Annotated in this window: 35 protein-coding genes (2 of these 35 running past the window's edge); 10 read left to right on the top strand and 25 right to left on the bottom strand. The window is 31.5% G+C overall.

Features of this window, described 5'->3' with window-relative positions:
• From FG167_RS14370 to FG167_RS14360, 3 genes are all read right to left on the bottom strand, one after another.
• Window positions 1-394, bottom strand: partial view of a DUF1835 domain-containing protein gene (locus FG167_RS14370; protein WP_203458918.1) — the beginning only. It extends 548 nt beyond the left edge of the window; the window shows 394 of its 942 coding nt (coding positions 1-394); the start codon lies at window positions 392-394; the stop codon falls past the left edge of the window.
• The gene (locus tag FG167_RS14365) at window positions 395-724 is read right to left on the bottom strand and encodes a translation initiation factor (protein ID WP_055444925.1); all 330 of its coding nucleotides are present in this window, start codon (window positions 722-724) and stop codon (window positions 395-397) included.
• Window positions 725-796: 72 nt separating this feature from the next.
• Window positions 797-1,747 (bottom strand): isopenicillin N synthase family oxygenase, encoded by a 951-nt coding sequence (locus tag FG167_RS14360; RefSeq protein ID WP_203458917.1) that lies wholly within the window; start codon window positions 1,745-1,747, stop codon window positions 797-799.
• A gap of 114 nt (window positions 1,748-1,861) precedes the next feature.
• Between FG167_RS14360 and FG167_RS14355 the strand changes: the two genes are divergently transcribed.
• Genes FG167_RS14355 through FG167_RS14345 form a run of 3 tightly spaced genes read left to right on the top strand, consistent with a single transcriptional unit; the run spans window position 1,862 to window position 4,750 of the window.
• Window positions 1,862-3,862, top strand: coding sequence for a thiamine pyrophosphate-dependent enzyme (locus FG167_RS14355; protein WP_203458916.1), 2,001 nt, complete (start codon window positions 1,862-1,864; stop codon window positions 3,860-3,862).
• A gap of 23 nt (window positions 3,863-3,885) precedes the next feature.
• Complete coding sequence (locus FG167_RS14350; protein WP_203458915.1) at window positions 3,886-4,500, top strand: hypothetical protein; 615 nt, start codon at window positions 3,886-3,888, stop codon at window positions 4,498-4,500.
• Window positions 4,501-4,537: 37 nt separating this feature from the next.
• Window positions 4,538-4,750 carry a prolyl oligopeptidase family serine peptidase gene (locus tag FG167_RS14345; protein ID WP_203461126.1) on the top strand — a complete coding sequence of 71 codons (213 nt, stop codon included), beginning with the start codon at window positions 4,538-4,540 and terminating at the stop codon, window positions 4,748-4,750.
• A 114-nt stretch (window positions 4,751-4,864) separates the two neighbouring features.
• Here the strand turns inward: FG167_RS14345 and FG167_RS14340 are convergent, their stop codons facing one another.
• Window positions 4,865-5,422 (bottom strand): biopolymer transporter ExbD, encoded by a 558-nt coding sequence (locus FG167_RS14340; RefSeq protein WP_203458914.1) that lies wholly within the window; start codon window positions 5,420-5,422, stop codon window positions 4,865-4,867.
• Window positions 5,423-6,310: 888 nt separating this feature from the next.
• A complete protein-coding gene (locus tag FG167_RS17475) occupies window positions 6,311-6,445 on the bottom strand; it encodes a hypothetical protein (RefSeq protein WP_255564088.1) in 135 nt (44 codons plus the stop codon).
• Window positions 6,446-7,184: 739 nt separating this feature from the next.
• On the opposite strand from FG167_RS17475, the gene FG167_RS14335 reads away from it, so the two are divergent.
• Both FG167_RS14335 and FG167_RS14330 read left to right on the top strand, forming a co-directional pair.
• A complete protein-coding gene (locus FG167_RS14335) occupies window positions 7,185-7,838 on the top strand; it encodes a hypothetical protein (protein ID WP_203458913.1) in 654 nt (217 codons plus the stop codon).
• 80 nt (window positions 7,839-7,918) lie between these two features.
• On the top strand, window positions 7,919-9,475 hold the full coding sequence (locus tag FG167_RS14330; RefSeq protein WP_203458912.1) for a DEAD/DEAH box helicase: 1,557 nt from the start codon (window positions 7,919-7,921) through the stop codon (window positions 9,473-9,475).
• A gap of 616 nt (window positions 9,476-10,091) precedes the next feature.
• Here FG167_RS14330 and FG167_RS14325 read toward each other — a convergent pair.
• Window positions 10,092-12,386, bottom strand: a complete 2,295-nt coding sequence (locus FG167_RS14325; protein ID WP_203458911.1) for a type IA DNA topoisomerase — start codon at window positions 12,384-12,386, stop codon at window positions 10,092-10,094.
• A 385-nt stretch (window positions 12,387-12,771) separates the two neighbouring features.
• Here FG167_RS14325 and FG167_RS14320 point away from each other — a divergent pair, with 385 nt between their 5' ends.
• A complete protein-coding gene (locus FG167_RS14320; protein ID WP_203458910.1) occupies window positions 12,772-13,710 on the top strand; it encodes a pyridoxal-phosphate dependent enzyme in 939 nt (312 codons plus the stop codon).
• Between the two features lie 111 nt (window positions 13,711-13,821).
• Window positions 13,822-14,283 (top strand): cold-shock protein, encoded by a 462-nt coding sequence (locus FG167_RS14315; RefSeq protein WP_055444914.1) that lies wholly within the window; start codon window positions 13,822-13,824, stop codon window positions 14,281-14,283.
• Between the two features lie 118 nt (window positions 14,284-14,401).
• Here FG167_RS14315 and FG167_RS14310 read toward each other — a convergent pair whose 3' ends face one another.
• From FG167_RS14310 to FG167_RS14280, 7 genes are all read right to left on the bottom strand, one after another.
• Window positions 14,402-15,655 carry a mechanosensitive ion channel family protein gene (locus tag FG167_RS14310; protein ID WP_203458909.1) on the bottom strand — a complete coding sequence of 418 codons (1,254 nt, stop codon included), beginning with the start codon at window positions 15,653-15,655 and terminating at the stop codon, window positions 14,402-14,404.
• Window positions 15,656-15,797: 142 nt separating this feature from the next.
• A complete protein-coding gene (locus FG167_RS14305; protein ID WP_203458908.1) occupies window positions 15,798-16,418 on the bottom strand; it encodes a YqaA family protein in 621 nt (206 codons plus the stop codon).
• 2,089 nt (window positions 16,419-18,507) lie between these two features.
• Window positions 18,508-18,942, bottom strand: coding sequence for a hypothetical protein (locus tag FG167_RS14300; protein ID WP_203458907.1), 435 nt, complete (start codon window positions 18,940-18,942; stop codon window positions 18,508-18,510).
• A 16-nt stretch (window positions 18,943-18,958) separates the two neighbouring features.
• On the bottom strand, window positions 18,959-27,439 hold the full coding sequence (locus FG167_RS14295; RefSeq protein WP_203458906.1) for a neuraminidase-like domain-containing protein: 8,481 nt from the start codon (window positions 27,437-27,439) through the stop codon (window positions 18,959-18,961).
• A gap of 194 nt (window positions 27,440-27,633) precedes the next feature.
• Complete coding sequence (locus tag FG167_RS14290) at window positions 27,634-35,016, bottom strand: SpvB/TcaC N-terminal domain-containing protein (protein WP_203458905.1); 7,383 nt, start codon at window positions 35,014-35,016, stop codon at window positions 27,634-27,636.
• 108 nt (window positions 35,017-35,124) lie between these two features.
• On the bottom strand, window positions 35,125-35,721 hold the full coding sequence (locus FG167_RS14285) for a hypothetical protein (RefSeq protein ID WP_203458904.1): 597 nt from the start codon (window positions 35,719-35,721) through the stop codon (window positions 35,125-35,127).
• Window positions 35,722-36,808: 1,087 nt separating this feature from the next.
• Window positions 36,809-37,234, bottom strand: a complete 426-nt coding sequence (locus FG167_RS14280; protein WP_203458903.1) for a hypothetical protein — start codon at window positions 37,232-37,234, stop codon at window positions 36,809-36,811.
• 344 nt (window positions 37,235-37,578) lie between these two features.
• Here FG167_RS14280 and FG167_RS14275 point away from each other — a divergent pair, with 344 nt between their 5' ends.
• Window positions 37,579-40,833, top strand: a complete 3,255-nt coding sequence (locus tag FG167_RS14275) for a P-loop NTPase fold protein (RefSeq protein WP_203458902.1) — start codon at window positions 37,579-37,581, stop codon at window positions 40,831-40,833.
• Window positions 40,834-41,088: 255 nt separating this feature from the next.
• Here the strand turns inward: FG167_RS14275 and FG167_RS14270 are convergent, their stop codons facing one another.
• Window positions 41,089-43,092: an IPT/TIG domain-containing protein gene (locus FG167_RS14270; RefSeq protein ID WP_203458901.1), complete on the bottom strand. Its 2,004-nt coding sequence runs from the start codon at window positions 43,090-43,092 to the stop codon at window positions 41,089-41,091.
• Between the two features lie 597 nt (window positions 43,093-43,689).
• Between FG167_RS14270 and FG167_RS14265 the strand changes: the two genes are divergently transcribed.
• A complete protein-coding gene (locus tag FG167_RS14265) occupies window positions 43,690-46,044 on the top strand; it encodes a T9SS type A sorting domain-containing protein (RefSeq protein WP_203458900.1) in 2,355 nt (784 codons plus the stop codon).
• Window positions 46,045-46,210: 166 nt separating this feature from the next.
• Here the strand turns inward: FG167_RS14265 and FG167_RS14260 are convergent, their stop codons facing one another.
• Window positions 46,211-47,314, bottom strand: a complete 1,104-nt coding sequence (locus tag FG167_RS14260; RefSeq protein WP_203458899.1) for an alkene reductase — start codon at window positions 47,312-47,314, stop codon at window positions 46,211-46,213.
• Between the two features lie 121 nt (window positions 47,315-47,435).
• Window positions 47,436-48,035 (bottom strand): DUF6642 family protein, encoded by a 600-nt coding sequence (locus FG167_RS14255; protein WP_203458898.1) that lies wholly within the window; start codon window positions 48,033-48,035, stop codon window positions 47,436-47,438.
• A gap of 62 nt (window positions 48,036-48,097) precedes the next feature.
• On the opposite strand from FG167_RS14255, the gene FG167_RS14250 reads away from it, so the two are divergent.
• Window positions 48,098-48,238 (top strand): BspA family leucine-rich repeat surface protein, encoded by a 141-nt coding sequence (locus FG167_RS14250; protein ID WP_203458897.1) that lies wholly within the window; start codon window positions 48,098-48,100, stop codon window positions 48,236-48,238.
• A 211-nt stretch (window positions 48,239-48,449) separates the two neighbouring features.
• On the opposite strand, the gene FG167_RS14245 is transcribed toward FG167_RS14250, so the two are convergent.
• The 9 genes from FG167_RS14245 to FG167_RS14205 form a co-directional block, all read right to left on the bottom strand.
• Window positions 48,450-49,187, bottom strand: coding sequence for a LytTR family DNA-binding domain-containing protein (locus FG167_RS14245; protein ID WP_203458896.1), 738 nt, complete (start codon window positions 49,185-49,187; stop codon window positions 48,450-48,452).
• On the bottom strand, window positions 49,187-51,373 hold the full coding sequence (locus FG167_RS14240) for a tetratricopeptide repeat protein (RefSeq protein ID WP_239004401.1): 2,187 nt from the start codon (window positions 51,371-51,373) through the stop codon (window positions 49,187-49,189). The genes FG167_RS14245 and FG167_RS14240 overlap by 1 nt, the downstream gene beginning before the upstream one ends.
• Window positions 51,374-51,573: 200 nt before the next feature.
• Entirely contained in the window at window positions 51,574-53,424 is a 1,851-nt protein-coding gene (locus FG167_RS14235) for a leucine-rich repeat domain-containing protein (RefSeq protein ID WP_203458895.1), read from the bottom strand.
• A 327-nt stretch (window positions 53,425-53,751) separates the two neighbouring features.
• Window positions 53,752-54,411: a hypothetical protein gene (locus FG167_RS14230; protein ID WP_203458894.1), complete on the bottom strand. Its 660-nt coding sequence runs from the start codon at window positions 54,409-54,411 to the stop codon at window positions 53,752-53,754.
• 13 nt (window positions 54,412-54,424) lie between these two features.
• Complete coding sequence (locus FG167_RS14225; protein WP_203458893.1) at window positions 54,425-55,042, bottom strand: 7-cyano-7-deazaguanine synthase; 618 nt, start codon at window positions 55,040-55,042, stop codon at window positions 54,425-54,427.
• Complete coding sequence (locus FG167_RS14220; protein ID WP_203458892.1) at window positions 55,035-56,348, bottom strand: nucleoside 2-deoxyribosyltransferase; 1,314 nt, start codon at window positions 56,346-56,348, stop codon at window positions 55,035-55,037. Before FG167_RS14220 ends, FG167_RS14225 begins: the two co-directional genes overlap by 8 nt.
• Window positions 56,348-56,722 carry a hypothetical protein gene (locus tag FG167_RS14215; protein WP_203458891.1) on the bottom strand — a complete coding sequence of 125 codons (375 nt, stop codon included), beginning with the start codon at window positions 56,720-56,722 and terminating at the stop codon, window positions 56,348-56,350. Before FG167_RS14215 ends, FG167_RS14220 begins: the two co-directional genes overlap by 1 nt.
• Before the next feature lie 288 nt (window positions 56,723-57,010).
• Window positions 57,011-57,148 (bottom strand): hypothetical protein, encoded by a 138-nt coding sequence (locus FG167_RS14210; RefSeq protein WP_203458890.1) that lies wholly within the window; start codon window positions 57,146-57,148, stop codon window positions 57,011-57,013.
• Between the two features lie 160 nt (window positions 57,149-57,308).
• A protein-coding gene (locus tag FG167_RS14205) for an ABC transporter permease (protein ID WP_203461124.1) crosses the window boundary here: on the bottom strand, window positions 57,309-57,671 show its 3' end. Its footprint extends 2,133 nt past the window's final position; 363 of the gene's 2,496 nt are visible here — the last part of the coding sequence; the start codon falls outside the window, past its right edge; the stop codon is at window positions 57,309-57,311.

Below are 57,671 nucleotides of genomic sequence, written 5' to 3'. Positions count from 1 at the left end.
ATCCTTTTAGGCTATCCTCATTAGCAATTCTACCGCTACAAACTAAAGTGATAGGTTTGTTTATTTTCTTTTCGTTTAATAGACTAAGAACAGCTAACATATTGATGTGGCAAAATAAGTCGTATTCAAACCACAATACAATTTCTGTGTATTTATCGGTATCGTCTAGCTTATGTAGTTCTTTTTTGTATTGATATTCGTCTACTTCAATAGCATAACATTCTTTTAAAAAGTCTTTTCTAACTTTTATAAATGCATCCGAATTAATAAGACGATTTGCAGGACCTTCACATAGCATTTCATGCCAAGTTAAATAATCGCCTGCGTAACTAAGGTCTTTTAAATAGCCAGTTAAATTACCACCATTGGTAATATGTAAGATATTTTCGTTCATTTAACCTCCAACTCGTTTTACATTAAACCCTTTTTCTTTAAGCATTGCCATGATTTTATCTCTGTAATCCCCTTGAATAATAATTTTATCCTCTTTAAAACTTCCGCCAACACTAAGTTTGGTTTTAAGTTCTTTTGCTAAGGCTTTAAAATCTTCGGTTGCTCCAGTATAGCCTTCTAAAATAGTAATGGGTTTTCCTTTACGTTTTTCGTATTTACAGATAATAGGATCGTCTTGTAACCATAGATCTTTTTTCTTAGAATCTACTGCTACAGGAGTTTCATCCACATGATCTGGAAACAAGTTTTTAAGTTGGTCTTGTAAATCCATTTTTTTTAGTATACCGTATCCGAATTCAGTATACAGTTCTTCAACTGTTGACTAAAAATGGAGACTTTTTATTTATTTTTTAATTAATCCTAAGTCCACAAGACGTTCATGTAAAAATTCACCTGCAGTAATATCTTCATATTGTTTTGGGTTATTTTCATCAATACAACTTTCTAATACATCTAATTTCATATCACTTATTGGGTGCATGAAAAAAGGCATCGAATAACGAGAAGTTCCCCAAAGTTCTCTTGGCGGATTTATAACTCTGTGTATTGTAGATTTTAGTTTGTTGTTGGTATGACGAGAAAGCATGTCACCAACATTTATCATTAGTTCATCTGGTTCTGCAATGGCATCAATCCATTCTCCATCATGCTTTTGCACTTGTAAACCTCTTCCTTGCGCTCCCATTAAAAGCGTAATTAAATTAATGTCTCCATGTGCTGCAGCACGAACTGCATTTTTTGGTTCATTAATAATAGGAGGATAGTGTATTGGTCTTAAAATAGAATTACCATTATGTATGTATTGATCAAAATATGTTTCTTCAAGATCTAGATATAAAGCTAAAGCACGTAAAACATATTTAGCCGTTTTTTCAAGCATTCTATACGTTTCCTTACCGGTTGTATTAAATGCTGGAAACTCTTTAACTTCTACATTCTTTGGGTATTCTGCTTCTAATTCTGGATTGTTTTCTACCCATTGTCCGAAATGCCAAAACTCTTTTAAATCCCCTTCTTTTTTACCTTTAGCACTTTCTTTACCAAAAGAAATATACCCACGTTGTCCACCAATTCCTGGTACTTCATAACTACGTTTGGTTTCTACCGGAAGGTCAAAGAAATTCTTTACTTCTCCATATAAATTATCTACTAAAGTATCGTCTAAAAAATGCCCTTTAAGCGCAACAAAACCTATATCTTCATAAGCCTTACCAATTTCTTCTACAAATTTTTGCTTTTTTGCTGCATCGCCCGAAACAAAGTCCTTCAGGTTCACACTAGGTATTCTATCCATAATCGTTTTTTTATAAGTCGAATTACAAATGTAACGAAAATCTTCAGTAAAATTAAACTTAAAATATGCTTAGCTTAAAAATTTAGTTACATTTGATATATAAATATAAAGGTAATGGAAACGTTTTCTAAAGCTATGATTAACTACAATAAAGAAGGTTTAAAAAAAGAAACCTTAATCGATTTATACAAGAGTATGCTTAAACCTCGATTAATAGAGGAAAAGATGCTTATTTTATTACGACAAGGGAAAATCTCCAAATGGTTTTCTGGTATTGGTCAAGAAGCTATTTCTGTAGGGGTTACAAAAGCCATGTTAGCAGAAGAGTATATTTTACCAATGCACAGGAATCTAGGTGTTTTTACCTCTCGTGAAATCCCATTATACCGACTTTTTAGTCAGTGGCAAGGGAAAGCTAGTGGATTTACTAAAGGGAGAGATAGAAGTTTTCACTTTGGAACGCAAGAATACAAGATTGTTGGTATGATCTCGCATCTTGGACCGCAATTAGGGGTTGCAGATGGTATTGCATTAGCAAGCAAGTTGAAAAATAAAAATCAAGTAACTGCTGTTTTTACTGGTGAAGGCGGAACTAGTGAAGGGGATTTTCATGAAGCTTTAAACGTAGCTTCGGTATGGCAATTACCCGTTTTATTCTGTATAGAAAATAATGGTTACGGATTATCGACGCCAACCAGTGAGCAATATAATTGTAAGGATTTAGCCGATCGCGCTTTGGGTTATGGCATGGAAAGTCATATTATTGACGGAAACAATATTCTAGAAGTGTATACTAAAGTGAGCGCTTTAGCGGAAGACATTCGTGAAAATCCACGTCCTGTTTTACTAGAATTTAAAACCTTTAGAATGCGAGGGCATGAGGAAGCTAGCGGAACAAAATACGTGCCTCAAGACTTATTAGATACTTGGGCGAAGAAGGATCCTTTAGAAAATTATCAAGAATTTTTAAAGAACGAAGGTATTCTTGACGAAGCTTTAGAGGTGAAGTTCAAAGAGGAAATAGTTCATGAAATTAATGAACATTTAGATTTAGCTTATGCGGAAGAAGCAATAATTGCATCTGAAAGTGAAGAGTTAAATGATGTGTATCAAAAAATAGTATATCAAGAAGTTACACCAAATAATGAAACGGAAGAACTGCGTTTAGTTGATGCTATTTCTGAAGGATTAAAACAAAGCATGGAGCGTCATGATGATTTAGTAATCATGGGACAAGACGTTGCAGAATATGGAGGTGTTTTTAAGATCACAGATGGTTTTGTAGCAGCCTTTGGAAAAGATAGAGTCCGTAATACGCCAATTTGTGAATCTGCAATTGTAGAAGCAGCAATGGGACTTTCTATTGCGGGAATTAAAAGTGTGGTAGAAATGCAGTTTGCAGATTTTGTTACTTCCGGATTTAATCCGGTAGTAAACTATTTAGCAAAATCACATTATAGATGGAACCAAAATGCAGATGTTGTGTTACGAATGCCTTGCGGAGCAGGAGTTGCTGCAGGACCTTTTCATAGCCAAACTAACGAAGCTTGGTTTACTAAAACACCAGGTTTAAAAGTAGTTTACCCAGCGTTTCCTTATGATGCCAAAGGACTTTTAGCGTCAGCAATTAACGATCCAAATCCGGTATTGTTCTTTGAGCACAAGGCTTTGTATAGAAGTATTCGTCAAGAAGTACCAACAGATTATTTCACATTACCACTTGGTAAAGCTTCCCTTTTACGAGAAGGAAACGAGGTTACTATAATCTCTTACGGAGCAGCTGTACATTGGGTTTTAAATACTTTAGATAAACATAGCAACATACAAGCAGATGTCATTGATTTACGTTCGTTACAACCTTTAGATACCGAAGCTATTTATGCTTCCGTAAAGAAAACAGGAAGAGCCATTATATTACAAGAAGATTCTCTTTTTGGAGGAATAGCCAGTGATATTTCGGCACTAATTATGGAAAACTGCTTCGAACAATTAGACGCTCCGGTAAAACGAGTTGCTAGTATGGAAACACCAATTCCGTTTATTAATCAATTGGAAGATCAGTATTTATCTCGAGATAAGTTTGAAGGGGAATTACTGAAGTTGTTGGCGTATTAGAAATGTAGCAAATTGGATTTCTAATGTTTAAAAAGATTATTTTAATTTTATTAATTTCTAATTGTTCTTTAATCTATGGGCAATACGAATGGACTTCTGGTGTCATAATTTTAAAAAACGGAGAAACAAAAGAAGGGCTGATTCAAATACCGATGACTGTTGCAAGTTTAATTTCATTTGGAAAGTCTAGAGTTGAATTCAAGAAAGATGAAGATCATAAAATCCAACTTTTTGATAAATCACAAGTAGATAAAATATATTTTGACGCATATGATGCTAATCATGGTCATTATGAATATGTCCCAATTAAAAAGAACAAGTTTAGATTATTCAAATTAATAGTTAATGGTAAAGCAAAGTTATACACCAGAACTATAGTTGTTGCAACAGATATAACCAATCATAGTGGTTTTGTTATAAGAACGGAGTATGAAGAAGAAAAGGAGTATTATATTTTAAGAGATGGAGAGTCTTCTCTCACTCCTTTAATCTCTCATTACTCCTTTTTGGAGTTTAAAGAAAAAACTATTAAATATTTTTCGGATTGCAAGGATATAGTTGAATATCTACGTAACGATATGTATGAAGAAAAGGATGTATTTGAATTAGTAAACGATTATAATCTTATTTGTGAGTAGTATATTCAATTCTTGTCATTTAGAAGCTTTATAAGGAATAACTACTGGTTATTGGGATAGTCATGTACAATATTGGGAACCTATAAAAGGAATTGCCAAACTAAGAGAGCTTAAAACAGATGATAATCTATTAATTATGGATTGTAATATGGATAATGGTCCTTTTGGAGCATCAGGAAGATTCGAGCGATACAAAAAACGAGCATTAACCTACAGTTTCTTATTAGATTTAGAAGGAATCGCAGAATAATATCCTTTAAAAACAAATATAGATATGGTCACTCTGAACTTGTTTCAGCATCTAGTTTAACATTAAAAAGAAAACCTATCCAGAAAGTTATTTGGATAGGTTTCCTTTTATAGACTATTTTGTTTCCGCTTCACTAATTATAAAAGGATATGCTTCCCGAATTTCTTTTATTTCTCTCGGCGTTAATTCACTTTCCGTTTTATGGAATTTGTTTTTACCGTACGTGCTTCGCAATTCATAATATGCTTTAGTAATTTCATCTTGCACTTTTACATAAAGCGCATAACTAGTGGTTCTATCGTTTTGAAGGGAAATTACAGCCTCTGTAGGTGTATCTGATGCATCGGCTAATTGTTTACCATTGCAATACAAACAAGTAGTTTCGCCATTATTATCAATAAAATCTTTAGTGATGTTTTTTATTTCCGGAAGGGTAACCAATGCATTATTGATTAAGATTTCATCATTTGCATTTAGTAGAATTCGCAATACATTACGTTCATTTAAATTTTTGTAACAATCTATATTTGGCGGACATTCCCTGGGTAATTTTCTGTTTATACCTTCGTCGGAAGCAATTGTTGTGGTTACTAAAAAGAAGATTAATAATAAAAATGCAATGTCTGCCATAGAACCTGCATTTACTGTTGGTGAAGATTTTGAGTATCTCATGCTAGTAAATATTTAAGATTAATAGATTGTACTATTCACAAAAACAATACCGAAATTCTTGTATAGAGCTAGAGTAAAGTCTTTACTTGCTCCTCTTTTTTATTAAAGAGAGGTAATTCCGTTTTTACGGAATCGGAGAGTTAGTGTAACAGATACTTTTCAAATTAAATGCTTTAACTCCTCTTTCTTCCAGTTTTCTATGGAAAACTAGAATTCATTCTCCTCTTAAAATAAGAGGAGAGCCACATGATTACAAAAAATATCAAAGAACCGGCTCCTCTCTTTTGTTAAAGGGAGGTAATTCCGTTTTTACGGAATCGGAGAGTTAGTGTAACAGATACTTTTCAAATTAATTGCTTTAACTCCTCTTTCTTCCAGTTTTCTATGGAAAACTAGAATTCATTCTCCTCTTAAAATAAGAGGAGAGCCACATGATTACAAAAAATATCAAAGAACCGGCTCCTCTCTTTTGTTAAAGGGAGGTAATTCCGTTTTTACGGAATCGGAGAGTTAGTGTAATAGATACTTTTCAAATTAATTGCTTTAACTCCTCTTTCTTCCAGTTTTCTATGGAAAACAAGAATTCATTCTCCTCTTAAAATAAGAGGAGAGCCATATGATTACAAAAAATATCAAAGAACCGGCTCCTCTCTTATGTTAAAGAGAGGTGGTTCCGTTCTTACGGAATCGGAGAGTTAGTGTAATAGATACTTTTCAAATTAATTGCTTTAACTCCTCTTTCTTCCAGTTTTCTATGGAAAACTAGAATTCATTCTCTTCTTAAAAATAAAGAGGAGAGCCACTTATTTTGTAAGATTACATACAGAACACAAAAAAAACCAGTTAACATATATTGCTAACTGGCTTTTTAAAGAGTGACTAATTCTTTTAATGTGCGAACCTACTTGTTCCTTTCCAAAGGGTAGTGTTAGAATTACAAAAACGAATAACATGTCTATTTATAAGGTTTTGTTCTTCTACAATACCACTTACTTTTTTAGATAATTTTGCTAATGTTCTCATAATTCTGGTGGTTTTTTGATGATGATTGATTAATTGATTGATGAATTGCTGTTTCTAAGGAAAACTTATCTGAAACGTCTTTTGCTGTTCCAAGTATGACTTTTCGTGTTGTTTAATGTTCCTGATAATTGATTGTTGTCTAGCGTTCTCATAATAATTGGTTTTTTGATGGATGATTTTATTGATTGATGAATTGCAGTTTTTAAGTACTATTTATCTGAAACGTCTTTTGCTATTCCAAGCATGACTTTTCGTATTGTTTAAAGTTCCTGATAATTGATTGTTGTCTAGCGTTCTCATAATAATTGGTTTTTTGATGGATGATTTTATTGATTGATGAATTGCAGTTTTTAAGTACTATTTATCTGAAACGTCTTTTGCTATTCCAAGCATGACTTTTCGTATTGTTTAAAGTTCCTGATAATTGATTGTTGTTTAGAGTTCTCATGATTATAGTTTTTTTGATTGTTATACCTAATAGACGACAGAGTTTTAAAATTGTTACAGTACTATGCATTACATAATAGTAATTTAACATATTTTAACAAAAAAATGGTCGTTTTAAACATTTTAAGCGAGTAGAAGTCCTGTTAAAAACATGTGAAGTAGTTAAATAAATCAAAAAGAATCTATTTAAATAGGAAATTTGAAACTTAGGAACGATTTTTGAAAAAAGAGAATAGAATTATTCTAATATACTATGCGAATCCAATTTTTAGTTTTTTTATGTTTTTTCAGTTTGACACTACAAGCACAAATTGATAGTGAACAAAAATCTGTTGCTATTCCTGTTATAGAAAGCGAAGAAGGAGAAATACAAGAAGAGGTTAAAGAAGAAGGGAAACCAATAAATAACCAAGGATTTATTATTCCTAAAGAGGATAATATAAATGGATTAACAGTTCCTAAACAAAATCAGCCTACAGATTTACCAAAAAAAGAGTTCTCTATGTTTAATAAAGAAGAATTTGGTGATCCTGGTGAATTGTATGAAGATCGCATTAATAAACATGCAAAATATACCGATTTAAGAAAGGAACAGCAATATCGAGGGAATACCACCACACAATTTTTTGGAGATCATAGAACAACGTCCAAAAACATAAATATAGTGTATAGAGATTATGGTGCTTTTGATGGCGATCATATCCGTGTTTTTATAAATGGGGATGTGGTAAAAACATCTGTCTTATTAACTCCTGACTACAGTGGTTTTAAATTTAATTTAGTTCCAGGAATAAATAAAATTGACTTTTTTGCTTTAGATACAGGTCAGGTTTCTCCAAACACTGCAGAGTTTCAAATACTCGATGAATTTGGTGAAGTGATTTCTGGAAATCAATGGAATTTAGCCAAAGGAGTAAAAGCTACTATCATTATAATTAAAGAATAGATTAACTATTTTTCAAATTTCTTTCTAATTACCCTCTCTAAACTACAAAAAGATGTTATTTTTGCACATCGTTAAAAATTATGGGGAACGCTATTACAACTACAGAACAAGAAGAAAATAAAGCTGGAAAAGATCTTTACAGCTACCAAAGAGGTGCAATTAACAAAATCTTTAAAGCATTCGAGGATGCTCCAGAAGACTATCATTTGTTATATCAATTGCCTACTGGTGGAGGGAAAACGGTTATTTTTTCAGAAATTGTTAGACAATATTTAAAACATCACAAGAAGAAAGTTTTAGTGATGACGCACAGAATAGAATTGTGTAAGCAAACTTCAAGCATGCTTACTGGTTTTGGTGTAGAAAATAAAATTGTAAGTAGCAAAGCGAATCTAGACGATCAAGAACAATACGGTTGCTTTGTGGCAATGGTAGAAACGCTAAATAATAGATTACAAGAAGGGAAACTGGATATTTCAGATATCGGATTAGTAATTATTGATGAAGCACACTACAACTCTTTTACGAAGCTTTTTAAGTTTTTTGAAAAGTCCTTTATCTTAGGAGTTACTGCAACACCTTTAAGTTCGAATATTAAGCTTCCAATGAACGATAACTATAATGAGCTTATCGTTGGGGAAACTATTGAACACCTAATTCAAAATGAATTTTTAGCACAAGCGGAAGTATATTCCTATAATGTAGGATTAACATCCTTGATTGTTGGTGCTAATGGAGATTATACGGTAAAATCTTCGGAAGATTTATATACCAATACAGACATGCTTTCTAAGCTTATTCAAGCCTATGAAGAAAGATGTAAAGGAAAGAAAACACTAATCTTTAATAATGGTATTAATACATCGTTACACGTGTATGACACCTTTAAAAGAGCAGGTTACCCAGTTGCTCACTTAGATAATACCAATACTAAAAAAGAACGTAAAGCCATTTTAAAGTGGTTTCATGAAACGCCAGATGCGGTATTAACTTCTGTTAGTATCTTAACTACTGGTTTTGATGAACCAACGGTAGAAGCTATTATTTTAAATAGAGCGACAAAATCGTTAACACTATACTACCAAATGATTGGTAGAGGGTCTCGTATTTTAAAGAATAAATCTACTTTTCAAGTCATTGATTTAGGGAATAATTTACACCGTTTCGGACCTTGGGGAGCAGATTTAGATTGGCAACGTATATTTAGAACACCTAATTTCTATTTAGATGGTCTTGTAAATGATGAGGAGTTAGAAGAAGCTTTCAGATATGAAATGCCAGAAGAGCTTCGTGCAGAATTCGCTAATTCTAAAGATGTGTATTTCGATATCAAGAAAACATATATCGCATCTGTGACTAATGGAGAATCTTCTAAAGTAGTATTAGAACGTTCTATTATTCATCATGCTAAAATTTGTATTGAAAACTCCGAAGATGTTTATGACGCATTAGGTCTTGCAAAAATGTTAGGTGATGATATCGATTACAGAATTGGTAGATATACCAAGTGTATTAGTAAGAGTACCTACAACTTTGTAGATTGGTTAAAGAACGATTACAGATTAAAGCTTCGTGCATATTTACGTGATAATTTTGATACTGTTTTTGAAGAAATTCACGGGAGAAAACCAGAATAAATATAAAATAATACATTTGATTTAATTGTTTAAATGAAATGTTTTAAAAGTTTAAAAACCAACTGTTTAGTTGGTTTTTTTTTGTTTGAATTTCAAAGTAAATAAGACTGTTTTATTTGAATACTATAAGATGCTTCAACGAAGCTTGTCTGGAGCGCAGTTGAAAGGCTTCGTACGACAAATAGTTTCTAGTTACTGCTTAGTATTTTAAAAACTAGTTCTTTGGTGACAACTTCCTGCGAAGGCAGGAATCTTATACTATAATTAGATTGTTTATTTTGAAGGATAAAAGATACTTCGACTGCGCTCAGCATGACAGGTAGCTTGATTATGGAGGGTATAAGATGCTTCGTCGAAGCCTGTTTAAAGCGCAGTCGAAAGGCTTTGCATAATAAATAATCTCTAGTTACTGCTTAGTATTTTAAAAACCAGTTCTTTGGTGACAACTTCCTGCGAAGGCAGGAATCTTATACTATAATTAGATTGTTTATTTTGAAGGATAAAAGATGCTTCGACTGCACTCAGCATGACAGGTAGCTTGATTATGTAGGATATAAGATGCTCCAACGAAGCCTGTTTGGAGCGCAGTCGAAAGGCTTTGCATAATAAATAATCTCTAGTTATTGCTTAGTATTTTAAAAACCAATTCTTTAGTGAGTTTTTCATTACCTGCTTTCTTTCGCAATTCATCAAACGTAAATACAAAATCACAACCAGATTTATAAGCAGAACAACCATAGGCAGATTTTCCTTTTATGACGGTTCCTTGTTTACATTTCGGACAAGTAAGTGTATCTGGAATTGCAGCTTTAGCAGTCTTTTTTGGTTCTAATACCAAATGGAAATTTTCATTAAAACGTACTAAACCTTCCACGGTTCCGCTATCGGTTTTAAAACCTTTTAAATTTACTGTAGATCCTTTTTGAAATAACCGAACATATTGTTTTTCGGAAATCGTTTTACCTTCAAACTTAAACGGGATTACAAAATCGCAAGTCTTCTTAAATTCGGAACAGCCATACGCCGATTTCCCTTTAATAATGCTCCCGGTTTTACATTTCGGACATTTCTCAGAAGTTAATCCAGAGGCCTTTTTTACCATTTTTTTCTTCGCTACAGCGCCTGCAGGTTTATTATTCACCGAAGATATATTGGCTTTCTTTGTTTCACTTCGAACTTCGTACACCAAACGATCTACCATTTGCTTCATCTGTTTGATAAAACTCCCAGCACTATAGGTTCCTTTTTCAATATCTTTTAACTGTTTTTCCCATTTTCCGGTAAGCTCGGCAGATTTCAGCATTTCATTTTGAATGGTATCAATCAGCTGAATCCCAGTTATTGTAGGAATCACTTGTTTTTTATTTCGTTTTATATATTTCCTTCTAAATAGCGTTTCAATAATATTTGCACGTGTAGAAGGACGACCAATACCATTCTCTTTCATAATCTCACGTAGCTCATCGTCATCTACTTGTTTTCCTGCGGTTTCCATAGCACGTAGGAGGGAAGCTTCCGTATATTGATTTGGTGGTTTGGTTTGTTTTTCTAAAAAAGAAGGCTCATGCGGTCCTTTTTCCCCTTTCACAAAAGTAGGCAGCATTCCTGTTTCTTTAGAAGAAGCATTAGGCGTTTCAAAAACAATTCGCCATCCTTTTTCTAGAATTTCTTTTCCTGTGGTTTTAAATTTTACTTTTTCCGCTTTACCAATTACTGTGGTATTGGATACTTTACAATCGGGATAAAACACAGCAATAAAACGACGGACAATAATGTCATACACTTGTTGCTGATTGTATTGCAAGTTCATTTGCTGTCCCGTTGGAATAATAGCGTGGTGATCGGTAACTTTACTATCGTCAAAAACCTTTTTCGTTTTCTTTAATTTTTTACCATGAAGCGGTTCTGTTAAAGCAGCATATTTTGTTAAATGTTTTAATATCCCTGGTACTTTTGGGTACACATCATTTGGTAAAAAGGTAGTATCAACTCTAGGATAGGTTACTACTTTTTGTTCGTATAGTTTCTGAACAATCTTTAAAGTCTCGTCTGCACTAAATCCGAATTTCGTATTACAATATACCTGTAAACCCGTTAAATCGAATAGTTTTGGTGCATATTCATTCCCCGCTTTTTTAGTCGTAGAAACAATTTCAAAATCATGTTCCTTAACAATCGACGCTAATTTTTCTCCGTCTTCCACTTTAAGAAAACGACCTTCTTCATAACTAAACAACGTATCGCGATACATGGTTTGCAATTCCCAGTAGGGTTGTGGTTTAAAGTTTTCAATTTCTTTAAAACGATTCACCAACATAGCAAGCGTGGGTGTTTGCACTCTTCCAACAGATAGTACTTGCTTGTAACCACCATGTTTTACAGTGTACAAACGGGTTGCATTCATACCTAAAAGCCAATCGCCAATAGCACGAGAAAATCCGGCGTAGTATAAATTATCGTAATCTTCAGATGGCTTCAGGTTATTAAAACCTTCTTTTATTGCTTCGGTAGTTAAAGAGGAAATCCATAGTCTTTCTACTTTTCCTTTATAACCCGCTTGGTTTAAAACCCAACGTTGTATAAGTTCTCCTTCTTGTCCTGCATCCCCACAGTTTATAACCACATCTGCTTTATCAAATAAACTCTTTACAATTTTAAACTGCTTTTTTATACCAGCATCTTTAGAAACCTTTGTTTCAAAACGCTCTGGAAGCATGGGAAGATTGTTTAAATCCCAACTTTTCCAATACGGTTTGTAATCGTTAGGTTCTTTTAATGTGCAAAGGTGTCCGAAAGTATATGTTACTGCATAGCCATTACCTTCATAGTAACCATCACGCTTCGTGTTTGCTCCTAAAACAGCAGCAATTTCTCTAGCAACACTAGGTTTTTCGGCAATACAGACTTTCATTTGGTATTATTAATTTTTTATTAAATGACAGATGTTACATTCATATAAACAGTTCATTAAACTATTATGTAATTAAGTATGAATGGTTCATGAGGTATTATTAATTGCTTTTTGGAGGACATAAGTTCCCTTTTTTTTAACCGTTTATTAAACGATAATAATTCAGTAGGAAGGCTTCCGTTAAAAATATTTTCAGACTTGCAAAATACATAAATTTAGGTTCTATGTAAAATGAAAAGCTGCATCAATTTCATGGAGTTATAAACAATATGATATCGTTTAAAAAGTAGTATTATTTCCATATTAATGCTATAATAATTTCATCGAATAATTTATTGTAGCTATATTTCGTACTTATTGAATTTCACATTATTCATCGTTTTTCATGCAACACAAAGAAGCTATTTTAGCCAGTTACCAACGTATTTCCCCATATATACATAAAACTCTAGTGTTTACTTCGGAAGGGATTAATGCTATTTGTGGTGCTGAATTATTTTTCAAATGTGAAAACTTTCAGAAAATGGGCGCTTTTAAAATGCGTGGTGCAACCAATGCTATTCTGCAGTTAACCGAAGCACAAAGAAGTAAAGGTGTGGTAACTCATTCTTCTGGAAACTTTGCCCAAGCATTATCTTTAGCAGCAAAAAGTTTAGGTGTTCCTGCATATATTGTGATGCCTGAAAATGCGCCTCAAGTAAAAAAAGATGCGGTTATAAGTTATCACGGACAAATTACAATATGTGAAGCTACTATAGAAGCACGAGAAAGTACTTTTGCTAAAATCGCTAAAGAAACAGGAGCTGCTTTTGTGCATCCTTCTAATGATATAGACGTGATTCATGGAAATGCGACTGCATGTTTAGAATTATTAGAAGAACATCCTCATTTAGAAATGGTAATTGCGCCAGTTGGTGGAGGAGGATTACTGGCAGGAACTGCTTTAGCCACACATTATTTTGGAAAGAATTGCATTGCAATTGGAGGAGAACCTACTGCTGTCAATGATGCGTATCGCTCTTTAAAAAGTGGAAAAATAGAAACCAATAGTAGCACAAATACGATTGCAGATGGTTTAAGAACAAATTTAGGAAATATAAATTTTCCAATTTTACAGAAACATGTAGATCAGATTATTTGTGTGGAAGAACAGGATATTTTGGAAGCCATGCAGCTCATTTATCAACGACTAAAAATAGTGGTAGAACCTTCTAGTGCTGTGGCTTTAGCAGTGGTTTTAAAGAATAAAAAAAGCTTTGAAAATAAATCGGTTGGGATAGTACTTTCTGGAGGAAATGTAGATTTGCAAAAACTACCTTTTTAAAAATAATTACATAAACATCCATAAAAGTAAGCCGTTATTTTTGCTTACAAGTAAGGAAATCAATATCTTTGGGACTTAATAACTAGTAAAAAAAATATTTTAGGTAAATTAATGGCAAAATCACAACAAACATTTAACAAAAGCGAGAAGGAAAAGAAACGTTTAAAGAAACGTGAAGATAAGCGTAAGAAGATGGAAGCTCGTAAGGCGGACAGAGACGAAAATGGATCAGAAGGAATTCAGTTCGCATACGTAGATCATAACGGAAATTTAACAGATACTCCTCCAGACCCTGCTTTAAAAGTTAAAGTAAAAGCTGCCAATATAGAAGTAAGTATTCCTAAAACTTTAGAAGGAGATAAAGAAGCATTTGATCCAGTTAGATCTGGTAATGTATCCTTTTTTGATACCTCTAAAGGTTTCGGGTTTATTATTGATTCTGAAAACAACGAAAAATACTTTTGCCATGTTAGTGGTTTAATAGACCAAATAACAGAAGGTAATAGAGTTTCTTTTGAACTTGAAAAAGGACAACGTGGTATGAATGCAGTGAAAGTAAAAATACTTAAGTAATTTTATTTTAAACCATATTTAAAAAAGCTCCTTATATAAAATAAGGAGCTTTTTTAGTTGGATTATTTTGAGATACCTTCAAGGTATTCTTTTAAAGAATAGAGGAGTAGTGGTACTTTTATTTAAGGGTGCCAATTGCGGAGCTTAATTCGAATAACTCTAAATCGAAATAAGGAACAGCAGCTAAACTATGATCAAAGATATCTGACATGATATATTCGTAGTTTGCCCAACGTTTATCGCTACTAAACGCATAAATTTCAAGAGGAAGACCTTGCGAAGTTGGTGCTAATTGTCGCGTCATGATAGTCATATCTTTATTGATAGCCGAATGACTTTCAATATACGATTGTATATATTTTCTAAAAACACCCAAATTCGTAAGGTTACGACCATTAATTAATACCGATTTATCGATATTGTGATCTCCATTATAGGTGTCAATATCTTTTTTTCTGTCCTTCAGATAATCTGTTATAAGTCCGATTTTTTGCAGTTTTTCAACATCTTCATCCGTTAAGTAATGCACACTGGTCGCTTTTAAAAGAATCGATCTTTTAATTCGTCTTCCTCCAGAATCACTCATTCCTCGCCAGTTTTTAAACGAATCGGAAATAAGTGCATAGGTTGGAATTGTGGTAATGGTCATATCAAAGTTCTGCACTTTTACTGTAGAAAGATTAATTTCTATCACATCACCATCTGCTCCATATTTCTCGAAGGTAATCCAATCTCCAATACGTACCATATCGTTAATAGATACTTGAATACTCGCTACAAAACCAAGAATAGTATCTTTAAAAACCAAAATAATAATAGCAGAAGCAGCACCAATAGTGGTTACAAATTTCCAAAAAGAAATACCAGAAATAATGGCAAAAATGGAGAAAAGGCCAACCATCCAAGCAAAAATCATAATCACTTGAATATAACTATCAATAGGTTTGTCTTTAAAACGAGGAAGGGTTTTAAGATAATCTTTCACCGATTGTAAAATACTACGAGCAATCCAAAGCGTTAGAACAATTCCGAAGACTTGCAGTGATTTTTCAATGATATTTTCTAAATAAGAAAAATCTGTAAATACAATAGGAATAAACTCTAAAGCAATAATAAGCGGAATAATATGTGCAATATTACGAGGTACTTTATTTTTAATAAGGATATTATCAAATTTCGATTTTGTCTTTACAGCAAAGATATTAAAGGCATTAATGAGTATCTTTTTAATGATAAAGTCAATAATAAAAGCGACAAGAAGCAATGTTATAAATAAACCAAGCATATTTAGGTACTTGGCTGTACTTTGCGATAAACCAAATTCGATGAAGTAATCGTAAAGTATATGCTTAATAGATAATTGAGAATTCATGTACTAAAATTTAACTACAAAAATACTTTATGTTTTGCGACTATACGAGAGATTAATTTTTTATTAACGTTTATTAGTATAGTAAATAAAAGCACCGGTTTTAAAAGGAAATTTTAGTCTACAAAAGGAGAGGAGTAATTACTTATAATAAATGATATACTACCATACCATAGCCGAAAATACGTACCATTCTTAGCGAACCATATAGGATCACTTTTTTGAAAGGGAATTTTATTATTCCGGCAGTCATACAAGATACCGCAAAAGGAACTGGTAATAATGCGCCAATAATAATTAGAAATCCGCCCCATTTTTTTGAGTTTTCAAGCTGTTTTTTCATTTTCACTTCTAAATAGCGATGAAAGGAACGATTTTTAGTAAATAAGTGTCCTAAGCCATATGCCAATAAACCACCAAAATAGGATAAGATAGATAATACGCATAGAAATAGCCAGGGTGATTTTAATTTTCCTGCCCAAGCAATAAACATCTCAGGAGGTACAAGTCCAAGGATGGTTTCGGATATAAAAAAGAAACCTAATACGCCGTAAATAGGTAATATTTGCGTGAAGTATACCAAGGAAGCGTTGATATCTATAAATTGATTTATAACTACAATAGCTGCGATTAAAACAATCACAATAGGGATCGCTTTTCTAAGTGCTTTTAAAATAAAACTATAAAATCCGGTGTATATATAGTATTGATGTAATAATTGCAGACGCGATTTGTCTACTTTAGAGCGGGTTCTAGTAGGTTTCATTAGGTTAAGATTTAAGTACTATTGGGGATTGCAAGATACAATTATTTTACATAAATCGGATTAAAAGCAGAATAAAACGATTAAAAACATACTTTTTTAACTTATGATTTGTTGTTTTAGCGGAATTTCTTACGATTTATTCGTTTTTTGGTAGTTGGATTTTGTTATGGGATGAATCAGATTGTAGTTTGTAATAATTTATCCTTGAAGAATTTTGTAAAAACCAGTTTATGTAGAAAGATATAAAAGTAATATCTGGAAAATCTAATTTATACATTTAAGCATAGAAGTGTTAATTATGATTTGATTTAATGAAGAACTAGGATATGCATTCATAAATTCTTTTTTACAACTTAATTACATACTATTGATAATACAGATTACGTATCTGTGTTTGTAATACAATCTGGAACTAGAGGTATTGTTTAAATTTATATTTTACATACTATTAAAAATATAGATTGCGTATCTATGTTTTTGATACAAATAGATGGTAGAGTATGAATCAATAAATTCTATTTTACATAATATTAATTATAGTACATTTTACAACAATTAGCGAAATAGCGCTTTTGGGCGATATTTGACATAATTACAGATATAACGCCTTTAGACTTATATCGATAGTAATTATGTCAAGCTAATTGTGGCTTCGTTATAATAATTTAGATGTGTAACTATAATTCTATATTATGTAAAATATCCCAGAATGTTCTGTTTTCATAATAAACGTTTGTACTTGGGTTTAGAAACATTCTTTTTTTACATTTCTTATAAATTGAATATTCTGTACAATTGTTCAAGTTTTTTCAAATAAGCCATTCTCAAGAAACATTGTAACTAGTAAAATGAACTATAATTAGTCGTTATGTAAAATTGCCGCATGCCAATGCGCTCGATTGCTTTTTAAAAATTTAAATGTTTCAATAACATTTATTTTTAAACACAATTTACCACCGCTTGCCAACGCCAAAAAAAAGCTAGTTTTTAAATGTTATCATAATTCTCGTAATTTGGTATTTATAGGTAATATTTTTTTTTACGCGATTCTCGTGGATTGCCATAAGAGCTTAAATTTTATGAAATCGACTTTTTAGGAGATTCACGAACACATTTGAAGTTTCTGCAAATAATTAAATATGTGAGTAATGATAAAATTCTAAGCACTTATTCTATTCTCGTTACTATTTAAACTTTTTTAAACAAGCTTATAGTTATTATGTAAAATAGAACTAGTAATTGTATTTTATAAATTGATACTCAATCAATTTCCAAAATAGTATGTAAAATAGAATTTCAAGTTCTGAACTTTTTAAGTTTTGATTAATTCTTTTTTTCTTGATAAAAAAAGAAACAAAAAAATCAAGACTGTATAAACTTTTGGAAACAATTACGGCTCGTTACGCTATATTTTAGACTATTTAACGTTAAGAAAATGTACCCAAAGTACATTTTTAGTTAAATACTATTTGAAACTAGATTTTAGTAAATTGTTGTATACTGTTTCAATCATCCACAGGATAATTAAAACCGTATAGCCTAAAATATTACGCTCCACGCTCCTATTGTTTTACCAAAATTTTATGAGGTCTTTTTGCTAACGCTACATCTGGGTAAAAGCGCACTACTCCTATTCAACATTAAAACTTAATTAGTGTGTTTTGTTACGCACACAAGTAACAGCAAAGTTATGTTTTTCGGTTCGTGAAATGCAAGGTTAATAAACTAAAGCTATTTAGTCAACTCATTATCCAACGCGCCTTAAAAACCGCTTTAGCCCTTGCTTGCATTTGACTCATTTAAAACATGGGAACTGGCTTTCCTTGGCGCTATTGCTAAAGTTTAACTTAAATTCTTTCATTATGGATGTTCTATGTTATCTTTTTTATTTCAGACTTAAGCCATTTTCTCGTAGTTATTTGTTTTTAGCTGTAAATTCTAAGTGTAAATTCTAAGTGTAAGTTTAAAATAGTTTATATGCCTATGGCTAAACTTTATTTACACGCTGTTTGGTTCTTTTGGCTAGAGGTTGGTATTACAAACCTTCCTCCTCCAACTAAATAGGAGGTTTTTTTTGCTTTCAAAATTACTAACGTAGTTTTTCTATTTGATTTGATATTGTGTATATTTCTAATTCATCTAAACCTTTAGAAAATATTTTAATCTCCCAATTAGATAAACTAGGTATCAAACTGACTACGTTATTTATAAAGATATTACTATTTGATTGTAATAAATCTTTTGATGGAATTAAATATAAAACTCTCGCTTCGTTCTCAACTAAAAGGACTAAACCAATTAAAAGATCATCATTTAATTCTCCTAAATCTTGCTTTGAAATTTTAATACTTCGTTCTGTATCAGCATCAAAAGTTTTAAAAAATAAATTATAAGATTTATCATCAATAGACTTGATAATAAAATCAACTCCTTCTCTCCCACTTTTTGTCTGAGAAACTTCAAATTGAGTTTTAGTAAGTTCAAACTTCATAAACTCTAATGCTATTTCAGTAACAGTATCCATGTATTAGTAAAGATGTTTATAATGTATACAATAACCATATATCTGCCACGGCTTTACTATTATGATTAAAAATATTACCATTTAAAGTAATGGCACCAAAATTGTTTTCTAATTCAGAAAACGACTTATCCTCATACATAACATAATATTCTATCGAAGCTATCGGTAATGATGAAGTTACTAACTTCCTTAATTTATAAGGAATATTGTTTATAGTCAATTCTGGCGGCGTAGAGCTAATGTCTCCAAGCTTTTTTTGCCATTCTTGCGGAAAATCATACTTCCAAGACATTAATAAATGTTGTTCAGTACTAATTATATTTTTATTATCAATTATATCTACAGTGTTTGGAGTGTTTTCCGCATAATAACGTACATGCAATACGACATCTGATATAGTAGTTATTTCATATTCTGAATCTTCATCTAACATCAACTCAAATATTTTATTGCTATCTAATTTTAAATACTCAAATGGCATATATCTCGCCTGATTGAAGTTGGGTTCAAAAACACCCATATCATTAATTCCTGTTGACGTGATAAACTCCTCACCTCCTTCAACTCTTAATTTTACATTAGTTGAAACCTGAGGGCCGGTAACGCAAGGAATAGAAATTCCGATACTCTTGATTTGCATTCCAGTTAAATCTCTTGATTTAAAAACTAAGTTTAATAGATCCTCTTCTAATTTAAACTTACAGTATTTATGTTGTATAAGATTAACCAACGCTCCAGGATCCAACAATTTCAAAGAGATATCTTTAGATAGTTCAAACCTGCGTTTGTCGTTTTTAATATAAGTATTATCCAACTCTTTAAGTTGCATACTTAATTGTTCTCCAGCTAACAATCCTTTTTTAGAACTATTCCAATGCCCAAAATCAACTAGGGATAAATCAATGTTTAACTCTTTATTCATAGCTCGTTGTGCCTGTTTGGCCATTTCATAAGCAAGTTTATAGGCTCTGTAGTGCAATTTCATTAATTCACCGGTCATCCAAGAATATAAATTGAGGTTGGTAAACTTATTTTTTACAAAATCGAATATTTCTTTGCTTTGCTCAATCTGTAATTCGTGATTTTCTAAATCTTTTTCTGCAATGGCAATTCGTATTTCTGCAGAAATAATCGACTTTTCTACTTGGAGGAGTTCTTCTTTAGCTGTTTTTATTTGAAAATTCCAATCTTCCTGGCGGCGGTCATAACCTGCATATGTTGATGACATTGATGCTTTGTTTCTATAAACAGATCCAATGATACCAAAACTAGAGGCAATTGCTGAAAAATTGAATGCAAATTTATCTCCGCCTGGTAATTTAATAAGTGGGCTGTAGCCAGCATAAGTATCTGGCACATGTACAATTCCAGCGGCTATCAACTGAGATGCTTGTTCTAAATACATAAATGCTTCCGAAGTTCTTGTCTGGTCAATTGCATTTTGTTCTCTAGAACTTTTATACTCCTTCCCTTCATATTCCGACAATCTTATTTCAATCAACTTCTTACTATGTTGAGCTGAGGCCAATCCTAGCTTAGCTTCATCAATAGACATTTTTTTGAGATTTTTTGTCACCTTCAAGATATTCTCTTCGTACACTTGTCGTATTAAGTTTAGTTCCTCGGCATCTTTTTTCTCTAAAGCAGATAATAATGCACCGCCTAAAGCTTTTACTTCGCCCGTAAATTCATTGGCTTTTTGTAATAGATAATTGTAACGATAGTGAGGTTCTGGCTTTGCTATATCATTGAGTACTTCTCCTATATCAATACCCATTGCTCTGGCTCTAACTAATAATGCTGGTTCTATTGGTGGTTGAAATAATGGTAATTCTCTTACCTGCCCTTCAATATTCATACAATGACGAATTTTGAATAACCTGCCTTCTGTTCTATTCCAGAGTTCTTGTAACTTCGGATTATCGGGAATACAAAACAATAAATCTGGTAATTGGAAGCGTTCATTATTCGTCTGTTCTTTACAACATATAGTAGGATTATAGGATGGAATTTCACTCTCAATGCTCATAATTGCATTTGAAAAGGCATCAATATTTCCTAAATCGGCAAATGATTTTGCTATAGAATTCGTTGATTTTTCAATATTTTTCGGACGATTTCCTAATAATTCGGCTGCTAGAATATATAAGTTAGAAGCTTCATTTAAAGACTCTATACTATCTTGTCTAAATAGTGAATCACCCCATTCTATTAGGATATCTATGTATTCACAAACTGTCCATAACATATAAGCACGATAGCGCATTTCAGCTATGCCGTGTGGATTAAATGGATCGTTTTTCCATGTTTCTATTTGTGCTTTGAGTTCAACTCTTTTTTGCTCTTGTTCAGGATTTAAGCCTGTTGCACCCAATAAGTGCATCAAATTTTGGATGGAATCCTCACTAACATCTTGAAGGAATGGTTTTATCATCCAGAAGCGTTTGTCTTTATAATCACTTACATCTCTATTTGTTGGATCAAAAACAAACTGCAACCATTTAATAGCATCTGCAAATTGAGCATTGCTTTTTAGTTGTCTAGCGATGAGTGAAGGAGCATGAAAGAAAATCTCCCAATTATATTTTTGATACGCCCCAAAATAACTGAAATCAAACTCATCCTTAGGGTAAGGCTCTGTTATGTGTAATGGAACAGGCTGATATTCGTTTTTAAAATACGTAGCGTTTTGTTGTTGTCGTCTTAGTTGATTATTTGGATTTCTAGACGCCAACAAACCTTTTATTCCAAACTGATTCATTTCTGCCAACATTAAGCAGGCATAAGGGTGTTCGTGTGGTTGTACATGGTATTTAGACAGTACATTTTTATATTCAGTAGTGTACCAAGTTTTTTCACCGCCATCATTATATATAGGTATTTTTACGCAACTTTTCTCAACACGCTTTTCAAAAAAGAGGGTGTGTAAATTATCTCCCATAAAAAATGGTAAATGACTATAAACGTGCTTGTATTGGTGTAGATGGGTTAATTGATATGTACCATTTGTATTATCCAATATTCTATCACTACCATTTGCGTGTGTAATTTCTCGCTTTGCGTATAGCCCACCACTAGGATATTTATCATTTTCCACATCCTTGCCTTCAATCATTAATTGGGCATTGGGTAATGTATTGTATGGTCGAGCCAAAAAACGGCTTTCATTTGTTGGTTCACCAAACAAAACTTCTTCTATTACTGGAGGAATTATTTCTAACCGGTCATCGCAGGCACTAATTCTAAACGAATCTTCATATGCAAGCTCTGTATATCCATCATGATAATTATCTACGGCTTCATCAAAATCACGTCTAACATGTATGGTTAACTCTCCTGAATTTGTGCTTTTTTCAGCCCAGAAAAAGAATTTATTCTTGTCCATGCTTACAGGAGCATAATCTTGATAAACACTGTTTGACCAGACTAAAGAGCCATTATTCGTTTCATCAGGCCCATATACTTTCAGTAGTGGACCTGTTTCACCATATGGATGATCAGGGTTGGGTTTCCACCACTTCCAATTAGGGTTTTGCACCTCTTTTATTAATTTATATCCAACATCTTGTCCTAACTTATATCTAAGGTTATTAAAACACCCTTTACCCGCATAGTTTCCAGCTAACATAGTCCCCTCCAAAATCTTTTTCGGGCTCCATTTGCCAAATTCTAATTTGGAATAACACATTTTGACTTCATAGTAAGGTGCATTTTGCTCGTTACCATCAATTACTCTTTTAATTTTTCGATCCTCCTTTTCAATAAACATCGGCCAGTATAGGTGCAGCTTTCTATTGTGCACAACAGGAATGATGTGTTCTCCTTCAATATCCAGCTCCAATTTTTCCCAAGCAGTCCAAACACGATTAACTTCACGTTTTCTATAATAATATTCATGCGGAGTACTAAATGTCCTACCAAACACATGAAATATGCCTGAACCAAATTCTCCTTTACCGTCAGATTCAAAATAAGTACCTCTAATGTCTAAACGAGCTACGTCATTTAATTTACTCAAATATCGCTGCATTGCCTTTTCAGCATTTTCATCGTTAATTTCGTCTTGCAATAAAGCGTCTTCTAGTTCTTGAAAGAACTCACTTTTATCCAATCTTAATTCAGGTTCTATCCAATTCTCAGGATAGAGAAATACTTTTCTATTAGCTTCCCAAACCCGGTAATTTTTACGCCATTCCCATTCTAGCTTATTGTCTTCCGTAGGGCAAAGGTGTTCTTCTAAGCCCATCATTGCTCTATGAATAAGCATTTGCATACCCGAAATGGCTAGTTTAGTACGAGAAGTCTTCATACAAGCTTCCATTTCTGGGTCTAATAGAAAGTGCGCGTAAATTTCATTTTCATTCTTAAATGCTTTGTAGTGGATGTAATAAGCAACTAAAGCACTTCTTAGGTTAACACGTACACGATTGTTAATTGTTGTATTTTTCTTTATCCATTGTGCTTCTGTGTTGTTTGCTTCTACCATCGCAGCTAATACTGTAACATTATCTCCAAGACCGTTTTCAACGAATGCATCAAATGCTGCATTTTTCCAAACAATGCCCCATATATCCTTTATATTTTCTGGATTGGTAGAGCTGTAGATGGATAAAGTAATGGCGATCGAATGAATTTCAACTAAATCTTTTCCATTGGTCAATGCTGTTGCATTTGAAAAAAGTGATTGATATTGTTGCTCTGTAAACGTAGCGTACCAATTATCTGAATTCATTTCATTCCGAATTTCAATTGCTTTTAAATCTGAAGCGTTCTGATCGGTAATTGGATTACTTTTAACCTCAATAACTTGTTTATAATAATCAATAAAAGAAATCCCAATAGTTGTTGATTGCGAACTAAAATCTTTTACCCAAGCTATTTTTTGAATAGCCTTTTTGATATCGAAGCTTGTAGTTGTTCCAAACGACTTTTTGAACCACGCAAAATTGCTTGTACTCAAACTAGGCTGTTTATCAATCACATCGCTTAACAATTCATTGGTAACACCTGTTGCTTGTTTAATTACTGCTATGCGTAATAATGTTCTATAACAGGCTGCAAAGTCATCTTGAAGTGTACTATTTAGATCTAACCAATCTATCCAAGTAAATGGGTCTAAAAATTTTTGAATCCAATTAGTAAAGTCTGAACTCGATAAAATCCTATCTACAAATGCTAAACCTAATTGCGTTGTATTACCTAAACTTTGTTTTATTGTCGCTTCAATTTCATCTGCATAATCAGCGAGATGTAAATTAATTTTAGTGTTAACGGCTGTTTTCTTATCATTCAAGTCATCTATTTCATCAAGAATAATTGGATCGCTCGTTGAACCTAAAGCATCAATATCTACTTGTATTAGTTGTACTTCATTATAAAGCTCAATAACAATATAATAAGCATTTGCTGGCGATTTTAAATCATCGCACATAGCATTCCAGCCATTACTAATGGAATTATGAATTGGCTCACCATATTCTCTAGAAACAGAAGTTGGTATTAAAGACCAAGAATTAATTCCTAAAATCATTGAAATTAACTCGGCTGGATGTATACCTAGCTTTTTAATACTTGTGCAAATCTTCAAAAATTGCAATACGTCTAAAGGTTTTTTAAGTGTAGTATTTAATGGCGTATACATACTTGTCACCAATGCTTCTATATTGAAAGTATCAAAGCCAGAAAGTTTAGATAATAGCAATTTTTTGTCAGTATCACTAGAACCATCCCATAGTACCATTTGTGCATCAATTGAAATAGAATAGACATCTCTCAACTCTACTGCTCCTGCCAATTTTTTCAGAAAATCTGAATTCAAATCTCCACCACCTAAATAATGAATAGCAGCGTCAAGCTCCTCAACAGATAGATTTGTAGAACTTCTAAGGCGTTCAAAGCGCATTAAACGGTCGGCTACTTTTTCAAAACCAATAATTTTCATTTTTGAAAGATCGCAAGGGTTTTGGTCATCTTTGGTAAAAGTTATTGTTTCATTTTGTATAATATAGACCTGCTCAAGGAGTGTTTTAAAAACTGTGTAATCCAAAGAAGTAGCATCTAATATATCTTGTACAAAATAATCTGGATCAATACCGTAGTAACTTTTAAGAACAGTAGATGCCATATGGCTCCTTGTTATAATACTCCACTCAGGATAGGCTACACTTCCGCGATCTATAAAACTCAACAAACCTAATTTTGCATTTGCCCAATGTTTGCTGTCGTATTCATTACCAACAACAGAAAGATCATTTACCAATGTAGCATACGAAATATCTAATTCTAGTAAATAATTTTGTGCCAAATCTGTATTTCTATCATAAGGCAAAGACCAAGGATATTTAGCGGATCTCAATTCACCCATTGCATCTTCAAATTCTAGAAGATTGATGTGTTCTGGCTCCATTAACAGCCTATCGGTTTCCCAGGTAGTTTGTAAACCTCTTAGAAATGGGTCTATAGGAATATTACCTTCAAGGTGCGTTAGCAACACTTCATTTACCAAATCAATATAAGGCAAAACTGTATTGGTGTTTTTACAGTTAAGTTGAATGTACTGTATATCTGGTCTTCTACTATTTATTTCGACAAAGCCATTATTCCCTGTTTGTTGGCATTTCATATCACTTTTTAGCCATTGCAACATATCAGTTAGATAGGCTGCAGGACTATAGACTGACTGGCAATGTTCACAACTACACGTGTCTAAGCTACCAAACAATAATTCCATATCTGGCAGGTTTAATGCTATTGCAGTATTTGTTGTGCTGATGTCAGGTTGGGCTCCACTTAAGCCTTTTAATATTGAGGGCACAAACGCATTCTTACGGTCATATTGTAAATACTGACGCATAATTTCTTTGGAAGTATCATAATAGGCTTCTGCTCTACACCAAATACCACGAATTTCCCAATCTTGAAAATCATACGCTTGCATCTTATTGGTAAAATCGAATTTCCCTAAACGAATGATTTGCATTCCTGAAGTTAGATCTTCCTTTAGTAAGGTTTCAACAAGATGTAAATTTTCTATGCCATCTGCTAATTTGATGGTACGTTGTAATTCCTGAAGGTTTTTGTAATCTCTTTCTGAAACCACTTCTGGAGCTCTGTCGTTTTCACCCTTAGTAAAATGTCTGCTGACTGCCTGATTTTGAATATCGAAATCCGGGTTTCTACTTAAAACACGATAAAAATCATTCTTATTTGGCAGCTCACTTTGTTTGAGTTGGCCTACCAATTTTTCTGTAGGAAATTGATCGGTTAAGGTTCGTGTTAGGTCGTAGGCATAACTTTGTATTGGCTCTTCACTATCTTTATAAGAAGAAGGATATTTTAATTCGCCTGCTACATTATGAATAAGCTCTCTCCAATTCTCTTGCGTATATTTTAAAAGACTGGTTTTATCCCATTTATTTTTCCTCAATTCAGGAACAACAATAGCTAATAATGGTGGAAATTCCTTCAAGGTTTTATCCCAGCTAATAATTTGTTCTAATTCGTCATTCCCTTTTTTATTAAACCTAGTTTTTACAGGTTGTTTTTTGAGACGTTTAACTATTTTAGTACTGTCGTTATCATCATATTCAGTTTCATCTTCTTCTGTTAGGTAAACCTGTAAACTACCAGCATCTAATACGGCATTTAAAAGAGTAGATTTTTCTAAAAAAGGTAACGAACTAACAGCTATTAATTTGGCGTCATAATACAAATCATCTTCTTCTACATTTAACAAAATAGCATCTCGTAGATATCCAATACCTTTTAAAAGCACACCTTGAGCTCTTTGGTCTATATGCACCCATTTGTTATCATTGGCATTAGCTATCTTTTGGGTGAGTTGATTAGATGAAGCACTTATGCCTTGTTTCCAATCGGTAACGCCACCTTTAGTCAACGCAAATAAGAAGGATAAACTTTCTTTTGGTTCTTGAGTAAGGTCTTCCAATTTAGATGAAGCGAGCTTAAAATATGTGTCCTCTTTAACCCTTCCTTCCCATTCTAACCATTTATTTTTAGTGATTTCCTGTAACTCATCATTCCAAAGTTCAGATTGTTGCAATGCACGTAAATCGGTAATATCCTGCTTAGATAAGCAAGCTAACTGTTGCAGTTGCTCTTCGGTTAATTTGTCTATGGATAAACCCTCTAAATGTGGTTTTACTTGCTCTTGCAAATACGGAAGCAATATCTCATACCGTTTTGGGTCGAAATAAAAATCGAGCTCATGCGTTTTACAACTACATAATTTAGCACTGGTTCTAATTACTTCTTTTTCCTTAGCTGCTTTATAAACCAGTTTTACAAGATACTGCACTTCTATATCTCCTTTTTCTAGCTCAACTTTAAAATTACCTTCTTTATCAAAAGGGATATCTTTAATTTTTTGCTCTTTAGTTAATGTACAAGCATATAATTCTAAATACAATAACTTAACATATTTTGTTAAATCTGTACAGCTTGGGTGTTTTAGTATTCCTTGGATTATTGTTGTCATTTCTTTCGTTTTAAGCTTAGAATTTTATGTTCCTTGAATTTTGATTTCATTTTTTTGGTCTTTAGCTATTATCTTTTTAGTTATTTATGCATGTTGTTGATAATACCAACAAGGGCGAAATGTTTTATTTTTAATCTAGGCGTCTATTGTTCTCCGAATTTTCAAGTAATACTGTCAGCTTTGTATTTTAATTATTAATTTTCTAGGGTAACAATTGGTAGATCTTCATCTCTTTTTTTTGCTTGTTCAATTAGTTTATATTCTTTATAAATTGACGAAAATTCTTCCTTATTTTTTTCAAAGTCTTTCATATCAGCTCCATTTGCACTCATCCAAGCTAGTACCATAGCACTACCTACTAATGTATCAGATACACCAAGTTCTTTTAGTTTTGCAGCCCACCCTATTTGAAGAAATCCTTCTGCTAAGCCAAGTACAGTAGCAAAATTATTTCCTTCATAATTTTCATCTATAAGATTCTTATATAGCTCATCAAATTGCTGCCCGATGGCATAAGATACACTCCCTGGTATTTTAGAAGATGCCAGATAATCGCCTTTTAAGTCTAGTGTAACCTTAGTAATATTTAAACCAGTTGAAGAAATACCAGAGATTAAACCAACTGCGGAGTATAATTGACTAGATGTTTTTAATGCTCCAGCTGCAGCAACTGGACCAGTTAATGTTCCTAAAGAAGCAATTATAGTTACTATTCCAGCCACAACCGATAAAACATCTCCAATTAGTTGAAGTTGTTCTCTTTCTTTAATTTTCGTATAAATGCTTGCAGCCTTCCTATGAATCGGATTACTAAGCATCATTTCCGTCTTACTCTTCTCCCAAAGTAAAATATACATATTTACAGCATCGGCACTATAGCCCGAATTACTATACGTATTTTGAACTCCATACTCATTAACATCCCCTTCTAGTTGAGTTGAGACAACAAATTTATCACCCTTTATATTCTTTTCAGATGTCACCCAACTTTTATCTACTCTTTTACCACTACGCTTATAAAATATAAGAGTATAAAGGATGTAATGATCATCAATTTTTTCTTCTTCAGGATGGTTTTCGGAGTCTCTATTTTTTGAATTAGGATTTGATGCTCGATTACCATTCTCATCCCTAAACATTACTGGATTACTCAAACTATATTGATATAAACAAGAGCCATCAATCATACCAGCTGGATCAGCAGAAAGCCAACGACCTAGCCAAGGCATATAATAACGGGCAGAATGGTAAGAGAGTCCGCTTTCTTCATCGCGTTCTTTACCTGTATATCTGTATTGCTTTTGGCTTATGTTGGTGTTTTTCCAATAAAATGAGGTAGTGCCATAAGGGTGATATTCTTCAAAAGAAATAATGTTTCCAATAGCATCCAATTCAAGACCAACAGAACCCAAGTGGTTGCTTAATTGGTAACGATATGTTTTATTGCCCACTGACTCATAAGTAGTAGGGTTAGAAGCTGTATTTTTAGTAATGCTTTCTATTACACAAATTCTCCCACTATCATCTGCTATATGAAAACTTGTTTGCTCTTTGGTTATGGTATTGCCTTGCCATTCTCTGTATATTTCTAAATTACCTAAAAAGATGCGTTCTGCGGTTACTCGTGTTCCATTTAATAGTATTTTTCTAATGCGTTCACCCGAAGCATAATAGGTATAATGTGCTTGTTTTGTTGTAGTAAAATCCATAAAAACAGGTTGGTGTTTAAAATTCCAATCCATTGGATTTTGATGATTACTTAATTGTAATATGTTACCTGCTTCGTCATAATCGAATTCAGTTGTTTTGTTACCTTGTACTGTTTTCACTAAACGATTACTAGTCCCAAAAAGGTTTTTACTTGGGTTAGGTGCGGTAAAATAATCATACTGATAATCGCGTGTATAAGGTGCATTACCTAAATGTTTCCAACGCAAAATATTACCTACCTTATCGTAAACATAACTTTGGGTGTAGTTTTGTAAAGCATTTAAATCATTTGCAGATGGTTTATTACTTGAACTAATTTCAGCAGGTATTTTTAATTGCTCCGCATTATTTTGTTGCCCTATATGTTCTTTTCCGCTTGCATAAATCAATCGGTTAAGACTATCATATTCAAATTCTTGTATTGGTTTTATTTGTTGATTGTTATAGGAAATGGTTTCTTGTGCTAAATCTTCAATTCTTACAATATTCCCTAAAGCATCATAGGTGTAAACAATATCTTGTAATAATGCACCACTTTGGTTGTGATTAGTAGTCTTAATATTAATTAATCGATAATTAAGAGGCGCATATTTGTATGCTGTACTAACACCATTACCATATTGTATTTTTTCTCGCTGCCCTTTTTCATTATAACTAATGTTTTTTACTTGTTCAGAAAAAACAGTCTCGTTAGGAAGTTTCGTTTTTACTTTTATTAAAGCACCACTTTGGTCATATTCATTTCTAGTAAGGCTTCCTCTTTGAGTAATATTTCCATCTGCAGCTTCAGTTTCTGTAGGTCTGCCTAGAGCGTCATATTTTATTTTACTCATAAATGTTTCAAAAGTAATCGTATTTGGATTGGCTATTTTTGGAATATCCCAAGTTTCTAAATGATTTTTAAACAAGTGGCGTTTGCTTTCTAGTGGAGCTCCTTTGAAATCATACTGTGTTATTTCTGCAAATCCAGCACCATCAAAAGTTTTCCATACTTGCCCTCTCATGTTCGCTGTCTCTGGAGTTGCAGAATACTGTTCTCCATAAACGGTTGTTTCTTTTATAGATTCAACGCCATTTTCTTTTACCCAAAGTTCTGTAGGTCTTCTAAATTGGTCGTATTCCATGCGCATGCGTTGCTTGCGAGGTAACCAAGAATAAACTGGTTGGTTATCTATGGCATACAAAATAAAAGAAGTGCCAGCATCATTACTACTGCTTTTTAGAGGTCTGCCAGCTAAATCAAAAACAGCTTCTTGTGCCAATAAATTATTAGCATCGTAGGTTTGCAAAGGATTCCCAACAGTATCTAACACTACTTTAGAAACTGCAGTTTCTGGAATGTTTAAAGGATCATTAATGGCTAAAATTTCTTTATTAGTAGTTGCTTTTTTGGTGGTCTTTATTTTTTGTTTAGACAGAATAAGTCTTCCTAAAACATCAAAAATTTGAATTGCAGGTAAGTTTGCATGTATTAAAGAAAGGTCTGCAGCTCTTTTTTCTGCATCTGTTCCGTTTTTCATTCTAAGATACCATTCACTTGCTGTAGATAATGTATCATGTGCATCGTAGGTCTTCGACATCCAAGGTGTAAATTCTACCTTTGTAAAGGTGCCATCAGGCATATCGGTTTGATATACTCTACCTATAGCATCATAATGTATAAATGGTGATACACCCCATTCTATAATATGTTCTTCTTTTTGGTATTCTTTAGTTGTACTAAAATAAGGTTCGTATTGTTTTACGGCTTGCCCTTTGTTGTCGTAAACTGTTCTTCCGCTTGATAGCCAACGAGGGTCTGAAAGTACTTTGGTTTGTAAATCCCCATTTGTGTCAATGTATTTAGCCTCACCAGGCTCCACTTTGGCTTTGCTTTGTAATTCTTGTCCAAAGCCATCACTATAGACTCTGGCTTGCATCCAACGATTCGGATTATCTGGGGTTATGTCGTTATGATGTGTTTCTCTAGTATAAGAATGTACGAAATTTGGTAAGCCTTCTTTCCAAAACCGTTCATGATTATATTCTATAATACTAGTCTCTGTATCACCAAATGAATGAATATTTCGTGCATTAATTCTATCCAATTCATCTCCTTCATTTTCATTTGATTTTCCCATTATAGCGGTTCGAATCACTCGTCCAAAACCATCATAAGCGACTTCTTGCTTATTACCATTTGGGTCTGTTATACGAAGCGGTTGTAGAATGCGGTAATCGTATTCGGCTGTAATTATATTTTCTAATGGGTCTTTTACTTTAATTGGTAATAGACCAATATCATCAAAAGTAATTTTACTAATATTTCCCCAAGTGTCTTTTACTTTGGTGGTGGTATAAAAATTATTTGGGTCGTATTGTGCAAAGCCTCCTGTAACCCAATAACCTTCTATTTTTCCCTGATGAACAGGGTTTGTATCTACTTTTGTTGGAAGTTCTACATTGAGATATTTTTCTTTTTTTAATGATACGATGATGTTATTAGTAAACGCTGTTGCTGAAGGGAATTTTTCATCATAAGCATTGTGTAAAATTTCGTCTGTTACAATAAGTTGATATGAGCCATAAGGCAATATTTGAGATTCTATAACTCCAAAATCTAATCTTGTTATTTTTTCTGAATTCGAAGCAGTTAAGCTATCAAAAGGTTCTAATCTATTGGCAGTATCATCTGATCTATAGTAATTTACTTGAGCAGAAAGCAGTTTTTTAGTAGCCAAAGGAATATCTCTTATCAAGTCTTCTCGTTCAAAAAATGGAGGATATGTTTGCGATTGCGTTATCGAGATTACCTCAAAAGATTTTGCTGAAAGCGGAACACCTTTTACATACCAATCTATATTGAAGTCATCTTGATTATAGACTTCATTTTCGGTATAGATTATTTTTAGTTGATATTGTTCTGGGCAATGGTCTGTATCAGTTCCTTTTCCATACAATCTTGGGTATGCAACAGATGAAGCTTTAAGTACATTGCCAAAATCATCAATTTCTAAAGTAAGTTCATGTGCCAATCGTGGGTCATCTACATTTCTATCATAAGTGGCAGTTACTTTTTCTAATGGCAAACTAATATATACTCCATGTTTATTTGATTCCCCATTGAGTTTAATCGGCTGTAATTGCTTTACCTGAAATCGAGATTCTGTAACTATATAAGGCTTGTCGCTATCATCAGTATTATCTTCTGTAAAAACTTCCGAACGTAATAATTGTCCTCTTAAAGCTCTTTTCCCTTCTTGTATTTCTTGTGGAGTCCAAGGTATTAATGGTGCATCATCCAGCAATTCAGAATCAGCCAAGAATCGTTCTTTATTTACTTGTAACCAGTATTCTTTTTGATATTGTTGTTCCAGAGAAATTTCTTTTTCCCATGCGCCAGTATGAAACCAAGATTTGGTACAAACACGTGGCTTATCATAAATAACATCTTTATGGAGTTTGTCAGGATTTTTGAATGACTCATCATCCCATTGCTCTACAAAACCGAAGCCTCTAAATTCTCTTTCTGTTCTGTCGTAATACCCATGATGATAGCCATATTCCGTAACAAACCGATGTCCTGTGATTAAATCTTCAACCTCTGTTTTATGAACGATATGTACAGGAAAAGGTAGTTTAGTTACCCAAGGTTTACCTGCTCGTTCATCTTTTAAATAGAAGTAGGTGGATGGTTTATATTCTGAACGTGTTACACTTCCCATATTATTGCGAATCTCGGTAAGCAAATAAGGTTTTGTACTGTTCATTATATCTATGTACTTCCATGGAGAAAGAGCATCGGAAGCCAACGGACTTGACCATACCAAACAAGCAGTTCCATTTCCTAATAAATCGACTAATGTAACCGTAGTTTGCTTATGAGTTGGAGGGAAATTTTTAATTTCAATTGGTTCTGAAAACCCATTACCAGAATGGTTGAGCCAGTATTGTGTTATATGACCTCCTAAGTATAAAATATCGGTTGTTCCTGAGCCATCAATATCTGCAAGCCTTAAATTTTGTGGATGAAAAACATCTGGAGCTTCAAAGTGTGGAGCATTATCCATGATTACTTTTTCGCCAAAATTCCCATATCCTAAGTTTGGCCAATAACAAATGTCGTTGTAGCGAATACGAACAATATCGCTCAATCCATCACCAGTCATGTCATTAAGAAAAATACTTTCTAAATCATTTTGAAAAATTCTGGCAGGACCTTGATTTTCGTCTAAACCAGTATAGTTTCTTTGTTCCTTATTGAAACCATTTTCCCCGTTATTGGGATACCATTTTAAGACTTCATCTCTAAGAATCAATATTTCAGGCCGACCATCTCCATTTAAATCTACGTAACGAATATCTGGGTCGGATAAATCTATATTAACGCGTTCATTATAATTTCTAAATGGCGACCAAGAACCATCATCGTCTCTTTTACTATACCCTCCATTGCTTCCTTGACGACTTAAATACAATTGTCCGTTAGATTCTATATTACTCAATTGTGTACCTCCAGAAAGGTTACTCCAATTAGGTTTTTCACTTATAGTCTTTAGTCCATCAAATTTACCATCACCTAAATTTCTTCTATAATACCAAGCACCTGCAGTTTCCATTAAAACCCCGTTCAAACCTTCAGCATTCAAATCTGTAAATTGATAATTGCCGCTTAGTCCTTGCGGAGTATTTCTAGTATTTATTGAATCTATTTCTTTTATAGTATCATTTACAGTTGCCTTGGAATAAGTGAATTCTAAAGGCGGCATTTCGTTTTTTATATAATTACTACCTTCTTTTTCATAAGCTACTTTGGTAATGGAATTTACTTGTGTGATGTTTTTATTCTCGTCGTAGTTAATATCTGTACTTTGAATAAGTCGTTCTTTACCTATGCCATATTTATCTACGGTTTCATTTTCACCTTGAAAGGTGTGAAACATAAGCACTCTTTTACAAAGTCTGCGTGTACGAATCTCAAATCCTGCTCTGTATTTTGAAAAAGCATCTAAACGACAAGGCCAAGAGTTTTGTTCGGCGATTTTAGGATTGTCCCAATCATGTTCACCATAATCAAAGACAACTTGAAATAGAAACTCTAATTTAGAAGTATCAGATTCTTTTTGAGGAAACATTGATTTGTTTCCATAAAGGATTCGTTTTAGGTATTTCTGAGGTTGAATATTGTTTTTTCGTTGTACCTCAGACAGAGAATTTAGAACATTGTCATTATCCTCTTGTTTGTATTGGTATAGCGTAATGTTACCTTTATTGTCGAATGTTTTACAGAGTAACCAAGAGAAAATTCGTTTTGAATTTTTAGAATCAAAAATTCTACTTTCAACAGTTTCACCATAAATACTAGTAATATTTTCGCCACTAATAGATTTCCAAAAAATATCACCCGAAGTTTTATGTAACCATTTTTCTATCCGAGCAAAAAGTCCTTCAGTTCTAGGGCGATATCTACTAATCTTATAATCACCTTGTTCGAATGTTTCTTCTTCCCATTCATTAGAAACTTCATTTAAGTTGAACTTCTTTACCAAGTCTTCAGCACCAGAAATTATAAAGGTATCTGAATCTTGATCCTCATTATATAATGGTAGATTTCTTTCTGTTTTTCTGGTTATCTGTGGAATGGACATTCCCCATCCTAATCCAAAAGGACTATTACCAGAACCTGAACTATATGAGACGGAAAGTTGTGGAGCGCCACGTCCAGCAGTTACACCAATAGGAACCGAGAAGTTACCAGTACCAGTTGCTGGATTGGCTGTATATTTTTCTCCTATTCCCTGAATAGCTCCTCCAGATTTTGGAAGTTCTAATGTTGGAACTAAAGAAGGTTGTTGAATGCCTTTTTCGTCTTCTTGGGTTTTTTTCATGTTCTCATACCAATATTGTTATTTGCTATTAATATCAAAAGGGAGAAACTATGAATAGAGGAATTGAGTATATAAAATGTAAATTTCAATGCGTCCAGAGTAAATATACTAAAAAAATAATTTAGGACTTAAGGGAAAAATCCCTTTTTTTGTAGGAAAAACTCCTTTTTTAATTTTAAAACTCCTTAAGGCAAGATTTCTTTCCAAGCTGTAACGCAAAACAGTAGTAACCAATACCAATTTAAAATGTGTTGCGCCTTCTGGTGCGTTTATATAATTACTAGTATTAAAATCTGGCACAACCCAAGTAACTACACTCCTATTCGCATCTAAAGTTGGTGCTTTATTTGGTGCATAAAATATAGCATCTAAAGGCGCTGTTTTGTTAAACTCAAAACCTTCTAATAGTATTTTATTTGGCATAATTTCAAAAGCACGTTGCCCTCTTAATCCTGGTCCAACAGAGTTTATTTTTTTCATAAGTCCTGTTATTCTGCCCACTATACTATTATCGCTCATGCTTTTAATAATATTTGCAAATCCCATTCTTAGTGCTTTTCCAACAGTTGCAGAAGCTCCAAACTCACTCATATTCTCACGAGTACGTTTAAAAGCAGGATCATTTTTTATCCTGTTTTTATCTACACCTCCAGTAGTTCTAATTAAATCATTTCCGTTATTCTTGTAAAAAGTAAGTCTTCCCAACTAACCTTTTAACTTAATAAAACCTTTTTGCTTTGCCATAATTTCTAAATATTATGAGCCAATACTATAACTCATTTTATGAGCTTAATTAATAGCGTAAGAACTCTAGTTAAACAATTTCAATTCTCTTTTTTAAAAAGAATTAATAATCATCAATAGGCCTATTGATTTTCGTTACAGTTTTGTGGAAATTATGTGTGTGGGTAGTTGCAATAATATGATAACGAAGTATTTATCAGACTTATTACATTGCAAAATGCTAAATAATGTTAAATTTTTTAATCTATTTCTTAATTTATATAAGAATTTAGAGATGCTTAGTTAATGGATACTTCATAGATACTCCATAGTAAAGCCATGTATAGTTAACCTCAATGCACCAGAGTTCACTTTTTTAGTTAAAAACCCATTTCAACACATTTCACTACGCTCCTACGTCACTTCGTAATAAGAGTGCTCCATTACAGTGTATTATAAACTTTTTAGAGATTTCTTTAAGTAAAATTATAGTAAGTAAACTTTGCTTTACCCAAGCAAAGTTACATAACGCGGGCCATTATAGTACAAATTATATGTAATACAATTAGATAGCTATAATTCAATATTATGTAAAATATCCCACAATGTGTTGTATTCACAATAAACGTTTGTACTTGGGTCATTAAACATTAGTATTTTACTTCTCGTATAAATTGAATATTCTGTACAATGGTTCAAGTTTTTTCAAATACGCGATTTATCAAGAAGCTTCAGAACTAGAAATTTGAACTATAATTAGTCGTTATGTAAAATTGCCGCTGCCTTTGCGCTCGATTGCTTTTTTTAAATAATTTATGCTATTGCATTAAATTTTTAAAAACACAATTCCCAACCGCAAAGCCAACGCCAAAAAAAAGCTAGATTTTTGATGTTACCATAATTCTCGTAGCTTGATGTTTATAGTTAATATTTTTTTCTATGTGATTCTCGTAGATTACCACAAGAGTATAAAATTTAAGAAAAATAAATTTCTATACACTTGTTCTATTTATAATTTCAATTCAACTTTTTTTGAAATTCTATTTTACATAATGTTTATAGATATGATTTAAAGTTTATCAATCATATATTCTAAAGCATATTTACTTAATTCTGGAATTGCGTTTGTAAATACACTAATTTCCCAATTAGATAAATGTGCTAACATTACGTCATTACTAATAAATATTGAGTTTGGATTTAAAAATACTGTTGAGGGAATTAGATATAAAACTTTCGCTTCGCTCTCAATTAAAAGAACTAATCCAATTAAAAGGTTTTCTTTTAGTTCACCTAAATCTTGTTTTGGAATCTTAATACTTCTTTCTATACCAAAATCAATAGATTTAAACAATAATTGATACTGTTTTCCACTTTTGGACTCAATAACAAAGTCTACTGCTTCTCTCCCACTTTCATTGACTGTAACTTTAATTTGAACCTTTTCAAGCTCTGAATTCATAAATTTTAAAGCATTTTCATTGAGAGTATTCATAGATAACAAGATACATTTTTATACTTTCTTTTCTTTTTTTCTTGATAAAAAAAGAAACAAAAAAATCAAGACTGCATAAACTTTTGGAAACAATTACGGCTCGTTACGCTATATTTTAGGAAACATTGTGACTAGTTAATAGTGCTTTGAAATTCGTTGTTTATTTATAACTGTTAAGAAGCTTTATTACTAAACCCCTAAAATATGTACGCTTCACTCACCTATTGTTTTACCAAAATTTTCTGAGGTCGTTTTTAGTTTACAACTATGTTAAAAAGTAATAGAATAGTTATAACATACTGATAATATATTACTTATATTAAATGTTTTTGAAATTATAATTTATGAGTATAAAATTTATAGAAGATAAAGAATTTGATTTGTCAGATTCGGAAAATCAAGATTTACTTGGCACAAAACCTTATGCTGAAACTTTGTTTGAAGTTATTAAACAATCAAAAGGAAAACAGAATATTGGATTATTTGGTGGTTGGGGAAGTGGAAAATCTACAATAATAAAAACATTAGAAAATTTTATAGGAAAAAACAATGATGTAGATGAAAATGATAAAATTGCCTATTTCAAATATGATGCCTGGAAATATTCAAATGATGATTTCAGGAGAAGTTTTATAAGAAGTTTGAATGAAAAATTCTCAGCTATACTTGAAACTGATTTAGAAGAAATACTTTATAAAGATATTACAAAAGAAGACAGCAATAAGACTACAGTTCAACCTGAATATCAAAAATTGTTGCCTTATGCAATAGGACTAATAATAATTATATTGGTTTATAGTTTCTTTTTTTCAAGTTTATCAGGTAATGAAAAATTTCTTCTACTTGTATTTTCAATATTTTCAAGTTTTATATTTACCATATCTGGTAATTTTTTCAGAGTTATACCACATATAACAAGGCAAACTAAAATAATTGAGCCAGAAAAATTTGAAGATACTTTTAGAGATATAACCAATGAGATTTTTGGTATATCTAAAATGAATATTCTTAAAAAAATTAAAAATAAAATTGTTAGCAAAACTATATTTAAGAAAATGGTAGTTGTAATTGACAATCTTGATAGATGTGATAAAGATAATCTTATGATCACTTTATCATCAATTAAAAACTTTTTAGAGAATGATAATATCATTTTTATTCTACCAGTTGACGAAAACGGAATAACATCTTTTTTGAATGGTGATTCAGATGATGCTGATGAATATTTAAGAAAAATCTTTCATCAAATAATTAGATTAAAAAAATTCACACCAAAAGAATTAGTTGGATTCACAAAAGCCATAAACGAAGATTATAATCTTAAGTTATCGAACATTGGAATAAGACTTATCTGTCAAGAATTTACAACTAATCCAAGAAAAATAATACAGTTCTTAAATAATCTTCAAACCGAAAGAGATTTATTAGAAAGACAGATTAAAGAAGACTATGTTAAATTAGATTATACTAATCAAGCAGATGATTTTTTAATTAAACTTTTAATAATTAAACAAGAATGGAATTTACTCTTCAAAAGAGTTCTTGACGATATCAATTTTTTGAATAAAGTTAATACAGCTTTAAAGTATGAAACTACTCAACTAGAAGATAAATTTATTGTTAAGATTGACAATAAAGATTTTACATTAACTAGAAATCAAAAAAGATTTTTCAAGCGAAATATTGACGTTCATTTTAATAATGTTGAACCTTTCATTCTAAATATAGATAGAGATAAAGATATACCAGATGAACTTCGTGAATTTATTGAAAATGGAGAAATAAATGAAATTTTTGAGTTATTATCAATTGATATTGAGGGAGATATAAAGACAGAAAATGTTAAGTTGTTGCTTAATCAAATAGAAAGTGTTTATGATTATAATAGTAATAAATTCGAAGATTATAAATCAATAGCTTTTCCTGTTTCAGAAATGCTATTCAACATCTTGACTTATGAAAAATTTCAAACTGAAATTAAGGATAATTTAAAGTCATACAGTTTCATAAATAGGATTTTCTCAAACAATCAATTTAATGATATTATTACAAACCTAAGTAATTTTAAATTGTATTGTGAGTCTGCTAAATGGTTTTATTTTGAGTTGAACTTCAAGAAACCTTATGATAAACTATTTGAATATCTTAAAAAATCGATTAATCCCGATACAACTATAAAAGGAATACATAAAAATATACAGGTTTTTATTAAAGTTTTTGAAAGCCATCCAGAGTTAATTAAAGGATTAAGCACTAATTTAAAACGTAAAATTTTAGATGATAATTTGCTATTAAAAGATTATAAAGTATTTGAGGAAAATATAGAAATTACCCATTCATTGCTCGATTCAAATTTCATTGACAAAATGCTGGAGTTATTAAATGAAAATAAAATAGAAGATAAAAAAGTAACTGATTTACTTATAGATATTACAGATAAATATATTGAAAAAGAGTACATTAAGGATTCATTAATATTTACTGAATATGCTCACTACTTTTTTAACAAACTTGAATCAGAATATAATTTAAAAGCTACAACTGCAAAGGGAATCTTTGAAACTAAAGACATTGTTAATAGGTTAAATGAATTGTTTCCTAAAGTTGATTCTGGAATTCTAGATATAGATGAAGTTCTATTCAATACCATTCAAACAAAACTAAATCAAGAATATATAAGTGGTCTAAACGATGAAGAAATTGATTTCTACATTGTCTTTTCTGATTTGATTTTTAATTATATGAAATTAAATAATGAATTTGCTACAGATGCAAATTTTGAGAAATATTTTAACTCACATTTTATAAAAGTAGATTATCAAAAGTTAAGTTTAGGAATTAATACTGTTTATCAAAAAATTGTAAAATATTATGGTCCTTATAGTTGGAATTTTTTCGATATAATTATTAGCAAGCTAAAAGTGCAAAATGCAACAATGTTTTATAAAACACTTATGTTAATGTACAATAAAACCAAAGGCAAAAAAGGCCTTTCAAGTGCTCAAAAGAGTATATTAATTGATAATATATTTAAGTACTTTTTTACCTACAAGGGATATCCAACACTCATGAAGTATCCAAGTGATTGGTTAGGGCTAATTTATGAAAAGGATAAAGATTTATTTTTTGCTTCTGTTGATAATTTAAGCTCAAAAGAGTTAGAAAATTACGTTTATAATCTTTATGAATTGAATAACGAAGAATTAATAGGTAATTCTTTTGTAAACTATCTGAAAGCCCAAAACAACTTCAGTAAGTTTCAAAAATTTGTTCGATTTATTGGTGTCCAACACAGTTCGAAAGTCCAAGAAAATCTACTTTTAGAAATCTGTTCTGAGAAATATCCACCATACGATTGGGTGTTTTCTGCAAAAAAACATATTCATAAATCATCATTTAATAAAATAATGAAAAGCTATGTTGATTATTATAAACAAAGTCCAATTAATACAAACTACTTGAATAATTTTTTAAAGCTAAATAAAAAGGATTTATACCAAAGTACTATTGATTATATCCTTAAGCTTACATCTAACTTAAATAAACCAACTAAAAGACATAAATCAAAAGTTTCAGCTTTAATAAAGAAATTAAAATAAATATTTCAAAGTCCATTCCACACACATTCCACTACTCTCCTATCGTCGCTTCGTAAAAAGAGTGTTCCATTAACATCGTAGGGAAACATTTGAGAAGAAAAAAATAAGAAAATGTAGTAGTTTAAACTATGCTTTTACCAAAGCAAAGTTACATAACGCAGAACATTATAGTGCAGAAATGCACTATAATCTGACGTTATATAAAATAGCGATAAGTTATTTCTAATATAAGTGATTTCCTAGACTACATATATATTAATCTACTAGATCACCAAAAAACAAGTTTAAATAGGACACATTTGTAAAATCCTCTCGGTAAATCACATAAGGAATATTATTTTGGATAAAAACATCTGTTCCATGGTCGTAGGGATTGTTTGTAATTCCGGAATTAGGCATAATTCCCCAGTTTTGTGTAACTAAATCATACTTCCAAACTTCGGTACCAACAAAATGTAATTGATTGTTTCTTAAATAAACAGCAGCACTTTTACTAGGACTTGGATTATTTGATAATTGTTCCCATTGATAGGTGTTTAAATTCATTCTCCAAAAGTCATTAAATTGACTATCATCCGATCCATTTGCGATATAGACATAATCACCAACTACAATTGGTGTTATATATTGATTTCTATATTGTGTTATATTATAGGGTAACGTACTAATTACGGACCAGGTTTGATTGTTTATATCATATGCCCATAAATCACTTGTTAATGGCATAGTGTAAAACACTTTATTTTGATAGGCAAATCCTTTACCATAATAATTGCTTTGATTATTTGGTGTTAATTCTGTTACATTACCTGTGCTAATATCTACTTGAATAAAATCTTGAGCAAATCCATTGCTTCGTAACCCAAAAATTAAATTTGTGTTTTCTGAGTAAACAAAAGACGCACCACCAGATCCAAAAGAATAAGGCGATCCATTACTATTTAATTGCGATTGATTTGTCCAAGTTCTAGTTACATCATTATACTTGTATATGTATTTTAATGGATTTGTATAGGCTATATCACCTATTATTACTGCTTCATTATTTATTGTAAATACATCATATTTGGCAAACGGGAAGTTATTGTTATATCCATCTTTAATTTTATAATAGGGATTACTTAGGTTTAATAATTGATCTGAAACAACTTCGATATCATTAATTACCCATTTTAATGTAATATCACGCTGGACAAAACTTTGACTACTATAAATATAGAATTGTAACGTTGTATCGTCAATTATAGTTGGATAATATTCTTTTCCGTCTATTAAAAACAAATTTTTATTCTCATATGTTTGATCTACTGTTACCAAAAAATTTTGGTCTGTATAAACTTGATTTGGAACCGTTACAAATTCTGGTACTTTAATATTAAAATTGTTATAATTTACATATTGATTTTGAGCATAAACTGTTATTATGCTATTTGAATAATTGACATCTTCTGGGATTATTACTTGAATTTCGTTTCTGGAAGTACTTAAAACTTGCGCATCAATTCCCCCAATGCTAACGCTTGTATTATAAATATTATTATTAAAATGGTCTCCAATTATAGATATGGTTTCTCCAAAAAAAGCTGTTGCTGGATTAGTACTAGTGATTATTGGTTGGTGTAGATCTAGCAACCCATTTTCTATTACTTGATTACCATAAGATGAAATTTCTAATCCTCTTAAATCGCCTTCTGGTCTAGGAACCGTAAAGGTTATTTCTGTTTCTGTAGTAGATTCTATTTGAGCATAAGAATCCCCAAACTTTAATTCTAATTCGTTAATATCTGTTGGGAAATTTTCTCCACTTAAAACTACCGTGTCTCCAATATGAGCAATATTAGGCGTACACTGCTCCATTATTGGGTCTGCACTTCCGTTTGAGAAAAAGCTTAATGTTTCACCTCGATAGGTGTCTAAATCGGTTGTTACATAAGCTGTAAAATGATATTCTAAATCTGGATATAAACCTTGCAGAATTTCGACTACAAATATACCTTGTGTTGCAGGTAATGTTACTTGATGATTTACATTATAATAGACATTATTTCCTTGTGTTTCAACCTCAAAACCAAAAGCAGTTATTTGGTTATCACCTAGATTACTAATATTGCCTTGTAATGTAACGCCTCCACTAGAAAAAACTTGACTTCCAACGGTCTCGACAATAGGTAATGGAGGAAGATTATCTTCTTCGTTATCGTTATCACAAGAAAAAATTACACAAGCAACTAAAAGTATATATATAATATTTTTAAACATCTTATATTTTTTTAACGAATTTAATAATTTTAAATAATGAAACATGTCAATTAATGAAGAAATGAGTATTAGTTCTTATAAACTCATTCCACACACATTTCACTTCTCTCCTATCGTCGTTTATTCATTGTTTGTCTATTCTAATAAATTGGAATTCATGAATCTCATTCTTCGATTTCGTAAAAAGAGTGTTTAATCACAAGGTTAATATTGTTTTAGAGGTGTTCTTGAATCTCGCAAACTCGATTTCATTAACATTGTAGAGAAAAATTATAGAAGAAAAAGTAGAATTTGCTACTTCGCTTTTACCAAAGCAAAGTGCACATAACGCAGGCCATTCTAAAACAAAAATGTTTTATAATCCGACGTTATATAAAATAGCGATAAGTTATAAGTAATTCCTGTTTAATCCAGAACTATCATTTAGTAAATGTTGTATCCCATTACAAGCATCCACTTACTACGCATTGTATTTTATCCGAATCATCCCCTGGGTAATTCTCTTAAAATAGCCTATTGTTTTATCAAAATTTTATGAGCTCAAGTGAGATATATAAAAAAAAAGCAAACAAATAGTTTTTATATTATATTTCCCACATGAAGAACTTATTTTTTTTAATACTAGTTATTGTTTCTTTTTCTATAGAAGCACAAATTGTAAATATACCTGATGCTAATTTTAAAGCTAAATTACTAGAAGCGAATACTGATAATTTTACTGCTTGGAATTTAAGTGGAAATAGATTTAAGGTTGATGCTAATAACGATGGAGAGATACAAGAAAGTGAGGCGTTACAGGTAAGTGAATTAAAAGTGATTTCTTCAAGTATTTCAAATCTTACTGGAATTGAAAGTTTTATTAATTTAACATTTTTAAATTGCTCTTATAATCAAATTACAAGTTTAAATGTTGAAAACAACGTTGATTTAACATACCTAAATTGTGATAATAATCAAATAATAAGTTTAAGTGTTAGTAATAATATTAATCTAGTGGAGTTACATTGTGAAAATAATAGTTTACCAGATTTAGATGTTAGTAACTATATTAATTTAGAGCGATTATTCTGTGGAAATAATAATATATCTAATTTAAATGTGAATAATAGCATTAACCTTAATGACTTATACTGTGCAAATAATAACCTATCAACTATAGATGTTAGTGATAATATTAATCTTGTTAATTTTCAGTGTGAAAATAATAACCTTACCGATTTAGATGTTAGTAACAGCGCTAATTTAGGTGTATTGTATTGCTTTAATAATAATATATCCACTTTAAATATTAACAATACTAATATACTTCGTTTAGACTGCTATAATAATAATATAACTGCATTAGATATAAGTATTAGTACTAACTTATATAGATTAGCATGTCAAAATAATCAATTGATAAGTCTTAATTTAAAGAATGGTAATACAATGGGTTATGATAATTCTTTTTATTTTAACTCTACTAACAACCCTAATTTACAATTTGTATGTGCAGATGAGAATGAAATAAATGCTTTAAATACTTATTTCACTAATAATGGGATGATAGTTAACGTCAACTCCAATTGCTCATTTTTACCTGGAGGAAATTTCAACATTATAACAGGAAAAATAACATACGATATTCAAAATGATGGCTGCGACGCAAACGATAGTGCATTTCCATTTCTTAGAGTAAACATTGATGATGGTACAAGTACTAGAACAATGTTTACTACTGCCACAGGAGAATATAATTTCTATACTTTAGATGGTGATTTCACCATAACACCAAATTTAGAAAATCCAGCATTTTTTAACGTTTCTCCAATAGATGCTACAATAAATTTTACAGATACTAATAACAATACCAATATACAGGATTTTTGTATTACAGCAAATGGAATACATAATGATCTAGAAATAGTAATTATTCCTTTACAACAAGCTATACCTGGATTTGATACAGAATATAAAATCGTTTATAAGAATAAAGGTAACACTACACTTTCAGGTAATATTGATTTTATATTTCAAGATGATTTTATGGATATTGTTTCTGCAAATCCTACTTTTGATTCACAAAACGTGAATTCATTAACTTGGAATTACACGGATTTACTCCCTTTTGAGATGAGAGAAATTACATTAACGGCAAACTTAAATACGCCAACAGATTTAGATTTTCCTCTTAATAGTGATGATGTTTTAATTTTTGATGTAACAATTAACCCAATAATAAATGACCAAACAGAAATAGACAATACTTTTACTTTTAATCAAACAGTTGTAAATTCTTTTGATCCAAACCATAAAACTTGTATAGAGGGAAAAACTATTTTCGAAGAAAAAGTTGGGGAATATGTTCATTATCTAATTAGATTTGAAAACAATGGAACAGCAAATGCTACAAATATTGTAGTAAAAGATATTATAGATCAAAATATGTTTGATATTTCTTCTTTAATTCCAATACATGCTAGTCACAATTTTATTACAAGAATAAAAGATACAAATGTTGTAGAATTTATCTTTGAAAATATAAACCTACCTTTTGATGATGTTAATAATGATGGTTATATTACTTTTAAAATTAAGACACTAAATACATTAACTATAGGCAACTCATTTGAAAATAGTGCAGAAATTTATTTTGATTTCAATTTTCCAATAATTACTAACAATGAAGTAACTACTATTGAAAATGCACTTAGTGTAGTCGACTTTGGTTTTGATGATGCAAGTATTGCTATATATCCAAATCCTGTTATTAATACAATGACTATAAAAAGTGAAAATGCATTTAATAAAATCAGTATTTATAGTATTAATGGGCATCTAGTCAAAGAAATAGATTTACTCTCAGACAAAACAGAAATTAATTTGGATTTAAATAAATTAAATTCTGGCGTTTATTTTATTAAAACAAAAAGTTTAAGCAAAAGTGAAACTCATAAATTTATTAAACAGTAAAGAACTTTGGCGTTGCTCTAAAAAGAGTTTACTTGCTCTGTTAAATTTTAGAAATAAGAGCTCGTGCATTCCATTTTAATCAAAAACAAAAACAGCATCTAAATAACTTAGATGCTGTTTTATTAAAGGACTATTCTAAAAAGTGGTTTCTTATATAGTAGTCTGCTTATTTAATGGACTTAGAAGCCATAGGATAGTCGGTATATCCCTTTGCTCCTGTTGTATAAAAGGTGTCTTGGTCCCAATCTGCTAATTCTAAATGGTTTTCAAAACGTTCTACCAAATCTGGATTAGAGATAAATAGCTTTCCGTAAGCGATCAAATCTGCATCACCAGCTTCTAATACTTTGTTTCCTTTATCTTGATCAAACGCGGTGTTAATCATTAAAGTACCGTTGTATAATGGTCTAAAGTGTTTTGCTATTTCTGTTACCGCAAAAGGATTTTCAGAAACATCTGTAAACGGTTCTGATAAATGCACGTAGGCTAAATCGTAATCGTTTAGTTTTTTAATAAGGTATTCGAAAGTTGGAATGGTATCCTTATCCATGGTAATTCCGAATAAACCATCTAAAGACGGATTAAAACGTACACCAATTTTTTCCTGCGGAATCACTTCTTTCATAGCATCTAAAACTTCAAAGAAAAAACGGGTTCTGTTTTCCATACTTCCGCCGTATTCATCTGTTCTTATATTGGATGTTCCGTTGAAGAATTGATGAAATAAATAGCCATTGGAAGAATGAATTTCTACACCATCAAAACCTGCTTTTACTGCATTGGCAGCTGCATTTTTAAAATCTGTAACCGTTCGCTTTATATCGGCAATAGTCATTTCCTTTGGAGTAACAGTATCTTTGAAACCTTCTGGAGTAAACGATTTTGAATTGGGATTTAAGGCAGAAGCCGAAACTGGTAATTCGCCATGATGAAAATCTGGATGCGACATGCGTCCAACATGCCATAACTGAATAAAGATTTTTCCGCCTTTATCGTGTACACGCTTGGTTACTTTTTTCCAACCTTCCACTTGTGCGTCGGTATAAATTCCGGGTGTATTAATATATCCTACTGCTTGTTCCGATACTTGAGAACCTTCCGTAATAATTAAACCAGCGGAAGCACGTTGCTCATAATACAACCCTTGTAATTCATCTGTTGCTATTTTACCTTCGTTATCTGCACGACTACGCGTCATAGGTGCCATAACGACTCTGTTTTTTAAATGTAAATTTTTATTATATGGAGTTAATAAGCGTTGTGTACTCATTTTAGTATGTGTTAATGGTTATATGTATACAAATTTACAAGACGTCTTTATTCTTTTTTAGATTTCCACCTTTTTTATGAATAGTTTTAACAGGAACCATATTTATAATAAGATCTTTCGTTTAATAATACATTCTAAAATCTAGTAAATTACAAATTTTGTGATGCCTTTGATGCAGCTCTTCCACAACATCTAGCATATTATCATCTTCTTTAAATAAGTTAAAGAATGCCATATCCAGATGTGAACTAGTTATTCCATTAGATGCATTTCCATATCCAGAAACTGCTTTTGCTCCAGTGATATCCAAAAAATATTGTGCCTCTTCTGCGTCTAAATCTAGAACTTTTGCATTGGAGAAATGTAAAATCTTTCCTTCTAATCGTCCTTCAAACATTTCTGCAATTTCTTGTAGACTATAGTAATAGTCATTTAAACAAATACTATTTGCTTCCCCTGTTATAACCATGTAAATTATTTCGTAGTCTTTAAAATGATGATCATCCAATACCAATGCATTTAAGCTCGATTCTAATCCTTCAATGGTGTCGCATGTATTATAAATACTGGCTACGCCATATTGCGTGGTTAGTTGTTCTAATTTTTTTTGTGCTTCGGTAACGGTATCTATCTCTATGTCTTCCACTGCTTCTAAACAGTAAATGAAATAATCGGCATCTATTAATTGCTCTTGGGGTAATTGCTGTGTTTTCTCTAACAAATCTCAGTATTTATGCATAGTGTATCAAGTACAAAAATAATGGAAATCTTTTATTTTTTTCAATGATTTCCTATAAAACACATGGAAATATGTCTAGAATGTTTGAGGGAGCGGATAATTTTAATCAACCCATTAATAATTGGGATGTTTCTTTAGTTATAGAAATGGATCCTATGTTTAAAGGAGCAACATCCTTTGATTAAGACATCTCTTACTGATGTGTATTTCATGAAAATTTACAAGGCAAACAACCTTCAGATAGAACGTTTTATTAAAGAGTAATTTTTTTATAGAAATCGGAATAAATATTATACTTCCCTCTATAGATACTTACATAAAAAGTGTTTATACGATCGCCTATATTTGAGAAATAAGAGTAGTGAACCGCCTTTGTTGGTTACATTAATATTTAGGCTAACTATTATTCCAATTTAAAAATGTAGTTACAAAGTGTTCTTTTTTTCTAAAGGATACTGGTATTTTTTTACCATTTTTCAAATGAATAATTCCAGATTTCTCATACTTATCAATAAATTTTAAGTTGACTATAAACGATTGATGTGGACGAATAAAATTAGCTGTAATTAGTCGTTCTTCAAATTCCTTCAAGGTTTTGGAAACCAAATACTTTTTATTATCGCTACAATAAAACGTGGTATATCCTTTATCTGATTCACAGAACATTAATTCCTTTAAATCTACCACCTGAAAGCTATCATGAAGCGATAATACTAAGGTGTTATCTTCCTTATTCCAAGCTTCTTTTACGGTTTGTATTTGCTGTCTTTGTGTGGCAATAGGTAATTTTTCTACTTTTTGTAATGCTAGTTCCAGTTCTTCTACATCCACAGGTTTTAAAAGATAATCTACAGCTCCCATTTTTAAAGCTTGTAGTGCAAATTCTTCATAAGCGGTTATAAATATTACTTTAAACGCTAAGTTTTCTGTTTGTTCTAAAAAATCGAAAGCAGTACCATCTAGAAGATTAATATCTAAAAAAATTAAATCTGGTTTACAAGCATTTGCTACTATAACGGCATCTTTTACAGATTCGCACTCGCCAATTACTTCTACTTTGGCATCTATTAATTGCAATAAATTAAGCAGTCCTTTTCTAATATATGCTTTATCTTCTACTAGTAGTGTTTTCATTAAGCTACTGTTTTATACGGAATTATTAAAGTAACAATGGTTCCTTGTTCGTTATATTTTTTTCTATCTTCTATAGACACAGAACCTTGCATATTAAAATCTTTAGATAATACTTCTAACCGTTCCGAAGTTATTAGTGTAGATAATGATTTTTTATTTTTATTCTTCCCTTCTTTTTTAGATGCAACTCCTACCCCATTATCTATTATAGTACAAATTAGCTTTTTTTCTAAATAACTTAAACGAATATCTATTTTTCTGTTTTCATTTTGATCTACAAAGGCGTGCTCTATAGCATTTTCTACAAAGGGCTGAATGAGCATTGGTGGTACTTCAAATAAAGGAATATCAATACTGTCTTCGACTAAAACAGTAGATTGATAGGCGTCATTTTCTAAATTCTGAAGGGCTAAATAATTTTGAATGGCTGTCAATTCTTGAGATAAGGAAACCGTTTTATCTCTGGAGTTTTCTAATATAATACGGAGTAGTTTTGAAAATTTCGAGAGATAATAAACAGATTTTTTTTCTTCTTTATTTAAAATCATGCCTTGCAAAACGGAAAGCGAGTTAAATATAAAGTGCGGCGTCATTTGAGAACGCAACAACTTTTGCTCGATAACTATATTTTGTGTTTTAGATTTTATATTTTTTAATTTTTGATAGAAAATAATGCCTCCCAAAAGTATGGAAACCAAAAGAAATCCAATAATTGCCCATAAATAATCTTGCTTAGATTTTTGTAAATCTTTACTAGTCGCTGTTACTACTTTTGTTAATTGTAATTCTCTAATACGAGAAGAATCTAATTGTTGCTTGTACTTATATTCATATTCTAATTGCGTAATCTTTTCAATATTTTCTTTATTAAAAAGGCTGTCCTGAATTGCTTTAAACTTTTGATGGTTTATCAAAGCTTTTTTATAATCTCCTTGATGTTCGTAAATTTGAAAAAGTAATTCGGATGCTTTTTTTTGAGAAGGAAGCACCTTCAAATTATTAGCAATCTCTTCTCCTTTTAAAGTATAGGAAAGCGCTTTTTTATATTGCTTTTCCTCTAAATAGGTTGCTGCAATTCCTAAATAGGTTTCCGCTAAGCCTTGCTGGTCACCAATTTCTTTACTGATATTCATCGACTTTATATAATTCTCTCTTGCAATCGCTGGTTTTTTAAGCAGTAAGTGAACTTCAGCAATGTTCTTTAAACAGATAGAAGTTTGTTTTACAGCATTAATATCTTGACTTATCAGTAAAGATTCGTTAATAAATTGAAGCGCTTTAGTGTATTCCTTTTTGCTTTTATATATAAGACCTATGTTTGCTTTATTGGTTGCTATTAGGCTTTTACTTCCGTTATTGGACTGAAAATCTATAGACTGGTTGTGATACGCTAGAGCTTTATCATATTTACCCATAGATCTATAGACAGTACCAAGACTATTGAGTTCATTTGACATGCCAATGGTATCTCCTTCTTTTTCTAAATACGCAAAAGCTTGCTTATAATGTTCTATCGCAAGTGGAAAATTTCCTAAATATTTATAAACGATACCTAGGTTACTAAGCGCATACGGAATACCATATTCGTGGTTTATTTCTCTACTATAATTTAATCCTTTTTTATAATTAGAAATAGCTTCCGGATATTGTCCTGTTTCTGCATATATAGTTCCTATGTTTAATAAACTTGCAACCAGTTTTTTCTTAGCATGCATGGCTTCATATATTAGCAATGCTTTATTGTAATAGTTTAATGCCTCATCATACTGTGATTGCTGATAGTGTGAGACTCCTATTGCATTATATAAAGACGCCATTCCCTTTTCATCATTAAGACTGTCAAATAATTTAAGAGACTGCTTATAATAATCTAACCCGGCAGCATAGTTAGACTTTCTACTTTCAATAATGCCTTTTATATAAAAAATATTAGCTTTCCCTCTCGTAAAGTTTAAGCTATCATTTATGGCTTCGGCTTCGTCAATATATAAATTTGTTAATTTCATATCTCGTTGAAAATAGGTAAATGCCAAATCGTATAAAATATCTGCTCTTGTAGTATCTCGCTCTTTATGATTTTGTAATTCTACATGAAGACTATCCATATATTTATTTTGAGCAATAGCGGAAACTGGAAAAAACAAGGAGATTATTAAAAATACAATAAGGATGTTAATGATTTTCATAGGAAGCAAGGACGTATTTTAAGCTAATTAACAATATAATCTTAATTGTTATTTATAAAAACCAGAATATAAGATATCTGATAGAAACAAAAAACTAAATAAAGAACAAAACCGCAAGCACTTTAATTAAAACGCTTGCGGTTACTAAAATAAGGGAAACCAAAGTAGCTAATAAAATGATTAATAGCATAATAAGTAATTTACTTTGCAAACTTTTTAGTAAGTTTCCCTGTATCAAAATTAAGTTCTAAAATATAAATCCCACTAGACAGCGCATCTATTGCTATAGTATTATTTGTGCCTTTTTTTACTTTAGCACCTGTAATACTGTAAATGGTATAGTTTTCTAATCTGGCTACACCTGTAGAGATTATCTTTAATGCATTCAAAGTATTAACAACTTTTACCTCGTTAGCTAACTCAAAATCAGAGATACTTAATGCATCTTCTGTTACCGACATAAAACCAGTCCATAAAGCACCAGCATCGGTAACGTATGCTCCCATAGTGCCAGCTGGTATGTGTAAATGAATATTAGCACGATAACTAGCAGCACCAAAAGTATCATTACCGCCAGTAGTTATAGTTGGAGGCGTCGTGCTTTCAGAAAAAACATCTGTTAATGCAGCTATAGCAAAAGCATATTCTCCAATAGTAGTAACACTACTTGGTATGGTAACACTAGTAAAAGTAGATGAATTAGAAGTAAAAGCATTATCTCCAATACTTACAACACTATTTCCTATAACTAAATTACTCAATGCAAAGCTATTTCCGAAAGCATTCTCTGCAATAGTCAAAACACTATCAGGTATAGTAATACTAACTATAAAATTATCAGAAAAAGCATTAACACCAATAGTCTCCACACCATTTCCTAAATCCAAATTTGTTAACGCATAATTTTGTGTAAAAGCATTCCAACCTATAGTCAAAACACTATCAGGAATAACAACAGTGACTAGTTGATTCTGAGCAAAAGCAGCAGTGCCTATATTAATGACGCTACTAGGTATAGTAACACTAGTTAATTGGTTGGCAACAAAAGCAGAAAGACCAATATCCGTAACACTAAAATCCGTGCAACCACTACTAACAGTTGCTGGTATATTAACAACAGTTCCTCCTGCCGTGTTATAATCGGTAACAGTTACCTCATTATTTGGACTAGCATTAATTTGATAGGTTATATTATCTACTACAAAAGTACCTGCAAGTCCTTCTGAAACACTATTGAAGCCTGTCCATTGTGCAGTTGCGTATGCACTTGCTGTGCCAGATGGTATCGATAAATGGATATTGCTACGGTTTGCGGCAAAAGTGTCCAAAATACCAGCAGTAAGACTAGTATTAGTAATTATTGTAGGAGGTGTTGTCGCTTCAGAAACAACACAAGTTAATGGATTACTAAAAAAAGCTGCAAAGCCAATACTTATTACACTATTAGGTATAATAGCACTTGTTAATTGATTATTTCGAAAAGCTTCAGAACCAATACTAGTTACACTATCAGGTATAGCAACACTTGTTAATTGATTATTTTGAAAAGCAGTATCTTCAATACTTGTAATAGTACTTGGAATAGTAAGCGTATTTATATTATTATTCGAGAAACTACCTCCTTCAATAATAGTCATACCTGTTGGTATATTTACACTCGTTAAACCACAATTAAAAAAAGCATTCGCGCCAATACTTGTTATTCCGTTATGTAATGGTGCGCTTATTAAATTTGTGTTGCCACTAAAAGTTGCAGCTTCAATAACAGTAACGCTAGTAGGAATACTAACAGTCTCTAAGTTGTTCACTTGATTAAAAGATCCAATACCAATTCTTGTAACAGCATATGTTATTGGCGGATTTACCGAAGTGTCTGTAGCTGTTGCAGGAATAGTAAGGTTAACTCCTCCGGCAGCACTATAAGCTATAGTTTTAACCGTATTATTTGTTGTAGACGTTACCGTATATGCAATAAAACCATCTGTAAACGATTGCGAATACCCTATTATAGACATAAATAGAGCCATTAAAATAAGTAGTGAGTTTTTCATAAGAAATAGGTTTTAAAAGTTTATTTAAAGCCAAAGTAGTTTTATGAAACACAGTAAAAAATAGGAAATCTTTTTTTGTAAGGTTTTAAGCCATAAGCGTTAGGATGGATTTGATATGCGTAATTTTGTTATGAGAAGCTATAGGAGTATTGTAGAACTTGTGTAAAGTATACATTTTTAGCTAAATAGAATTGGAGACATCATTTCAGTAAAGTGTTGTATCCAAGTACAATCATCTGCAGAATAATTACATTTGTATAGCCACAAAATATCAACGCTCATTCCTACTATTTTTTTATCCAAAATTAATGAGGGCAAAAATGAGCATCAAAACTGCATTTTAAGCTGATTTGTTTTAACTGGGTTAATGTTTTTAGACGACGACATATAATACCAAATAGTTTCGTCAAGTGACGATCTAGAAACATTTAATAAATCAGCAGCAAACTCTACTGTTTTTTTTGTGTAATTATAATTTATATGATTTAAACCTGCTGATTCCATAAAGCCAATTATGTGCCTATCCACAGCTATAGTATCAAAATCTAATAACTTCATTGTGTAATCTAGTGTTTTTGGACCTAAACCCTTTACAGATAAAAACAGAATTCTATTATCTTTATGCCTTAAAAAAACTGTAAGATCATCACAGTTATTAATATTTCTATCTGAACAAAATTTTATTAAATCATTAAATCTTTCAAGTTTAACAGGATGCTTCCAACTTAAAATATTTTCAAGACTATATTTTTCAATTATTATTTTTAAATTGTCAAGATTATCTGCTTCAGGAAAATCTGACATCATCTTTTCAACGCGAGGCCTAACAACATTTTTGTAATTTAATCCTGCTTGTAAAATAATATCCGTAAATAATGCTCCAATATGAGTATATCCGGAATTTCTTCTATGATGATTTAAAGATAATTCATCTAAAGATTTTATATATTCAACTAAACTCCTCGCTGATTCTACTACTATTTGCAAAGTATTAATGTTTTTATAAATTATTTAATGCTTCTAATCTATCAACACAATTTGGACAAGCTCCACAAGGTATATCTGAAGAGGCTTGACAAGAAAATGTTTTTCCTATTGGTGCCTTGACTTTTATTCCTATTTGTGCCACTTCAAATTTTGTCATCTCTAAAAAAGGCATTTTAATTTTTATCGCTCCATATTCTCCTAACATCATTTCCATTCTAGAAAAAAATTCTTTAGAGCAATCTATTTCTTTGGCGTGATTACTATTTATAAAAGCTGAATAAACTTCATTTATTTTTAAAGATTGAGCAAAAGATGCCGCTAATGTAAGAATTAATATGTTTCTATATGGAATATATAAATCATCCGCGGTAATTTCTTCTTCCCATAAGTTTGCTTCATTTATAAATTTGCTTTTAGAATATTTATAAACACTACTAATGTCTATGATTTCAATTCTATCAATATGTGTTTTTGGTAAGACACTTTTTAGAGTTTCAAGTTCTGTATCAACACAATGCTGACCATATTTTATAAATAATGGAATAAAGTCTATACCTTTATCTAATAACCAATATGCCATAGTTGTAGAATCTAATCCACCTGAGGCAAGTAAAATCACTTTTTTATTCATTTAATTTTGATAATTCGTTAAAAACTTCAGACATAATAACATCTAAATCTGATGAAACAGTGTGAGGCATTTCAGTTAACATACAATTATAAGCTTTGTTATAAGGATCAAAAACCAAACATGGTATACCTAAAGCTTTAGCATATCCTAATTCAATCATAGTACCTGGATCATCATTAATATAAACAACTATTAATAGTTTACACTTTTTAATTAATTCAATGTCATTTGTATAAGTTTTAATTCTATCCTCCTTTGTATTTTCCTTTGATAACTGCCCATTCTCTTTTATAGGTCTTCTAGGATGAAAATTATGATATTGCAATGATTCAACAAGAGTGTCGATTTGTGTTGTATCTAAATAATCAAAATCAGGAGCAGCAATATAAATGGGATATAATTGTCTTTTCTCCCAAGGTAAAACACATCCTCCCATAGAAATTATATCTTCTATTTTGGTATTTAAAACTCTCGATACATTTTTCTTAAAATCATCAGGAAAAGTTGTTGAAGCATATTCACAAGCAATCCAGGAAGATAAAAAAGCAGCTTTTTCAATACCGCACTTCTGATAGTAGGACACATAGCAAGCATTGTACACATCACCTACACCAACTGAATGCACTATTGGCTGAGTAATTGATGGTATTTGATACTCTTTTTTATTCTCAAAATCATAAATTCTTGATCCACCTCTGTTTTCTTTAAGTACTAAAACACTGCATCTTTTTTTAAATAAATCATAAAATTCTTTAAATGAATCTTTATAATAATCAAGAAATAAATTTGAAGATGTTGATAGAAATATAGTTTTATAGTAATATCCGTCCAATTGTGAAAATTCAGAAATATTATTACTTAAATCAATATGAACGTTACTTTTTTCATTTATTTCTTTTAAAATTAAATTCAGATTAAAATTTCCAGAGGTTATTAATAATTCATTATATCCGTTGATTTTTTTTAAATTCTTATCATTATACTCTATCTCTATTTGGTCTCTTAGTATGAAATCGTATAACTGATTTCCAGTTTCTTTAACACTACCAATTAAAAATATATATGGAGCTCCGTTAACAATACCTAGTTGATGAATTTCGTTTGCATTGTGATGATTATAAAATTTATTAATTTCTTTAGACAAGTATGATGGTGCAATAAAGCAGGTGTCATAGTTAACGTTAATTGCCCATAAACCTCTTGCGGAATGAGTTATTCCTCCCAAACGTATTTTGATGTCATTTCCATTTTGAGGTAAAGTTATGTCGGTAACAATATCTCCGAGAATACAAATTTCATGTTTCATTAATAACTAGGTATAACATCAATACTCACAGCTGCTACCAAACCACTAGAAGAACTAGCAACTCGTCCTATATAAGTATATCCATCATCTAGACACATTTTTATATAATTAAATTTTGTTGGGAGATATCCAATTATTAAGCCTTCTTTAGAAATAGCTATCGGCCTTTTATCAAAAGAGATGTTGATTTCCTCTCCCACTTTTGGGACATCCTTTGTTTTAATATAATAAGAAGACCTATCTATTTCTTCTAACATAGCTGTAAAAGCCTTTTCGCATTTATTTTCATCACTTGCTCCTCCAGATTTACCACTTCCTCCTGATGGTTTATTACCTGAATAATCTGAAAAATTTCCTGAACCACTACTACCCATAATTATCTGATTTTTTATTTATTGAAAATATTAAATAATTTATTTACCAGTAAAATCATTCATAGAACCAATTATTCTATGAATCAATTTACTTTTACTACTAATTACTTTTATAGGGAGAGTTTAAATATAGTAAATTCTGTAGGAATAGTTTTGAGGAAAACCGTAAATGCATAAATATTAGTTAATTTAAAGTCATTCCAAACCCATTCCAATACTCTTTTGCGTCCTTTCCTAAAAAGCTTGTTCCATTAACATTCAATATTGTTTTTTATTAATAAAAATCAATCATTCATTTTTAGTAGATTTACTTGGTTTTAACGAAGGTTTGTTTCCTGGTGTATTCTTGTTGTCTCTTCTTCTTTTATCAAGACTACCATCTTTCTTTTTAGGCTTAGGTCCAGGCTTAATTGCTTCAATTTTCATATTGTATTGAATTTTAAGGATTTATAATGTATTCAAAAATAATGAACATTACAGAAAACATTTTACGGGAATCCGTAATCAACTGAAAATTAGCTAGAATAATCCCCTTTGTGCACATTTACTACTCCTTTAGCAATCCTATTTTAAAACCACTCAAAATTTAACTTTCCCTACGTAAAACCTCTAATGGAGAGCTTCGTAATACCGTTTGAATATTGCTCAATCCTATCCCCAAAACCAGTAGGGTAATACTAGGTAAAAAGATTAAAAATGGAATTGGTGATGGTACAAAAGGTTCTTTAAAAACAAATAGCGCCAAACACAGGCTACTAACCAATGCCAATAGCAAGCCAACCAAACTTCCTAGAAGTCCTAAAAAGAGATATTCGAAGGCCGAAATTTGTAAGATTTGTTTGTTTTTAGCACCTAATGTTCGCAACAAAACACTCTCTTTAATACGTTGGTATTTACTAGTTCGTACCGAGCCAATCAACACAATAATACCAGTGAAAATACTAAAAAA

The organism is Lacinutrix sp. WUR7, assembly GCF_016864015.1.
In the GTDB taxonomy this organism is placed as follows: Bacteria; Bacteroidota; Bacteroidia; order Flavobacteriales; family Flavobacteriaceae; genus Oceanihabitans.
The sequence above is the reverse complement of the archived record's forward strand: the minus strand, read 5'-3'. Positions and strand labels throughout refer to the sequence as shown.

What these genes read in the sequence shown, in the direction of transcription:
- FG167_RS14365 (WP_055444925.1), bottom strand. Translation starts at nt 724, where the DNA reads ATGGATTTACAAGACCAACTTAAAAACTTGTTTCCAGATCATGTGGAT.
- FG167_RS14360 (WP_203458917.1), bottom strand. Translation starts at nt 1,747, where the DNA reads ATGGATAGAATACCTAGTGTGAACCTGAAGGACTTTGTTTCGGGCGAT.
- FG167_RS14355 (WP_203458916.1), top strand. Translation starts at nt 1,862, where the DNA reads ATGGAAACGTTTTCTAAAGCTATGATTAACTACAATAAAGAAGGTTTA.
- FG167_RS14350 (WP_203458915.1), top strand. Translation starts at nt 3,886, where the DNA reads ATGTTTAAAAAGATTATTTTAATTTTATTAATTTCTAATTGTTCTTTA.
- FG167_RS14340 (WP_203458914.1), bottom strand. Translation starts at nt 5,422, where the DNA reads ATGAGATACTCAAAATCTTCACCAACAGTAAATGCAGGTTCTATGGCA.
- FG167_RS17475 (WP_255564088.1), bottom strand. Translation starts at nt 6,445, where the DNA reads ATGAGAACATTAGCAAAATTATCTAAAAAAGTAAGTGGTATTGTAGAA.
- FG167_RS14330 (WP_203458912.1), top strand. Translation starts at nt 7,919, where the DNA reads ATGGGGAACGCTATTACAACTACAGAACAAGAAGAAAATAAAGCTGGA.
- FG167_RS14325 (WP_203458911.1), bottom strand. Translation starts at nt 12,386, where the DNA reads ATGAAAGTCTGTATTGCCGAAAAACCTAGTGTTGCTAGAGAAATTGCT.
- FG167_RS14320 (WP_203458910.1), top strand. Translation starts at nt 12,772, where the DNA reads ATGCAACACAAAGAAGCTATTTTAGCCAGTTACCAACGTATTTCCCCA.
- FG167_RS14315 (WP_055444914.1), top strand. Translation starts at nt 13,822, where the DNA reads ATGGCAAAATCACAACAAACATTTAACAAAAGCGAGAAGGAAAAGAAA.
- FG167_RS14310 (WP_203458909.1), bottom strand. Translation starts at nt 15,655, where the DNA reads ATGAATTCTCAATTATCTATTAAGCATATACTTTACGATTACTTCATC.
- FG167_RS14305 (WP_203458908.1), bottom strand. Translation starts at nt 16,418, where the DNA reads ATGAAACCTACTAGAACCCGCTCTAAAGTAGACAAATCGCGTCTGCAA.
- FG167_RS14300 (WP_203458907.1), bottom strand. Translation starts at nt 18,942, where the DNA reads ATGGATACTGTTACTGAAATAGCATTAGAGTTTATGAAGTTTGAACTT.
- FG167_RS14295 (WP_203458906.1), bottom strand. Translation starts at nt 27,439, where the DNA reads ATGACAACAATAATCCAAGGAATACTAAAACACCCAAGCTGTACAGAT.
- FG167_RS14290 (WP_203458905.1), bottom strand. Translation starts at nt 35,016, where the DNA reads ATGAAAAAAACCCAAGAAGACGAAAAAGGCATTCAACAACCTTCTTTA.
- FG167_RS14280 (WP_203458903.1), bottom strand. Translation starts at nt 37,234, where the DNA reads ATGAATACTCTCAATGAAAATGCTTTAAAATTTATGAATTCAGAGCTT.
- FG167_RS14275 (WP_203458902.1), top strand. Translation starts at nt 37,579, where the DNA reads ATGAGTATAAAATTTATAGAAGATAAAGAATTTGATTTGTCAGATTCG.
- FG167_RS14270 (WP_203458901.1), bottom strand. Translation starts at nt 43,092, where the DNA reads ATGTTTAAAAATATTATATATATACTTTTAGTTGCTTGTGTAATTTTT.
- FG167_RS14265 (WP_203458900.1), top strand. Translation starts at nt 43,690, where the DNA reads ATGAAGAACTTATTTTTTTTAATACTAGTTATTGTTTCTTTTTCTATA.
- FG167_RS14260 (WP_203458899.1), bottom strand. Translation starts at nt 47,314, where the DNA reads ATGAGTACACAACGCTTATTAACTCCATATAATAAAAATTTACATTTA.
- FG167_RS14250 (WP_203458897.1), top strand. Translation starts at nt 48,098, where the DNA reads ATGATTTCCTATAAAACACATGGAAATATGTCTAGAATGTTTGAGGGA.
- FG167_RS14245 (WP_203458896.1), bottom strand. Translation starts at nt 49,187, where the DNA reads ATGAAAACACTACTAGTAGAAGATAAAGCATATATTAGAAAAGGACTG.
- FG167_RS14240 (WP_239004401.1), bottom strand. Translation starts at nt 51,373, where the DNA reads ATGAAAATCATTAACATCCTTATTGTATTTTTAATAATCTCCTTGTTT.
- FG167_RS14235 (WP_203458895.1), bottom strand. Translation starts at nt 53,424, where the DNA reads ATGAAAAACTCACTACTTATTTTAATGGCTCTATTTATGTCTATAATA.
- FG167_RS14225 (WP_203458893.1), bottom strand. Translation starts at nt 55,042, where the DNA reads ATGAATAAAAAAGTGATTTTACTTGCCTCAGGTGGATTAGATTCTACA.
- FG167_RS14220 (WP_203458892.1), bottom strand. Translation starts at nt 56,348, where the DNA reads ATGAAACATGAAATTTGTATTCTCGGAGATATTGTTACCGACATAACT.
- FG167_RS14215 (WP_203458891.1), bottom strand. Translation starts at nt 56,722, where the DNA reads ATGGGTAGTAGTGGTTCAGGAAATTTTTCAGATTATTCAGGTAATAAA.
- FG167_RS14210 (WP_203458890.1), bottom strand. Translation starts at nt 57,148, where the DNA reads ATGAAAATTGAAGCAATTAAGCCTGGACCTAAGCCTAAAAAGAAAGAT.